The 56,084-nt window shown below is 53.1% G+C and carries 65 protein-coding genes and 6 tRNA genes (1 of these 71 running past the window's edge); 59 read left to right on the top strand and 12 right to left on the bottom strand.

The features are described 5' to 3' along the window. The first annotated feature begins 861 nt into the window (after nt 1-861). The 12 genes from HNR65_RS10985 to HNR65_RS11040 all read left to right on the top strand — a co-directional run bounded on the left by HNR65_RS10985 (nt 862) and on the right by HNR65_RS11040 (nt 9,920). Complete coding sequence (locus tag HNR65_RS10985) at nt 862-1,302, top strand: helix-turn-helix domain-containing protein (protein WP_181551562.1); 441 nt, start codon at nt 862-864, stop codon at nt 1,300-1,302. Nucleotides 1,303-1,366: 64 nt separating this feature from the next. Further along, complete coding sequence (locus HNR65_RS10990) at nt 1,367-1,561, top strand: XRE family transcriptional regulator (RefSeq protein ID WP_181551563.1); 195 nt, start codon at nt 1,367-1,369, stop codon at nt 1,559-1,561. A 97-nt stretch (nt 1,562-1,658) separates the two neighbouring features. Beyond that, nucleotides 1,659-1,928: a hypothetical protein gene (locus HNR65_RS10995; protein WP_181551564.1), complete on the top strand. Its 270-nt coding sequence runs from the start codon at nt 1,659-1,661 to the stop codon at nt 1,926-1,928. Beyond that, on the top strand, nt 1,928-4,546 hold the full coding sequence (locus HNR65_RS11000) for a toprim domain-containing protein (RefSeq protein WP_181551565.1): 2,619 nt from the start codon (nt 1,928-1,930) through the stop codon (nt 4,544-4,546). The genes HNR65_RS10995 and HNR65_RS11000 overlap by 1 nt, the downstream gene beginning before the upstream one ends. A 90-nt stretch (nt 4,547-4,636) precedes the next feature. Beyond that, complete coding sequence (locus HNR65_RS11005; protein ID WP_181551566.1) at nt 4,637-5,134, top strand: hypothetical protein; 498 nt, start codon at nt 4,637-4,639, stop codon at nt 5,132-5,134. 110 nt (nt 5,135-5,244) lie between these two features. Beyond that, nucleotides 5,245-5,544: a hypothetical protein gene (locus HNR65_RS11010; RefSeq protein ID WP_181551567.1), complete on the top strand. Its 300-nt coding sequence runs from the start codon at nt 5,245-5,247 to the stop codon at nt 5,542-5,544. Nucleotides 5,545-5,684: 140 nt separating this feature from the next. Next, a complete protein-coding gene (locus HNR65_RS11015; RefSeq protein ID WP_181551568.1) occupies nt 5,685-6,068 on the top strand; it encodes an IS1 family transposase in 384 nt (127 codons plus the stop codon). Between the two features lie 337 nt (nt 6,069-6,405). Beyond that, nucleotides 6,406-6,729 carry a hypothetical protein gene (locus tag HNR65_RS11020; RefSeq protein ID WP_181551569.1) on the top strand — a complete coding sequence of 108 codons (324 nt, stop codon included), beginning with the start codon at nt 6,406-6,408 and terminating at the stop codon, nt 6,727-6,729. Between the two features lie 280 nt (nt 6,730-7,009). Then, entirely contained in the window at nt 7,010-7,381 is a 372-nt protein-coding gene (locus tag HNR65_RS11025; protein WP_181551570.1) for a hypothetical protein, read from the top strand. A 277-nt stretch (nt 7,382-7,658) separates the two neighbouring features. Further along, nucleotides 7,659-8,507, top strand: a complete 849-nt coding sequence (locus tag HNR65_RS11030) for a hypothetical protein (RefSeq protein WP_181551571.1) — start codon at nt 7,659-7,661, stop codon at nt 8,505-8,507. Nucleotides 8,508-8,578: 71 nt separating this feature from the next. Beyond that, nucleotides 8,579-9,445 carry a radical SAM protein gene (locus tag HNR65_RS11035; protein ID WP_181551572.1) on the top strand — a complete coding sequence of 289 codons (867 nt, stop codon included), beginning with the start codon at nt 8,579-8,581 and terminating at the stop codon, nt 9,443-9,445. Continuing rightward, on the top strand, nt 9,426-9,920 hold the full coding sequence (locus tag HNR65_RS11040) for a hypothetical protein (RefSeq protein ID WP_181551573.1): 495 nt from the start codon (nt 9,426-9,428) through the stop codon (nt 9,918-9,920). The genes HNR65_RS11035 and HNR65_RS11040 overlap by 20 nt, the downstream gene beginning before the upstream one ends. 165 nt (nt 9,921-10,085) lie before the next feature. Here the strand turns inward: HNR65_RS11040 and HNR65_RS11045 are convergent. After that, nucleotides 10,086-10,161, bottom strand: a tRNA-Arg gene (locus HNR65_RS11045). Nucleotides 10,162-10,176: 15 nt separating this feature from the next. Next, nucleotides 10,177-11,997: a lytic transglycosylase gene (locus HNR65_RS11050; RefSeq protein ID WP_232364752.1), complete on the bottom strand. Its 1,821-nt coding sequence runs from the start codon at nt 11,995-11,997 to the stop codon at nt 10,177-10,179. A gap of 455 nt (nt 11,998-12,452) precedes the next feature. On the opposite strand from HNR65_RS11050, the gene HNR65_RS11055 reads away from it, so the two are divergent. The 47 genes from HNR65_RS11055 (at nt 12,453) to rplQ (ending at nt 43,431) form a co-directional block, all read left to right on the top strand. Then, nucleotides 12,453-12,528 (top strand) — tRNA-Thr (locus HNR65_RS11055). Nucleotides 12,529-12,553: 25 nt separating this feature from the next. Further along, nucleotides 12,554-12,638, top strand: a tRNA-Tyr gene (locus HNR65_RS11060). 164 nt (nt 12,639-12,802) lie between these two features. Further along, nucleotides 12,803-12,878, top strand: a tRNA-Gly gene (locus HNR65_RS11065). A 78-nt stretch (nt 12,879-12,956) separates the two neighbouring features. Then, nucleotides 12,957-13,033 (top strand) — tRNA-Thr (locus HNR65_RS11070). A 160-nt stretch (nt 13,034-13,193) separates the two neighbouring features. Next, nucleotides 13,194-14,387, top strand: coding sequence for an elongation factor Tu (gene tuf, locus HNR65_RS11075; protein WP_181551574.1), 1,194 nt, complete (start codon nt 13,194-13,196; stop codon nt 14,385-14,387). 35 nt (nt 14,388-14,422) lie between these two features. Continuing rightward, nucleotides 14,423-14,560, top strand: coding sequence for a 50S ribosomal protein L33 (rpmG, locus tag HNR65_RS11080; RefSeq protein WP_435051290.1), 138 nt, complete (start codon nt 14,423-14,425; stop codon nt 14,558-14,560). A gap of 36 nt (nt 14,561-14,596) precedes the next feature. Beyond that, nucleotides 14,597-14,672 (top strand) — tRNA-Trp (locus HNR65_RS11085). A 94-nt stretch (nt 14,673-14,766) separates the two neighbouring features. Beyond that, nucleotides 14,767-15,174 (top strand): preprotein translocase subunit SecE, encoded by a 408-nt coding sequence (gene secE / locus HNR65_RS11090; protein ID WP_181551576.1) that lies wholly within the window; start codon nt 14,767-14,769, stop codon nt 15,172-15,174. 26 nt (nt 15,175-15,200) lie between these two features. Then, entirely contained in the window at nt 15,201-15,731 is a 531-nt protein-coding gene (gene nusG / locus HNR65_RS11095) for a transcription termination/antitermination protein NusG (protein WP_181551577.1), read from the top strand. Nucleotides 15,732-15,750: 19 nt separating this feature from the next. Next, nucleotides 15,751-16,173, top strand: coding sequence for a 50S ribosomal protein L11 (rplK, locus tag HNR65_RS11100; protein ID WP_181551578.1), 423 nt, complete (start codon nt 15,751-15,753; stop codon nt 16,171-16,173). Nucleotides 16,174-16,203: 30 nt separating this feature from the next. Continuing rightward, the gene (gene rplA, locus HNR65_RS11105; protein ID WP_181551579.1) at nt 16,204-16,908 is read left to right on the top strand and encodes a 50S ribosomal protein L1; all 705 of its coding nucleotides are present in this window, start codon (nt 16,204-16,206) and stop codon (nt 16,906-16,908) included. Between the two features lie 227 nt (nt 16,909-17,135). Continuing rightward, nucleotides 17,136-17,660, top strand: coding sequence for a 50S ribosomal protein L10 (gene rplJ, locus HNR65_RS11110; RefSeq protein ID WP_181551580.1), 525 nt, complete (start codon nt 17,136-17,138; stop codon nt 17,658-17,660). 94 nt (nt 17,661-17,754) lie between these two features. Beyond that, a complete protein-coding gene (rplL, locus tag HNR65_RS11115; RefSeq protein WP_220128369.1) occupies nt 17,755-18,141 on the top strand; it encodes a 50S ribosomal protein L7/L12 in 387 nt (128 codons plus the stop codon). Between the two features lie 158 nt (nt 18,142-18,299). Next, the gene (rpoB, locus tag HNR65_RS11120) at nt 18,300-22,400 is read left to right on the top strand and encodes a DNA-directed RNA polymerase subunit beta (protein ID WP_181551581.1); all 4,101 of its coding nucleotides are present in this window, start codon (nt 18,300-18,302) and stop codon (nt 22,398-22,400) included. Between the two features lie 27 nt (nt 22,401-22,427). Beyond that, the gene (gene rpoC, locus HNR65_RS11125; RefSeq protein ID WP_181551582.1) at nt 22,428-26,846 is read left to right on the top strand and encodes a DNA-directed RNA polymerase subunit beta'; all 4,419 of its coding nucleotides are present in this window, start codon (nt 22,428-22,430) and stop codon (nt 26,844-26,846) included. 169 nt (nt 26,847-27,015) lie between these two features. After that, nucleotides 27,016-27,387, top strand: a complete 372-nt coding sequence (rpsL, locus tag HNR65_RS11130) for a 30S ribosomal protein S12 (protein ID WP_181551583.1) — start codon at nt 27,016-27,018, stop codon at nt 27,385-27,387. 48 nt (nt 27,388-27,435) lie between these two features. Next, nucleotides 27,436-27,906: a 30S ribosomal protein S7 gene (gene rpsG / locus HNR65_RS11135; RefSeq protein ID WP_181551584.1), complete on the top strand. Its 471-nt coding sequence runs from the start codon at nt 27,436-27,438 to the stop codon at nt 27,904-27,906. A 127-nt stretch (nt 27,907-28,033) separates the two neighbouring features. After that, nucleotides 28,034-29,227 (top strand): elongation factor Tu, encoded by a 1,194-nt coding sequence (gene tuf / locus HNR65_RS11140; protein WP_181551574.1) that lies wholly within the window; start codon nt 28,034-28,036, stop codon nt 29,225-29,227. 13 nt (nt 29,228-29,240) lie between these two features. Then, nucleotides 29,241-29,552 (top strand): 30S ribosomal protein S10, encoded by a 312-nt coding sequence (gene rpsJ, locus HNR65_RS11145; RefSeq protein WP_220128370.1) that lies wholly within the window; start codon nt 29,241-29,243, stop codon nt 29,550-29,552. A 21-nt stretch (nt 29,553-29,573) separates the two neighbouring features. Then, entirely contained in the window at nt 29,574-30,203 is a 630-nt protein-coding gene (gene rplC / locus HNR65_RS11150) for a 50S ribosomal protein L3 (RefSeq protein WP_181551585.1), read from the top strand. An 87-nt stretch (nt 30,204-30,290) separates the two neighbouring features. Next, nucleotides 30,291-30,914 carry a 50S ribosomal protein L4 gene (gene rplD, locus HNR65_RS11155; protein WP_181551586.1) on the top strand — a complete coding sequence of 208 codons (624 nt, stop codon included), beginning with the start codon at nt 30,291-30,293 and terminating at the stop codon, nt 30,912-30,914. Continuing rightward, nucleotides 30,911-31,198 carry a 50S ribosomal protein L23 gene (gene rplW, locus HNR65_RS11160; protein WP_181551587.1) on the top strand — a complete coding sequence of 96 codons (288 nt, stop codon included), beginning with the start codon at nt 30,911-30,913 and terminating at the stop codon, nt 31,196-31,198. Before rplD ends, rplW begins: the two co-directional genes overlap by 4 nt. Before the next feature lie 16 nt (nt 31,199-31,214). Next, a complete protein-coding gene (rplB, locus tag HNR65_RS11165) occupies nt 31,215-32,039 on the top strand; it encodes a 50S ribosomal protein L2 (RefSeq protein ID WP_181551588.1) in 825 nt (274 codons plus the stop codon). 63 nt (nt 32,040-32,102) lie between these two features. Then, on the top strand, nt 32,103-32,384 hold the full coding sequence (gene rpsS / locus HNR65_RS11170; protein WP_181551589.1) for a 30S ribosomal protein S19: 282 nt from the start codon (nt 32,103-32,105) through the stop codon (nt 32,382-32,384). A gap of 30 nt (nt 32,385-32,414) precedes the next feature. Beyond that, nucleotides 32,415-32,753 (top strand): 50S ribosomal protein L22, encoded by a 339-nt coding sequence (gene rplV / locus HNR65_RS11175; RefSeq protein ID WP_181551590.1) that lies wholly within the window; start codon nt 32,415-32,417, stop codon nt 32,751-32,753. 15 nt (nt 32,754-32,768) lie between these two features. Next, nucleotides 32,769-33,422, top strand: coding sequence for a 30S ribosomal protein S3 (gene rpsC, locus HNR65_RS11180; protein WP_181551591.1), 654 nt, complete (start codon nt 32,769-32,771; stop codon nt 33,420-33,422). Between the two features lie 18 nt (nt 33,423-33,440). Further along, nucleotides 33,441-33,854 (top strand): 50S ribosomal protein L16, encoded by a 414-nt coding sequence (rplP, locus tag HNR65_RS11185; protein ID WP_181551592.1) that lies wholly within the window; start codon nt 33,441-33,443, stop codon nt 33,852-33,854. Next, on the top strand, nt 33,854-34,051 hold the full coding sequence (gene rpmC / locus HNR65_RS11190) for a 50S ribosomal protein L29 (protein WP_181551593.1): 198 nt from the start codon (nt 33,854-33,856) through the stop codon (nt 34,049-34,051). The genes rplP and rpmC overlap by 1 nt, the downstream gene beginning before the upstream one ends. Before the next feature lie 16 nt (nt 34,052-34,067). Beyond that, on the top strand, nt 34,068-34,328 hold the full coding sequence (gene rpsQ / locus HNR65_RS11195; RefSeq protein ID WP_181551594.1) for a 30S ribosomal protein S17: 261 nt from the start codon (nt 34,068-34,070) through the stop codon (nt 34,326-34,328). Nucleotides 34,329-34,346: 18 nt separating this feature from the next. Next, nucleotides 34,347-34,715, top strand: coding sequence for a 50S ribosomal protein L14 (rplN, locus tag HNR65_RS11200; protein ID WP_181551595.1), 369 nt, complete (start codon nt 34,347-34,349; stop codon nt 34,713-34,715). Nucleotides 34,716-34,770: 55 nt separating this feature from the next. Continuing rightward, nucleotides 34,771-35,100: a 50S ribosomal protein L24 gene (gene rplX, locus HNR65_RS11205; protein WP_181551596.1), complete on the top strand. Its 330-nt coding sequence runs from the start codon at nt 34,771-34,773 to the stop codon at nt 35,098-35,100. A gap of 24 nt (nt 35,101-35,124) precedes the next feature. Then, a complete protein-coding gene (gene rplE, locus HNR65_RS11210; RefSeq protein WP_181551597.1) occupies nt 35,125-35,661 on the top strand; it encodes a 50S ribosomal protein L5 in 537 nt (178 codons plus the stop codon). 69 nt (nt 35,662-35,730) lie between these two features. After that, a complete protein-coding gene (locus HNR65_RS11215; protein WP_181551598.1) occupies nt 35,731-35,916 on the top strand; it encodes a type Z 30S ribosomal protein S14 in 186 nt (61 codons plus the stop codon). A 99-nt stretch (nt 35,917-36,015) separates the two neighbouring features. After that, entirely contained in the window at nt 36,016-36,411 is a 396-nt protein-coding gene (gene rpsH, locus HNR65_RS11220; RefSeq protein ID WP_181551599.1) for a 30S ribosomal protein S8, read from the top strand. 14 nt (nt 36,412-36,425) lie between these two features. Then, nucleotides 36,426-36,959, top strand: coding sequence for a 50S ribosomal protein L6 (gene rplF, locus HNR65_RS11225; protein ID WP_181551600.1), 534 nt, complete (start codon nt 36,426-36,428; stop codon nt 36,957-36,959). Between the two features lie 39 nt (nt 36,960-36,998). Next, nucleotides 36,999-37,367, top strand: coding sequence for a 50S ribosomal protein L18 (gene rplR, locus HNR65_RS11230; RefSeq protein ID WP_181551601.1), 369 nt, complete (start codon nt 36,999-37,001; stop codon nt 37,365-37,367). Nucleotides 37,368-37,391: 24 nt separating this feature from the next. Continuing rightward, entirely contained in the window at nt 37,392-37,892 is a 501-nt protein-coding gene (rpsE, locus tag HNR65_RS11235; RefSeq protein WP_181551602.1) for a 30S ribosomal protein S5, read from the top strand. Between the two features lie 13 nt (nt 37,893-37,905). After that, nucleotides 37,906-38,088 (top strand): 50S ribosomal protein L30, encoded by a 183-nt coding sequence (gene rpmD, locus HNR65_RS17815; RefSeq protein ID WP_220128371.1) that lies wholly within the window; start codon nt 37,906-37,908, stop codon nt 38,086-38,088. Between the two features lie 2 nt (nt 38,089-38,090). Continuing rightward, nucleotides 38,091-38,531: a 50S ribosomal protein L15 gene (rplO, locus tag HNR65_RS11245; RefSeq protein ID WP_181551604.1), complete on the top strand. Its 441-nt coding sequence runs from the start codon at nt 38,091-38,093 to the stop codon at nt 38,529-38,531. A gap of 2 nt (nt 38,532-38,533) precedes the next feature. After that, a complete protein-coding gene (secY, locus tag HNR65_RS11250) occupies nt 38,534-39,856 on the top strand; it encodes a preprotein translocase subunit SecY (protein WP_181551605.1) in 1,323 nt (440 codons plus the stop codon). A gap of 21 nt (nt 39,857-39,877) precedes the next feature. Next, nucleotides 39,878-40,096 (top strand): translation initiation factor IF-1, encoded by a 219-nt coding sequence (gene infA, locus HNR65_RS11255; protein WP_181551606.1) that lies wholly within the window; start codon nt 39,878-39,880, stop codon nt 40,094-40,096. Nucleotides 40,097-40,161: 65 nt separating this feature from the next. Next, a complete protein-coding gene (rpmJ, locus tag HNR65_RS11260; RefSeq protein ID WP_181551607.1) occupies nt 40,162-40,275 on the top strand; it encodes a 50S ribosomal protein L36 in 114 nt (37 codons plus the stop codon). Between the two features lie 16 nt (nt 40,276-40,291). Continuing rightward, nucleotides 40,292-40,675, top strand: a complete 384-nt coding sequence (gene rpsM / locus HNR65_RS11265) for a 30S ribosomal protein S13 (protein WP_181551608.1) — start codon at nt 40,292-40,294, stop codon at nt 40,673-40,675. A gap of 27 nt (nt 40,676-40,702) precedes the next feature. Beyond that, the gene (rpsK, locus tag HNR65_RS11270; RefSeq protein ID WP_181551609.1) at nt 40,703-41,095 is read left to right on the top strand and encodes a 30S ribosomal protein S11; all 393 of its coding nucleotides are present in this window, start codon (nt 40,703-40,705) and stop codon (nt 41,093-41,095) included. A 160-nt stretch (nt 41,096-41,255) separates the two neighbouring features. Beyond that, nucleotides 41,256-41,885, top strand: a complete 630-nt coding sequence (gene rpsD / locus HNR65_RS11275; RefSeq protein ID WP_181551610.1) for a 30S ribosomal protein S4 — start codon at nt 41,256-41,258, stop codon at nt 41,883-41,885. A gap of 135 nt (nt 41,886-42,020) precedes the next feature. Continuing rightward, nucleotides 42,021-43,046 carry a DNA-directed RNA polymerase subunit alpha gene (locus tag HNR65_RS11280; protein ID WP_181551611.1) on the top strand — a complete coding sequence of 342 codons (1,026 nt, stop codon included), beginning with the start codon at nt 42,021-42,023 and terminating at the stop codon, nt 43,044-43,046. Between the two features lie 7 nt (nt 43,047-43,053). Next, nucleotides 43,054-43,431, top strand: coding sequence for a 50S ribosomal protein L17 (gene rplQ / locus HNR65_RS11285; protein ID WP_181551612.1), 378 nt, complete (start codon nt 43,054-43,056; stop codon nt 43,429-43,431). Between the two features lie 68 nt (nt 43,432-43,499). Here the strand turns inward: rplQ and HNR65_RS11290 are convergent, their stop codons facing one another. From HNR65_RS11290 to HNR65_RS11335, 10 genes are all read right to left on the bottom strand, one after another. Further along, complete coding sequence (locus HNR65_RS11290; RefSeq protein WP_181551613.1) at nt 43,500-46,010, bottom strand: DNA internalization-related competence protein ComEC/Rec2; 2,511 nt, start codon at nt 46,008-46,010, stop codon at nt 43,500-43,502. Nucleotides 46,011-46,016: 6 nt separating this feature from the next. Continuing rightward, nucleotides 46,017-47,333, bottom strand: coding sequence for a UDP-N-acetylglucosamine 1-carboxyvinyltransferase (gene murA, locus HNR65_RS11295; protein WP_181551614.1), 1,317 nt, complete (start codon nt 47,331-47,333; stop codon nt 46,017-46,019). Between the two features lie 127 nt (nt 47,334-47,460). After that, nucleotides 47,461-47,631, bottom strand: coding sequence for a hypothetical protein (locus tag HNR65_RS11300; protein ID WP_181551615.1), 171 nt, complete (start codon nt 47,629-47,631; stop codon nt 47,461-47,463). A gap of 27 nt (nt 47,632-47,658) precedes the next feature. Beyond that, the gene (gene qrcD / locus HNR65_RS11305; protein ID WP_181551616.1) at nt 47,659-48,897 is read right to left on the bottom strand and encodes a menaquinone reductase integral membrane subunit QrcD; all 1,239 of its coding nucleotides are present in this window, start codon (nt 48,895-48,897) and stop codon (nt 47,659-47,661) included. A 31-nt stretch (nt 48,898-48,928) separates the two neighbouring features. Next, entirely contained in the window at nt 48,929-49,750 is an 822-nt protein-coding gene (qrcC, locus tag HNR65_RS11310; protein WP_181551617.1) for a menaquinone reductase iron-sulfur cluster-binding subunit QrcC, read from the bottom strand. Nucleotides 49,751-49,795: 45 nt separating this feature from the next. Beyond that, nucleotides 49,796-52,072, bottom strand: a complete 2,277-nt coding sequence (locus tag HNR65_RS11315) for a molybdopterin-containing oxidoreductase family protein (RefSeq protein ID WP_181551618.1) — start codon at nt 52,070-52,072, stop codon at nt 49,796-49,798. A gap of 61 nt (nt 52,073-52,133) precedes the next feature. Beyond that, a complete protein-coding gene (gene qrcA / locus HNR65_RS11320) occupies nt 52,134-52,775 on the bottom strand; it encodes a menaquinone reductase multiheme cytochrome c subunit QrcA (RefSeq protein ID WP_181551619.1) in 642 nt (213 codons plus the stop codon). Nucleotides 52,776-52,948: 173 nt separating this feature from the next. Then, nucleotides 52,949-53,782 carry a c-type cytochrome biogenesis protein CcsB gene (gene ccsB, locus HNR65_RS11325; protein ID WP_181551620.1) on the bottom strand — a complete coding sequence of 278 codons (834 nt, stop codon included), beginning with the start codon at nt 53,780-53,782 and terminating at the stop codon, nt 52,949-52,951. A gap of 38 nt (nt 53,783-53,820) precedes the next feature. After that, complete coding sequence (gene resB / locus HNR65_RS11330) at nt 53,821-55,224, bottom strand: cytochrome c biogenesis protein ResB (RefSeq protein WP_181551621.1); 1,404 nt, start codon at nt 55,222-55,224, stop codon at nt 53,821-53,823. A gap of 192 nt (nt 55,225-55,416) precedes the next feature. Further along, a protein-coding gene (locus HNR65_RS11335; protein WP_181551622.1) for a DUF362 domain-containing protein crosses the window boundary here: on the bottom strand, nt 55,417-56,084 show its 3' portion. It continues 100 nt past the right edge of the window; only the last 668 of its 768 coding nucleotides appear in the window; its start codon lies beyond the right edge, outside the window; its stop codon occupies nt 55,417-55,419.

Raw genomic sequence — 56,084 nt, forward strand, 5'->3', positions numbered from 1 at the left:
CAAACGTCAGGCATATGGATTCAGGGATAATTGGTACTTCAAGCTCCGATTATATTTTATTCACGAATCCATCCCGGCATTTCCCGGATGAATCATTTTTGCCTGGTAACATAGAAAATGCCCGGGCCTTTTTTAAAGATTCGGGGCGGAATTTTCTGTTCGGATCGAGAGAAAAAACAATTCAGTTTTTTGCCAGGTTATTTCTGTCCGGCCAGGCAGAAAATAGGGGGGAAGATTTGCAGAGATTTTCGGCCGAAGATTTCTGTGGTTTTCGGCAGAAAAAAACCGGGTGGTTTTCCCGCTGGAAATTTCTGTGGTGCTGGCCAGAAAAGGGGAGGAAGTTTTTTCGGTGTTTTCCGTCCGGCGATTTCTGTCCGGGACCACAGAAAACAACCTGGTCTTTCTTTATGGTTTTGAGCCCCGCGGTCTCTGTGGGGTTCGGCAGAAAAAGATCCCGGCGATTTACCCCGGATCATTTACGGCCGGCCGCGTATGAAAGGGGCTTGGAAGCCGGCGGCCCTTCCCGGCTTGAGAGCGGAAAATAAAAGTTCGAATTTTTAAAGTTACAGAGGTTACAAGGTCACACCTGGGATAACTTACTGTATTTTTAGATAAAAAAGGCGTGACCTGTTTGTGACCTGATGGGCATTTGAGGTCACACCTTTCTTCCTTGATGGTCGCGCAGTGGATCGTTGAGCGGCTCAACTTTAAACGATTTTGGTTCCAGCTGTGCCTGCCTATTATCCCTTGAACTCTCTTTTCGACTGAGAAATGTCAAAAAAATTGTTGACAGGGGGATGGGTTAGCAAGTAATACATCAAAGTGTACGGATTAATAAAAATGTTTTAATAAGGAGGCGTTATGTGGTCACGAAAAAAAGTTAGTGAAATTACTGGAATCCCTGACAGAAGGGTTTTGTTTTACACTGAACAACCAGGCATTTTGCCAGAGATAGAGCAGAAGGTTGGAAGCGGTTATGCTCGTGAATACACCTTGAAAGATATTATTGTTCTGGCCTTTGTAAGAGAATTAAATCTTTGTGGATTTTCGTTATCGCGGATAAAGGAGTTCTTGTTTCACATCAGAGATCCCGAGATTGAATCAAAATGGTGGAATAGTGCCAAGGCTGAGCCGGTCACGGATAAACCCTGCAACATCATATATTATCATGATGGCCGAGGCGGGAGGACAATTGGAATTCGTCAAACAGATCAGCCCGCCCCGCTGATGAATCGACATACAAGTGCGATTATAATATCCATGACTAATATCATTAATGATATCCTACAAAAAATAACCTAAAAATTTTATTTAAAGTAATACATAGTAGTGTATTATGTATTACAATTTTTTAATAGAGGACAATATGAAAAAAAACAAAAGATTAAGGGCAAAGATAGTCGAAATTTTTGGAAGTTATGATGCTTTCGGAAAAGCCGTTGAGACTGACGCAAGTTTAATATCGCGGATTGTGTGCGGTCACAGGAAGCTGCCGAAGGAAAAACAGCAAAAATGGGCGGATGCTTTAAACTGCAAGGTAAGGGAAATATTCCCTCAATAAGATGCAGTGCAGGGGTTTTCCTGCAAACGATCCTATCTATGCCTTGAAAACATGATGCGGCGTTAATGTCAGAAAATACAAAGGAGTTTTTTCCATCATGACCGGAGTTGAAAGAATCAACACAGAATCTAATCGTAATCTCAGTGAAACCCGGGAACTTCTGATAGCCGCCCTTCCCCCCATCTTCGGCCGCCCGAAAATTTCGCATTATCTGCCCGGGATATTGTCCGGCAAGACGGTTGCCAATCTGGAATCACAGGGGGAGGGACCCCCAAGTTATCAGGTCGGTCGCCGGCGCTTTTACAAGCGGGAAACGTTTGTTGAATGGTTCATAAGCCGGATGCAGCAGGAGCGGGGCCTTAAATAATGGCGGCGGATCTTCCTAAGCGAATTCTGGAAGCCCTGAAAGCCTCTGAATGGTGGACCAGAAAGACCCGTGACAACGGCCGCACGATCTCCCCCCTGAAGTGCCCGGAGTGCGGATTTTCAAACGCCTGGGCCTATTCTGCGGCTCCCTGGGCTGTTGTCTGCAACCGTCAAAACCATTGCGGCGCTGTGATCAAAGCCCGGGATCTGTTCCCGGATCTCTTTATATCCATTGAAAAGGACTATCCCCCTACAAAAACCAATCCGCACCGGCCGGCCACTGTGTATCTGCATACCCGGGGTATCAGGCAGGCCCTGGAAGGCTTGCGGTATGAGTTCTGGCCGGATGTACGCAAAACCGGAAGTGGCGCGGTTATGTTCCCGGTTGAATCCGACAGAAAGGTTTATAACGGCCGACTGATATCCCCGCCCCCGGGAGAAGGAAAAACCCATAACAGGGGGTCCACTGCCGGGCTTTTCTGGAAGCATCCGGGCCTTTCCTATGATCCGGCCGCTGAAACCTTCATAACAGAGGGGATTGTTGATGCCCTGTCCCTTATTGAAATGGGGTTTCAGGCCATAGCTGTTTTGTCCTCTGGCCAGGACCCGGGCAACATGGATCTTTCCCATTTTGGAAAGCTCGTGTTCGCCTTTGACAATGACGCTGCCGGACAGCGGGCGTTAAAGAAATGGATTGCTCATTACCCGGATGCAGGGGCGGTCATGTCGCCGGCCGGCCGGGACTGGAATGATCTGCTTTCCTCCGGTGGCCAGACCGCCGGGAAAACCTTCGAACAAAACCGGTCGGAATACGAGTTCCAGGCGCGTTTGGCCCTCTGCAAAACCCCGAAGGAATATGCCGAGACCTACTATCAGTATATGAAGATCCCGCCGGGCCTGTTCGTCTTTGATGGATCATATCACTACGCGACTGTCAAAATGATCGCCAGGGAAGAAACGGTTGTCGCGGCGCGGCAATCGAATTTCACTCTGGAAGTTGATCATTTCCAGTTAAATTCCACGATCCAGGATAAGCCGGAATATCAGTATCACCTCACCGTAAAGCCCAAATCCGGCCGCCCGATCGGTTTTGTTGCCTCAGCCGAGGACCTTTCACAGCCCGGCCAAATGACAAAGCTCTTCATGAGCCGGTCTAAATCCTGGTGGCAGGGGGAGCGCAAGCCCTCAATGCAGCTTGCCCGGATCATCAGCGAGGCAACGGCCCCCACTGTAAGGACCATTCAAACCATAGGGCATGACGCGGAAAGCAACTGTTACGTTTTCCGGGATTACATGATCACGCCTTCCGGTGAAACCGTCCTGCCGAACGAAAAAGGCTTTTTCGGGGTCAGCCGGCGCAAATATGTCCGCCCGCCTTCAAACGGTGTGGTTGAAAGAATGATCAAGCCGGGCCGGGGGAAACGGGCCGTAACGGATCTTTATGAAATGCTCGTGTCCACCTGGGGCTTTCGGGCGGCAGTCGGGTTCGCCTGGATGCTCGGATCGTGGTTTGTTCATGACATTGCCTATCACCTGGGATTTTATCCCTTCCTGAGCTTTCACGGGGATACGCATACGGGCAAATCAAGCCTGATTTATTTCCTTCAGATGATGCAGGGCATTGATGGGGAGGGCTTGCCAATGACCAAGGTCAATACCTCAAAGGGCAAGATCCGGGAGCTTGCGCAGCGGGCAAGCCTTTTTCACGCCCTGCTTGAAGCCAATGCCGGGGAAAGCTCCCGGTTTGATTTTGACCAGTTTTTAACCCTTTACAATTTCGGCACCCTTCAGACCCGGGCGAAAAAGACAACGGGACTGGAAGTTGAAACAATTCCCTTCAGATCGGCCCTGATCTTTGGCCAGAACTTCGAGGCTTTCAGCAGCCAGGCCATGCGGGAGCGGGTCATATCGGTTCACTTTCCGGCCGATAAGATCATAACAGCCGAATCCAAGGCGGTTTATGACAAGCTCAAGACAGTCCCCCGCCCCGAATTTCCAATGGTGCTGCCGGCGGTCATGAAACACCGACAGGCCCTTGAAGGCAAATGGCGGGATTATTGGGACAAAGCCCGGCGGCTTCTGTCCGGCTACGGCAACACCCGCGTTGAGGAAAATCATGCCTTTGTGTTGGCCTTTCATTGGCTATTCACCGAGACCTTTCAGGTCAAATACGACCTGTCCCCCTATATCCAGGATCTGACCCGCGAGAAGGTCAAAGAGGTTGAGCACCAGCCGGCGGGCCTTGCGGATTTCTTTTTCGATGTGGTTTTTGACCTGGTGGTGGCCAAGGGGGATACGGCCAAGCGCGTGATTGACTGGCCTGGCCTGAAAAACAATGGCGCAAGCCTGACGCCCCCGCCTTCGGGAAAACTGGCTTTAAACCTCAATGGCGTCATGGATCTTTACGGCCAGTTCCGGGCAACGGTGAAGGATATTCAAACCGCATTAAGGGAGCACCCGGCCTACCTGGATTCAAATAAGGGGTATCGATTCTGGAAGGAGTCCTTTGAAGTGGTGCACCCCAAAAAGGCATGGATTTTTGATCTCTCAAAGATATCCCGGGCAGGCGAGGATTCAGCCCGGCCGGATTATCAAGATGATGATCGCCCTTTCGGCTAAGGGGTTCCCCCCTTAGTCTTTGCATAAAATCCTTTTGTGCGGCTTCAGAGAGACCCGGATATTAAAATTTTAAATGATGGAGGAACACTTATGGATGTATTTGATCAGGAGAACCATGAGCTCGCTGGTGAGCTTCAGAGGGCGATGGAAATCATCTATGAACCGGAAATGTGGCCAGTGGTGCGCAGCTATCCGCCGGTGCTGGCAAGGGCCTGTTGTATTCTGCAAATTTACGCCGTTGGTTTGCGCACCGGGGAAATCATTTGGTTCCGAGGGGCAAACCCGATCAACCGTGCCTGGGTCCATTTGCCGGAGACCTTTGAGAAAAACCCTGAATGCCGGCGGCCGGACGGAAGGGCTTTTCAGTGTGAACAGGGGATGGATGTCCGGATCAGAGATATTACATGGGTGGCAGAGAGCCCGGGAATGGAAACCGAAACCTACCAAATCAAGCAGTGTCGCTGTTCCAGTGCGGGTCAGGAGAGAAGCGGTAGCCGTTCTTCCGTCCAGGGTGAAACCGTTTTGGAATTTTCCCGGGAATCAGAAATGACCCCTATTGAGAGGCTGAAAAGAAAGTACGGCCCTTAAGCATGGCCGAAAGTCCGTTCTGGACGGCACCGCTCCCCTGTAACCCCAATCAGAATGTAACAGGCCCGCCGGGGGAGTCGGGCTTTTAAAAAACCGAGACAGGCAGGATTATGGTTAGAAAAGAAGCAGGGCAAAGAATCATAACACTTCCAGTAAAAGAAGACCCCGGGAACTATGAGCGCTGCCCGATTTGCGGAGAGCCCTTTCAGCGGAAAGAGGCCGCAACGGTCCGGCAGTTGTGGATTGACCGCTGCGGATTCGGCCCGGTGCCCCCGGAAGCGTTGGTCCATCCGGAGTGCGACAATAAAGAGCAGATCCGGTGTTTCCTGAAGCGGCCGGAACCCAAACGGGTCCTTCCGGCGACCTGGTCTAATACGGTTTCGTGCAGCGCGAGCTTCCAGACTTTTTAAAATAAAAAACTGGTGGAAAAATGGAATCTGCCGAAATATCAGGCAATAATAATTATAGTCAGCTACCATCCAGTTTGATTCAAAAAATCAATGTTTCCACTGTTCCCAAGAAATGAATGATAAATTTCAAGGAGCCTAAAATGATGCACAAAAACAGTATCAAAGCCCGGGATATTGCCGATTCGATCAATCCGGATTTTTTTGACCCGGATAATTGCCGCCAGTGGCTATTGGAACGGCTGCACCCGCAAGGCCCTTCGTGCCCTTGGTGCGGTGTTGCGATTCGGGGGAGGGCGGCCGGCCGGTTCTGGCAGTTGAAGCAGATGAAATGCCAGGCATGCGGCCGGAAATTTACGGCCCGAACCGGAACAAACCTGGCCGGGCTCAAGGCCGGCTGCCGGGAACTGGTCATGTTTTGCCTCATGATTGAGGCCGGTTATTCAATGGCCAGTATAGCCCGGCGTATGAATATCGGCTTGAGAACCCTCTATCTGTACAAGGAGCGTTTCCAGGATTTGCAGTAAAGCCGGCTTGCAGATTTTGTTTTGCCCTGGTCCCCGGCGGGCGGCCGGGGCTTTTTTGTCTGGCGGACATAGATGCTGTGGTCCGGAACCCCCGGGGATTGAAGAGTCAGGAAACTCGTTTCCCTATTCGCATATCAGGCATGGATTTCTTTAGACCGGGTTACAAAAGTTACAAGAGTCACAGGAGAAGTTACACCTATATATCAATATAATATATTAATATTATTATAATATATATATATTATTTATATAAATGTAACCCTGTAACCCTCATGTGACTCCGGTCACGTATCAAAGGGAGGTTAAAGCCTCCGGCAACGGAAAGGAGCCCTTTGTTTTGGCGCATATTCTGAAAAATAATCAAAGCACAGAGGCACGGATTGAGGAATTAGGGGCCGGCAAGAATCCGTTTTGCAGGCATTACGATCAATGCCTGACCCGGGCGGCCAGGCGGGATGTCACTTTTTGCTGCCAAGGATGCGCCCATGAGCGGGATTATTGGGATTATGAATATGAATATGAATATGATGATTTCCTGCCGATTGTCCGGTTGCTGATCGCGGTCTTTAGGCACGATGATCCCGAGTTGCTTCAGCGGTTCGAGGCGCTGATCAACGAACGGCACACCAAAGAAGGCCCCTTCAGCCTGGATTCTCTTTAAGAAGCTCTCCTCCCCGATCGCGGATTCAGAAGGCTTGACATCCGGGTGCGGTTTGGTAAAGTGGGTATTGTCAAAACCACAGAGCGGCCCCTGTCCCCGGTAAAATCCGGCTCGGAAAGGGGGGAGAGATTTTTTATCTGGATGGGTATATAATTTAAGTGTGCCCGACCTGCCATGTACCGCGAGGGCATGGGCGTCTCTCTGTGGACGCTGACACAGGTCGGGCACTTTGTTTTTTGTGCCCCATCAGATAAATTGTCAAAATCACAGAGGTGTCACTATGCAGCAAGATTGTAATTCCATCCATGCCTGCAATTCCGTTGAGAGCTTACCGTTTGTCGAAGATACCCGGGAAGGCCGTTGTTTCTGGTCGGTTTACCCCACAGGTAATTATGAGAAGGACTATAAAACGGGAAAGCTTTATGCCGCCTTCCTTTGCGATTATCTTCGTTCCGATCCTGCAAATATCTATTTGACGTGGGTTGTGTGGGAAATAATCCGCCAGGGCTCCCCCAAGAATGGCATTATCAACGGCTTCTTTAATTTTATAGCCGAATATATCTCAATGAATTCGATCACCCCCTGGCAGGCAACGGCCCACCATGAAAGGCAAATCCAAAGAACATTAAAGATGGTCTCAGAAGGGGCCTGAGATTTTAAAAAATGAGTTGAAAAGCGAGTGAAGCTGCAAAGGGGTATGGTGATTCATCATGCCCCTTGTATTTTTAGTATTTTATGAGAAAATGTTTTAATTGACAAAGAACCTTGTTTATATCCTAAGAGCTTAAAATAATTCCAGGCAAAATAAAACGAGCAATTAAGACCGAAACGACGAGTTACTTCTTTTACCCTTTTAATGGGTTATCTTTGGCCAAAGAGCATATAATACCTGAATCACTTGTGGTGGCAGAACTTTATACTGTGATATTATGTACAAAAGAATTGATCACGAAGACAAGAAAATAGAAATTCAGGAGCATTTTCACAGTCCGATGGTGTATTTGGATCATTGGGCGCTAAATGACTTCTCCCTGAATCCCAGCTTAAGGGAGAGGTTTGTTAGTACCATGAATAGCAAGGGAGGAACACTTCGCCTTTCAGTGGCAAATATGGTGGAAATATCGAAACAAGAAGACAAAAGCCAGGTTGAATCCATGCTAAGCATGATAAGAAGTATCGAAGATTGTGGGTTGATCAACATTGATGTAAGCGAGGTCATTAAAAAAGAAAATAAAATAGTGTCTGACCCTGCAGCAATTTTTAAAGTTCAAAATCCTTCTGCTGAATTGGAACTTGTTTCGGCATATCTTTTAGCCAAAAAATACCCACTAACGTGGCATGTAGCCGATATTATAGAAACTGTTGTCAATGAGTTCCCGTCAACAAACCTCTCAAGGAATAATGATGAATTCTTGGCCGCTATGAAAGATCTAATAGAAAAGGGGAGAAACGATCCCGTGTATCTTAAGAAAGTAAAAGGTAGGTTTTTGGGACTTAAGCAGCGAGGTCCCAGGTACCAAACTGCGACAAGAGAACTCCTTCAATTTACGGTTGATTTTATAATAAAAAATGTGGATATGGCAATGGCTCAATATAGTGAATGGAATGACATATTTCATCTAATTGTGCCAGTGGCATATTGCGACATTGTCATGCTCGATCGGAGATGGGTTGCCTTTATGAATCAAACTGGACTTTCTTACCCTCAGGTGGCAAGGACCTTTGATAGGCGCTCGATAGAATCTTTGTTCGAACATATCGAAAATTGGGCTGGCTGACCAATAAAATGAGATAACCAATTAAGCAGGCGGTGAAAAACCGCTGCACTTTATTCCAGGCGTAACATTCTATGATTCGGTTTTGGTATTTTAAGAAGCTTGATAGATTCGCAGTGTCTGATGCGTTGAATTGTCCTAATATTGAGGACGTTATGTCATCTGATTGCTACACGCGTTTCGACTACTTTAGGTATATCCCTGTTGCTGACCTTTCTTATGCGGAAATTCACCGAGAATTATGTTGCGCTCCAAGAGAAGTATGTTTTGAATTAACCAAATTATGCAATATGAACTGCCCCGTATGCATAGCAGATTCGAACCCCCATAATAGCCTAAAGCTTTCGTATGAAGATTTTATTGCTATTTTGCAATGTCTTGATCCAAAGATAAAACGAATTACCCTTACGGGAGGAGAGCCGACACTGCTCCCTGATTTGGTAAAATTTGTGCATGTTGCAGCATCAAAATTTGAAGGCGTTGTTCTATCAACTAATGGCTTTTGTCCAAGGAAAATGCAGAGGGCCACCAAAGGCCTGCAAAATTTAACCGTGACTGTCTCTTTGCACGGTAATAGAGAGGTGCATGATAATTTCTGTGGCAAAGTAGGGTCATTTGACAATGCTTTTGAAACAATAAGAAGATGTCTCGACCTGGGCCATAGGGTCGAGGTGTTGACCACAGCTTTTCAAGAGGCAATCCAAACATTCCCCGAGCTTGTAAATTTGTTGAGCGAATTGCCTATCGATGAACATCGCGTAAATATAATTAAAAGCAAAGGACGGGTACTGCGTTCCTGTGTTAACGCGGGCAAGATTAAACGAGTCGTAACAGAGACCGCGCCCAAACATAAAATAACAATTAAGCGGATAGATCAGCCTTTCTTATTCGTGGCCAGCTGCGGAATAAAGGAGCAAAGGGATGGAAGCGAATCGCGATAAGTTTGAAATTGAACGAGAGATTTATCACACACAATGGATCAATATACGTAACCACTGGGATCAAACGTTTTTGGGCGTGCGCTATCTTTCAACCTTGGTGCTTCTTGCGATAATTCCCATGAAATTTTTACGAGTTAAGGATGCTTCAGGTATTCATCTATCCGTTGATCCTTCAGTGGAGGTTTATATAAAAGCATTCGTGATTGTCATCATTGCGCTCATGGGGATTGTTACTTTTCTTTATCAGTACAACCATCATGTAAGGTCAAAAGAGGCTCGAAAAGTGGTTGTCGCAATAGAGCAGCGATGGGGCCTTTACGATGAAGCAGGCAGGTTTATATTTCAAGAGCCCGGGGCGAAAATACAATATCAGAAGTTTTCAGGAGGAGAGAAACGTCTGACCCATACCGCAATCGTGTTTATATACATTGTTTTGATAACACTAACGGGTGTAGCTTTTGTCCTTTTTGCCTAACAAGAACCCGATTTCCCAGGGATTAAAACATAGGGCAGGAGCAGCTTAAGGTTAAGTCTTTGGCTCAGAATGGGGTAATTTTGCAAACTCCGGGGCAGGAGTGGGGCAAATCGGCTTTTGATAAAAAGAAACAAAATTTTTATACATGTAACCAATTGATTTTATTGGTGCCCCCGGCAGGAATCGAACCTGCGGCACATGGATTAGGAATCCATTGCTCTATCCACTGAGCTACGGGGGCGTAAGGCACACCGGGCTATTCCACGTAAAGGGTCTGACCCGGGTAAATCCTTGAATTCTGGTTTAGTTCATTGATTCGCAGAAATTTGTTCATGTTCATGTCATGGCGTCTGGCAATGGTATAGGGTGAATCGCCTTTTTTCACTCTGTAGGCTTTGCGGTCCGCGCTTTTGCCGGCCGGGATTTTGAGTTTTTGGCCGATGTGCAGGTTCACGGAATTGAGGTTGTTTAAAGCCTGGATTCGTTTTGTGGTGGTGTTGTAGCGCTTGGCCAGCACCCACAGGGAGTCACCCCGTTTGACCTTGTAGTTAATTGTCCTGGAGGGCTCAGGCAGCGGGCCCCGGGCGGCGTAAGTCCCGGCCTGGGGAATTTTGAGCCGTTGGCCGCTGACAATGTAATTTTTCCGGTAAATATTGTTGTACCAGGCGATTTTTCGGGCGGTGGTGTTGTAGCGCCGGGCAATGGTCGACAGGGTCTCTCCCGGCCGCACCCGGTGGTAGACAATGTTGTGCGGGCTCTGGTAGTGTTCCTGGATATCGTCGATTTTTGCAAGCAGTACCTCACCTTTTTCCCGGGGCACCTTTAACTCGTATTTTTCATCCGGCAAAATCTTGTAGCGCAATTCGGGATTCAGTTCCAGAAGTTTGTTTTGCTTGACGTCAATGGCCTTTGCAATGTCTTCCAGAGAGGCTTGCTTTTTGACCTCCACAAGTTCGAAATCCATGGGCGGATCCGGCTGGATGTGACCCATGTTGTAGTTTTCCAGGTTGTTGACGATATGAATGGTCGCTAAAAATTTCGGCACATAGCGCGCGGTCTCCCTGGGCAGCCGCTGGTACAGATCCCAGAAATCATCCAGGTAATTAACGTTTTGCTGACGGATCACATGCAGGACCCTGCCTTCGCCGCAGTTGTAAGCGGCAAGCACGGTTTTCCAGTCCCCGAAAATTTCATGGAGTTCTTTTAAATAGGCAATGGCGGCGCCGGTGGACTTGTACGGATCTAACCGCTCGTCAATGTAGCGGTCTCTTGTAAGACCGAATTTGTGGCCGGTCGAGGCGATGAACTGCCACATCCCCAGTGCCCTGGCACTGGACAGGGCCTTGGTTTTAAATCCGCTTTCCACAAGCGGCAGCCAGGAAAGCTCCTCGGGAATGCCGGCTTTTTTGAGTTTTTCGAGGATATAAGGGCGATACCGGCCGGACCGTTTATAGGAGTTGATGAAAAAGGTTCGCGACGGTCCTTCAGTAAAGAGCTTGATCTCTTTTTGGACATGCTCGTTAAGGCTAAAGGGAATGGCATTATGGTTTCCTTTAACCGTTGTGTACCGGGAAGAATAAATTTCAAGAATCCGCTTGGAGATCATAAACCGCAGATCGTCTTTTTGCTGGCTTAGTTTCGGGTCTTTGGCAGGGGGGGATGTCAAAATCAGCGCATATGCATTGTCCAGGGAGTCCAGAGCGTTTTCCAGCTCTCCCTGCTGCCAGTAGTCCTGGGAGGCTTGATAAAATTCCAGGGATTTGTCCAGCCGGGACTGGGTGTCAGCTGTAGGGTCGGGCTCGATCAGCAGCCTGGCGTTTTCCTCCTCACTACCGTTGAAACTCAACAAGGGCAGGACTTCCACCTGCGTTTCATCTTCGGCTGCGGGCGCTTCCGATTCCTGGTGGTCCCGGGTTGAGGTTTTTGCGGAATCACCGGCCGGTGCATCTCCGATCCGGCCGGTCCAGCCGGCGCAGCCGGTAAATATCATGGCAATTGCAAGCAGTGCAGCAAGCACTGCGTTTTTCCGGACAAGGGCGAACGTTTTGACGGATTGCATGGGTACCTTTTTTGTCAATATTTATAATTCCTTGAAAATCAGCAATTTTTGTGAAATGAAATATGTAAACGAAACAAATATCACCGGCTGCAAACTTGTGTCAAGCTGATTGTTTGGCGCAGAATTGGCCGGATCATGTGCTCCGGCGGCCGCAGGACCAGGTTTGAGCGGATTTTTTTTGGTTGCCCTGTACGTTGATTTGTCTTAAATACAATGGAAAAAAACTGCTTGCATTGATTTTCGATATTTGTTACTTGACATGGCTTTATGAAAATATTAAATACAGCAGATTGATCACGAGCCGGCAGGAAGGGTCAGGTGAACAACTTCGGCTTGAAAATATGGATCATTTCTGTGCCGGCCAGCCGATAAATGCTTGCATGCCGGAAAAATTTCTGGTAGAGCGCAGAACCTTTGAATGAACGTGACCCTTGCTTTGAAGTGCATGCGGCTGGTGCCCGAATTGAATGCAGGCCAGCGTAGCTCAGTTGGTAGAGCTACTGATTTGTAATCAGTTGGCCGGGGGTTCGAGTCCCTCCGCTGGCTCCAGAATATATTGTTTGTTTTTATTGATGGTGGGGTTCCCGAGCGGCCAAAGGGAGCAGACTGTAAATCTGCCGGCGAAGCCTTCGGAGGTTCGAATCCTCCCCCCACCACCACTTCATTAATAACGGTTGAATGTAGGAGATTCCGCAGCGGCGGGATCAAAGAGACTACATGGCTGGCGATTCACCTGACAGTAAAGGCGCAAGGCAACAGGGCAGGTTTTCCGCCGGGTAAAAAAGCACCGGGAAAAGCCGACAGGCATGTTTAATGGAAATCGGCGGGAGTAGCTCAGTTGGCAGAGCTTCAGCCTTCCAAGCTGAATGTCGCGAGTTCGATTCTCGTCTCCCGCTCCATCAGGCAAACGTCTGTTAGATAAAGGCTGCCCTGCAAAAAGATTGCCGGAATCATTTTCGGCAGTCAGCGATTATCAGGCCCACGTAGCTCAGTCGGTAGAGCGCTTCCTTGGTAAGGAAGAGGTCCACCGGTTCAATTCCGGTCGTGGGCTCCATTTAAACTTTTTCAGGGCATGGGTGCAAAACCCGAAGCGTGTCTTGAGAAAATCGGGTTTGCGCCTGCCATGCATCGATGATCTCTTGCCGAGATCTCTACAGGAGAAGGACATCGAAAGATTCCAATGAGATGCTATAAAACCATGGGGAGGATGTAAGATGGCAAAGCAGAAGTTTGAGCGGACCAAGCCGCATGTAAACGTGGGAACGATCGGTCATATTGACCATGGCAAGACGACATTGACCGCGGCGATCACCAAGCATTGTGGATTGCGGGGCTGGGCGGAGTTTATTCCGTTTGACAAGATTGACAAGGCGCCCGAGGAAAAGGCCCGTGGGATCACGATTTCCACGGCTCACGTGGAGTATCAGACCAACAACCGGCATTACGCACATGTGGATTGTCCGGGGCATGCCGACTATATCAAGAACATGATCACAGGTGCGGCCCAGATGGACGGGGCGATTCTGGTTGTGGGCGCAGATGACGGCCCCATGCCCCAGACCCGCGAGCATATACTTTTGGCCCGCCAGGTTGGCGTTCCTCAGATCGTGGTGTTTTTAAACAAGTGCGACATGGTCGACGACGAGGAGCTTATCGAGCTTGTGGACATGGAGCTTCGGGAGCTTTTAAACAATTACGAGTTTGACGGTGACAACACCCCGATCATACGGGGCAGCGCGCTTAAGGCACTGGAAAGCGACGATCCGGACAGCGAGGATGTAAAGCCGATCTGGGACTTGCTGGAGGCCACGGACGCCTACATTCCCGAGCCGGAGCGGGACGTTGACAAGCCCTTTTTGATGCCGGTGGAAGACGTGTTTTCGATATCGGGCCGTGGCACGGTTGTCACGGGGCGTGTGGAGCGCGGGATCATCAAGGTCAACAACAAGATCGAGATCGTTGGCATGCGTCCGACCATCAACACGACCTGTACGGGCGTGGAGATGTTTCGCAAGCTGCTTGACGAAGGCCAGGCCGGCGACAACGTGGGTCTGCTTTTGCGGGGTACCAAGCGCGACGAGGTTGAGCGCGGCCAGGTGGTTGCCGCACCGGGAACGATAACGCCGCACACCAAGTTCAAGGCCGAGGTTTACGTGCTGAGCAAGGATGAAGGCGGACGGCACACGCCGTTTTTCTCGGGCTATCGGCCGCAGTTTTATTTCCGGACCACGGATGTTACCGGGGTGTGCACGCTGCCCGATGGGGTTGAGATGGTGATGCCGGGCGATAACGTAACGATATCAGCCGAACTCATCACCCCGATCGCCATGGAGGAGGGGCTGCGCTTTGCAGTGCGTGAAGGCGGCCGAACCGTGGGGGCCGGTGTTGTCAGTGAAATCATAGAATAGCTTCAGCAACAGGGAGTAGACCCTTGAAAGTCAAAGTGACCTTAGCCTGTATGGACTGTAAACGGCGGAATTATTCCACCACCAAGAATAAGCGTACCAAGCCGGATCGGCTGGAATTTAAAAAATACTGCCGGTTCTGCCATACCCATACGCTACACCGGGAAACCAAGTAAGTTACCGCTGGCGGATTGGCCATGGGGAATTAATTCAGGCCAGTAGCTCTAACGGCAGAGCGTCGGACTCCAAATCCGGTGGTTGGGGGTTCAAATCCCTCCTGGCCTGCCAAAAATCAACGAAAAGCTCAAAGGTTGGGATGTCAGTGAAACCGAAGGATAAAGAAGCGTTCCAACTTTGAGCTTTCGATATTTTAGGAGCCGAAATGGCAAAAATGCAGAAAAAAAAGCCGGCAGAGCAGAAAAAGAAAAAAAAGGACGCCGGCGATTCTGTTTCCAGCAGCACTGATGACAAACAGGCGGTTGCGGCAGGCGGCTCTGGAAAAGGATCTGCAGTGACAAGCGGGACTTCGGAAAAGTCGAAGTCCGCCTGGTCCGGCTCCCAGAGCAGAGCCGGTGGACAGAGTGCTGTTTTGCGGCTGCTGGATCGATACTTTGGCAACTGGATTCAGTTTCTGCGGGAAGTCAAGGTGGAACTGGGCCGTGTAACCTGGCCGACGCGCAAGGAAACCGTTGGCACTACAGCTGTTGTTTTGGTTTTCGTATTCATTATCGCCATTTTTTTGGGCGTTGTGGACATGGGTTTGTCCAGCCTCGTCCGTTTGATCCTGTAGAATTGAGTTAACAAGGGAGTTAAGGCGTGGCGTTGAACTGGTATATCATCCATGTGTATTCCGGCTTTGAAAACAAGGTAAAGCAAAACCTTGAGGAGCGCATTGCCACCTGCGCCCATCCGGAAAAATTCGGCGAAGTTGTGGTGCCCACCGAACAGGTGGTGGAATTGGTCAAGGGCAAGCGAAAAACCTCCAGCCGGAAATTTTATCCGGGTTATATCATGGTCCGGATGGAATTGGATGAAGAAACCTGGCATTTGGTAAAAAATACGGCAAAGGTTACTGGATTTCTCGGGGGGCGGGACCGGCCTGCACCCATTTCCGATGAAGAGGCCGATCAGATTATTCACAAGATGGAAGCCGGTCAGCAAAAGCCCCAGCCCAAGTTTTATTTTGAAGTCGGAGACGAGGTCCGCGTCATTGACGGGCCGTTTACCAATTTCAACGGCACCGTGGAAGATGTCAGCCCGGAAAAGGGCAAGCTCAAGGTGCTGGTCAGCATTTTCGGGCGCTCCACACCGGTAGAACTCGATTTCGTGCAGGTGGCGAAAAATTAGAACAGGAGATGTTTAAGACATGGCGAAAAAAGTCGTAGCCCAGGTAAAGCTCCAGGTACCGGCGGGAAAGGCCAATCCTTCACCGCCCATCGGCCCCGCACTGGGTCAGCACGGGGTCAATATCATGGATTTTTGCAAGGCGTTTAACGCCAGAACGGCAAATGACGAAGGCATGATCACCCCGGTGGTGATCACCATATACCAGGACAAAACCTTTACGTTTATCACCAAAACCCCGCCGGCTGCTGTGTTGTTGAAAAAAGCCGCCGGCATTGCAAGGGGTTCGGGCAGTCCCAAGGCCGAAAAAGTCGGCAAGGTGACCCAGGCCCAGGTGGAAGAGATCGCCAAAACCAAGATGCCGGATTTAAATGCCCCGGACATGGAAAACGCCTGCCGCATTATCGAGGGCACGGCCAGGAGCATGGGGCTTGAAGTGGTCTAAAGGTCAATCAAGGAGCTTAAGGGAAAAACAATGCGTAAACGGAGCAAAAAATACAGGGAGATCAAGTCCAGGTTTGATCTCCAGGAGCGGATCGATTTTGCCGCTGCGGTGGCTGCTGCGGTTGAGTCTTCCTATGTCCGGTTTGATGAAACCGTCGATATTGCCACCAAGCTTGGAGTCGATCCCCGACATGCCGACCAGATGGTTCGCGGATCCGTGGTCCTGCCCCATGGCCTTGGAAAAGAAGTCAAGGTCCTGGTCTTTGCAAAGGGTGAAAAGGAAAAGGAAGCCCAGGAGGCAGGGGCTGACTATGTGGGCAATGACGACCTGATCGAAAAAATCAAGGGCGGCTGGTTTGGCTTTGACAAGGCCGTTGCGACGCCGGATGTAATGGGCTCTGTGGGAAAGATCGGAAAAATCCTCGGCCCGAGAGGGCTGATGCCCAATGCCAAGACCGGCACGGTCACCTTTGATGTGGCCCGGGCGGTCAATGAACTCAAGGCCGGCAAGGTGGACTTTCGGGTGGATAAAACCGGCATCGTTCATGCGCCCATGGGCAAGGTCTCCTTTGGCCCGGAAAAACTGCTCGAAAACGTCCGTGCGTTCATGGATACGGTGTTGCGCCTGAAGCCGGCGGCCAGCAAGGGAACGTATCTGCGCTCCATTGCCGTTTCCACAACCATGGGTCCCGGCTTCAAGGTGGACCCGGTGTTTGTGAAGGAATTGCTCAAGTAAGAATTGCCGGTAATGCCCGGGATCCGCGAGCCCGGCTGCAGGCCGCGCCGCGTTTGCCATATATATCGATATGAATTGCGATATTTAATCATTAATCTGTCAAAGACCGTAGGTTCATTCCGTCAGGCGTGTATAATCGGAAAAAGGCTTTTCCGGCCTACTGAGGCAGGCTTTCTGATGCTGTGGAGGCCCGTGGTTTTTACAGATTCAGAAAGGAGGTGGAGTCAGTGTTAACGCTTTCGCAAAAGCAGGAGCTCGTGTCAGCCCTTCACGAGAAATTCGAGCAGAAAAAAATCCTTGTGCTTGTGGATTATAAAGGGCTCAATGTCACAAAAATCAACGATCTGCGATCAAAGCTCAGGCAGGCCGGCATTGAGTTCAAAGTGGTGAAAAACACCCTTTTAATCCGCGCCGCAGAGCAAACCGATGTGGAATTGCTCCGGCAGCAGTTTGAAGGCCCCAGTGCCGTGGCCATGAGCTATGATGATCCGGTGGCGCCGGCCAAGGTGCTCTGCGAGTTTGCCAAGGATAATGACAAGCTGCAGATCAAGGCCGGGATCATGGACGGCAGTGTGCTTGACGCCGACGGTATCAAGCGGCTTTCCGAATTGCCGTCGCGCGAAGTGCTGCTGGCAACCGTGCTGGGCACCATGAATGCCGTTCCCACAGGACTGGTTCGGGCCCTTAACAATGTTCCCGAGCGTCTGGTTTATGCCCTCAAGGCCATAAATGACCAGAAAGAGGCCGCTTAGGCTCCTGAGCCGTTTTTTTCGGGACAAACAATGCAACAATGACTTTTAAAACTTACTCGAATGATCGTGTAAAAGAATACCAAGGAGATATCCAATGGCTGACATCACCAAACAGGATGTAATCGATTTTATTGCCAACATGACGGTTCTGGAGCTTTCCGAACTGATCAAGGAACTGGAAGACAAATTCGGCGTTTCCGCCGCAGCACCCGTGGCAGCGGCCGGCGCGCCGGCCGCAGGCGGTGAAGGCGCCGCAGTCGAAGAGGAAAAGACCGAGTTTGACGTGGTCCTGACCGCAGTGGGCGACAAAAAGATTCAGGTTATCAAGGAAGTGCGTGCCATCACCGGTCTGGGCCTCAAGGAAGCCAAGGCCATGGTTGAAGAAGCGCCCAAGCCGGTCAAGGAAGGCGTGGTCAAGGAAGAGGCCGACAAGATCAAAGAACAGCTCGAAGGTGTGGGTGCCTCTGTGGAAATCAAGTAGCCTGCCTTTGTTCAGGCGCCTTTATACGCAATTCGGCGCAAATGCATGCATAGAGCACAGACATGTGATCACGACAAAATTGCGAAAATCGGCACCGGGGCTTGCCCGGCTGCCGGTTTTCGCAAATTGATTTTAATACGATATATGCTGGAGACGAAATGACAGGAAATCCGCCGAAATACAAACGATTTCGGAAAAATTTCGGTCGCATTCAGTCCATTGTGGACATCCCGGATCTTATCGGGATTCAACGCGAATCCTACCAGCGATTTCTGCAGATGGGGGTTGCTCCCGAAGAGCGGAAAGACAGCGGTCTGCAGGCTGTGTTTACCTCGGTGTTTCCCATAAAGGATTTCACCGGAACGGCTTCTCTGGAATTTGTTTCATACCATTTCGGGGAGGTCAAACACTCGGTCAATGAATGCATCAACCGGGGCATGACCCATGAAATTTCTGTTCGGATCCGGGTGCGCCTGGTGGTCTATGATGTAGACAAGACCACGGGTGTTTCCAACATCCGGGATATCAAGGAGCAGGAGATTTATTTCGGCACCATCCCCCTGATGACCGAACGCGGTACTTTTATCATCAACGGCACGGAACGCGCGGTGGTCAGCCAGTTGCACCGTTCCTCGGGCGTGTTTTTTGACCATGACAAGGGCAAGACCCATTCCAGCGGGCGGATCATTTACAGCGCCCGGATTATTCCGGTTCGGGGTTCCTGGATTGACATGGAAATTGATCCCAAGGATATCGTTTACGTGCGCATCGACCGGCGGCGCAAGTTTCCGGTCACCCTGCTGTTTAAGGCCCTGGGCTACACGAATGACGATATCCTGTCTTATTTTTACCATACCGAAAAAGTGTTTATTAAGAATGAAAAATTTGTCCGAAAGCTGAATCCGGAATTTCTCAAGGGTGAACGTCCGGGCGAGGACATTGTACACCCGGAAACCGGAGAAGTTCTGGTCAGAAAAGGGCGGATGATCACCAAGCGCGCCATCCGGCAGCTTCAGGCCGCGGGCATGGAACATGTGCCCATGACCGCAGATGAGCTCCAGCAGCGCGTGATCGCCTCGGACGTGCTTCATCCGGAAACCGGTGAGGTCATTGCCCGCTCCAATGATCCCGTGGAGCCCGATCTGCTCGAACAGATGGCTGGCGCCGGGGTGGAGTGGTTTGAACTTCTGGTCATGGAAGGCCCATTTACCGGTCAGTCCATTCGAAAGACCCTGCTGCTGGACAAGGCCAAGACCAAGGAAGAGGCATTAATTGACATTTACCGGCGGCTGCGGCCGGGAAACCCGGTGACCGCGGAGGTGGCCCAGGATTTTGTGGATCATCTGTTTTTCAAGACCGCCTATTATGACCTGTCCAGCGTGGGCCGGCTGAAGCTCAATCATCGTTTAAATATCGACACTCCGCTGGGCATGCGGACACTGCGCAGGGAGGATATCCTTCAGACCGCCAGGATACTGGTGGAGCTGCGCGATACCCAGGGCACTGTGGATGATATCGATCACCTGGGCAACCGGCGGGTGCGGGCAGTGGGCGAGCTGCTGGAAAACCAGTACCGCATCGGACTGGTGCGCATGGAGCGGGCCATCAAGGAGCGCATGAGCATGCAGGAAGTCGATGCGCTGATGCCCAATGATCTGGTCAATCCCAAGCCGGTGTCGGCTGTGGTCAAGGAGTTTTTCGGCACCAGTCAGCTTTCGCAGTTTCTGGATCAGACCAACCCGCTTTCGGAAACAACCCACAAGCGGCGCTTAAGCGCCCTGGGCCCGGGCGGGTTAACGCGGGACCGGGCCGGCTTTGAGGTGCGCGACGTGCATCCGTCCCATTACGGCCGGATCTGTCCCATTGAAACTCCGGAAGGTCCCAATATCGGACTCATTGTTTCGCTTTGTACATATGCCCGGGTCAATGAATACGGATTTATTGAAACCCCGTACCGGGTGGTGGAGGAAGCCACGGTTTCCAATCAGATCCGGCTGCTCTCGGCTTTTGAGGAAAAGGACCATCCCATTGCCCAGGCCAACGCACCGGTGGATGACAGGAACCGGTATGTGAACCCGGTGGTGATTTCACGGGTGGACGGCGAGTTCATGATGGTTGAAAAAGACCGCATCGAACTCATGGACGTCTCTCCCAACCAGCTGGTGAGCATCAGTGCCTCGCTGATCCCGTTTCTGGAAAACGATGATGCCAACCGGGCGCTGATGGGATCGAACATGATGCGCCAGGCCGTTCCCCTTCTCAATACCGAGGCGCCTTTGGTGGGCACGGGCGTGGAAGGCATTGTGGCCCGGGATTCCGGAGTTACGGTTGTGGCCAGGCGCGACGGGACGGTGGTGGATGTGGATGCCTCCAGAATTGTCCTGCAGCATGATCCTTCAGATGATCCGTCCCAGAAGGATGTCACCATATACAACCTGGGCAAGTTCGTGCGTTCCAACCAGAATACCTGTTTTAACAACAGGCCCATTGTCAAGAAGGGCGAAAGGGTTCACGCCGGTGAAATTATTGCCGACGGTCCGGCCACGGACAACGGGGAACTGGCCTTGGGCAAAAACGTGACAGTGGCGTTTATGCCCTGGGGGGGGTACAATTTTGAAGACTCCATTCTGGTCAGCGAACGCCTGGTCAAAGACGGGGTGTTTACCTCTGTGCACATCGAGGAATTCGAGGTGCTGGCCAGAGACACCAAACTGGGCCGTGAGGAAATTACCCGCGATATTCCCAATGTTGGGGAAGAAGCCCTCAAGGACCTGGATGAAAGCGGTATTATCCGGCTCGGTGCCGAGGTGGGCCCGGCCGATATCCTGGTGGGCAAGGTCACGCCCAAGGGCGAAACCCAGCTTTCTCCTGAGGAAAAATTGCTCCGGGCCATATTCGGGGAAAAGGCCGGGGATGTGAAGGATACCTCGCTGCGGGTGCCGCCCGGTATTTCCGGGATTGTCACGGATGTCAAGGTGTTTTCCCGCCGCGGCGTGGAAAAAGACGAGCGGTCGCGGGCAATCGAGGACGAGGAAATTGCCGCCCTGGAAAAGGACCGCGACGATGAGCTAAAGATCATCGAGGAGACGGCCAGAAACGAGATCATTGCCGTTCTGGTCGGCAAACAGTGCTCGGAAAGCCTCATCGACGGACAGAAGGTGCTGATTGCCCAAGATGTCCGGATGGAAAAAAAGATGCTGGCCGATATTCCCCTGGCCAAGTTCGGGCAGATTTCTCTAAAGGACAAAAAGACCGAGGAAAAAGTGGCAGAAATCCTGTCGCGATATCGTGAGCAGGCCGAAATGGCCAAATCCGCCTTTGAGCACCAGGTCGGTTCCATTGAAAAAGGCGATGAACTGCCCCCCGGCGTCATCAAGATGATCAAGATCTACGTGGCCATGAAGCGAACCCTGGCCGTGGGCGACAAAATGGCTGGCCGGCACGGCAACAAGGGCGTTGTTTCGCGCATTTTGCCGGAAGAAGACCTGCCCTATTTTGCTGACGGCCGCACCGTGGACATGGTTTTAAATCCTCTGGGCGTGCCGTCTCGGATGAATGTGGGCCAGATCCTTGAAATTCATCTCGGAAGGGCGGCAAAGGGCCTTGGAGACCAGGTCAATGCGCTGCTGGCCGAGGGCAAAACCGAGGAGCTGCGCAAAAAATTCAAAAGAATCTTTTCCGGCAAGACGCAAGCCGACCAGATAAAGGATATATCCGATTCCGATGTTCAGCGCCTGGCTGAAAATACCTCTGAAGGGGTCTTTATGGCTACCCCCGTGTTTGACGGCGCCAGGGAAGAGGAGATCAAGGACCTGCTCTCTGAGGCCGGGGTCAGCCCGTCGGGTCAGGCCACCCTTTATGACGGCCGCACAGGCCTGCCCTTTGATGAAAAGGTCACTGTCGGCGCCATGTATATGCTCAAACTGCACCATTTGGTTGCAGACAAGCTCCATGCGCGATCCATCGGCCCTTATTCCCTGGTAACCCAGCAGCCCCTCGGGGGAAAGGCACAGTTCGGCGGCCAGCGGCTTGGGGAAATGGAGGTATGGGCCATAGAGGCCTATGGCGCTGCCCATTGCCTGCAGGAGTTTCTGACGGTGAAGTCCGATGACATGGCCGGCAGAACCCGCATGTACGAAAAAATCGTCAAGGGCCAGAATGTTTTTGAGCCCGGGTTGCCCGAATCTTTCCGGGTTCTGACCAAGGAATTGCAGAGTCTGGGCCTGGACATAACGCTGGTGGAAGACGACAGCGAATAATTTTATTTTTCATGCAAGGAGATCGCATTGGAAACGATCTACGATTTTTTCATCAAGCCGAAAAATCCCAACCGGTACAAAGGCGTCCGGGTGGCCCTGGCCTCCTCGGAACAGATCCGGAGCTGGTCGCACGGCGAGATCAAGAAGCCCGAGACCATCAACTACCGGACCTTTAAACCGGAACGGGATGGTTTGTTCTGCGCAAAGATTTTCGGCCCCATCAAGGACTATGAGTGCAACTGCGGCAAGTACAAGCGCATGAAGCACCGGGGTGTCATCTGCGAGAAATGCGGCGTGGAGGTAATCCAGTCAAAGGTTCGGCGTGAGCGCATGGCCCACATTGATCTGGCTTCGCCCGTAACCCATATCTGGTTTTTGCGCAGTCTGCCGAGCAAAATCGGCAACCTGCTGGACCTGACCTTAAAGAACCTGGAAAAGGTTCTGTATTTTGACAATTTTATCGTGATCGATCCCAAGGACACGGGCCTTTCCAAGCTGCAGCTGCTCTCTGAGGAAAAATACCGGGAGGCGCGGCAGCTTTACGGCAACAAGTTCGAGGCGGGCATCGGGGCGGAGGCAATCAAGATTCTCCTGGAGCGCATCGATATCGAGGCCTTGTACAAGGAACTGCGTACCGAGATCATGGAGACCGGCTCTGATGCCAAGCGCAAGAAACTGGCCAAGCGGCTCAAGGTGGTGGATGCGTTTCGCAAGTCCGGCCTGGACCCCATCTGGATGATTTTAGACGTCATTCCTGTGCTGCCCCCGGATCTGCGGCCGCTGGTTCCGCTGGAAGGCGGGCGATTTGCATCCTCGGATTTAAATGACCTCTACCGCCGGGTGATCAACCGCAACAACCGGCTGAGTCGTTTAATGGAACTCCGGGCGCCGGATATCATCGTACGCAATGAAAAGCGCATGCTCCAGGAATCCGTTGACGTGCTCATAGACAACGGCCGCCAGGGCCGGGTGGTCACCGGCACCAACAAGCGCCCATTAAAATCCCTGAGCGAGACCTTAAAGGGTAAGCAGGGCCGGTTCCGCCAGAACCTGCTGGGCAAGCGCGTGGACTACTCCGGCCGGTCCGTGATTACCATCGGCCCGGATCTGCGGCTGCACCAGTGCGGGATTCCCAAGGAAATGGCCCTGGAGCTGTTCAAGCCCTTTATCTATCATCGCCTGGAGCAAAAAGGCATCGTCACCACTGTTAAAAGCGCCAAGAAATGGGTGGAAAAGCGGACTCCCGAGGTCTGGGATACCCTGGACGAGGTGGTCAAGGAATACCCGGTGATGCTCAACCGCGCCCCGACGCTTCACCGCCTGGGCGTCCAGGCTTTTGAGCCGGTGCTCATCGAGGGAAAGGCCATCCAGCTCCATCCCCTGGTCTGCACCGCGTTTAACGCCGACTTTGACGGCGACCAGATGGCCGTCCACATTCCGCTGTCCATGGAAGCCCAGATCGAGGCCCGGGTGCTGATGCTGGCATCCAACAATATTTTGTCGCCTGCAAACGGCAGCCCCATCATCGTGCCCACCCAGGATATCGTCCTTGGCATTTATTACATGACCCTGGGCCTGAGCGGTGCCCGCGGCAGCGGAATGAAGTTTGCCGACACCCAGGAGGTGCGCGTGGCCTATGACGCCGGCGTGGTGGATCTCCATGCCAAGGTCACCGTGCGTATCAAGGGCCAGCGCGTGGAAACCACGGTGGGGCGCGTGCTGCTGTGGGAAATTATTCCCAAGGGAGACAGCTACATCCTTCGCCACATCATGGTCACAGACAGGGACAAGGCCGATGACGTCGTGGAGGCGGTGGAGGAGGGCACCCCGTTTCGTGATCTTGTCAAGCCTTATTCCGAGGCGTTTGATAAGACGTATGAAGGAAATATCGGTCTTTTGGACGCCCCAGAGTTTCAGGAAATCTTCCAGCTTCCGGATTTTGAGGTGGAGTCGGTGTTTTCCCTGGATGAAGGCGATGTCAGCGGGATTATTCACGTGGGCGATCAATACCATGTATTCCAGGTTATTGAAAAACGCTCTGAGATTCCTTTTGACACCATCAACAAGGTGTTAAACAAAAAGGCCCTGCAGGATCTGGTCGATTATACCTACCGGCACAAGGGGCCCAAGGCCACGGTGATTCTGGCCGACCGGCTCAAGAACATCGGTTACAGCTATTCCACTGCCGGCGGGCTGTCGATTTCCATTGACGCCATGATTATTCCGGAAAGCAAGTGGGACATTCACGCGGCTGCGGAAAAAGAGGTGGCCGAGATCAACCACCAGTACACCGAGGGTCTGATTACCCAGGGGGAGAAATACAACAAGGTTGTTGACATCTGGGCCCGTGCCACCGACGAGATTGCCAACAAGATGATGGAGGCAATGGAAAAGCCTTATATCATGACCGATCTGCAGAAGGATGCAGCTCAGGTCGATGATAAGCGGCTTGCCGACATGAGCGACAAAACCGGTGGAGAAACGGTCAACCCGATTTTTATGATGGCTGATTCCGGCGCCCGCGGCAGCAAGGACCAGATGCGGCAGCTGGCTGGTATGCGGGGCCTGATGGCAAAACCATCCGGCGAGATCATTGAAACGCCCATTACCGCCAATTTCCGGGAAGGGCTTTCTGTGCTCCAGTATTTTATTTCCACCCACGGTGCCCGTAAAGGGCTTGCCGATACGGCGCTGAAAACCGCCAACTCCGGATACCTGACCCGCCGCCTGGCAGATGTTGCCCAGGACTGCACCGTTATGGAGCATGACTGCGGCACAGTAATGGGCATTGAGGTCGAAGCCCTTCTCGAAGGCGGAGAAGTGATCCAGCCCCTTGAAGAGCGGGTTCTGGGCAGAATTGCCCTGGAAGACGTGCAGGATCCGTTCACCGACGAGGTGCTGATCCGCCGGGGCGATGAAATCGATGAATCCGGAGTTGCCCGCATCAGCCAGGCCGGGGTCACCAGTGTGAAAATCCGCTCGGTGCTCACCTGCCGTTCCCGGTTCGGGGTGTGTGCCATGTGTTACGGCCGGGATCTTGCTCATGGCGGATTTGTGGAAATCGGTCAGACGGTTGGCATAATTGCCGCCCAGTCCATTGGCGAACCCGGCACCCAGCTGACCATGAGAACCTTCCACATCGGCGGCACTGCCAGCCGGCGGGTGGAGGAAGCTGAAATCCGCGCCCGCGTGCAGGGGATTGTCAAGTACAACAAGCTTAATGTGGCTGTGAATGCGGAAAACCGCAAAATTGTCATGAACCGCAGAGGGGGAGAGTTTTCCGTTGTTTCGGATTCCGGCAGGGAACTGGAACGGTGCCCGGTGATCTACGGCGCAGACATCCTGGTCGAAGACGGCCAGCGGGTGGAGGCCGGCCAGTTGCTGGCTTCCTGGGATCCGTTCACCACTCCGATCATCACCGCAGTGGAAGGAAAGGTCAAGTTCGGGGACCTGGTGATCGGCCGGACGCTGCAGGAACGGGTTGACCCGGTGACCGGCAAGTCGAGTCTTACCGTGGTGGAATCCAAGGGAATGGACGCCAGGCCCAGAATTTCCATAAAGGACAAGGAAGGCAAAACAGCCAATATCCCTGGCTCCGGACCGGCCCGGTACGTGCTGCCGGTCAACACCATTCTGATGGTGGAGGAGCACGACCATGTGCGGGCGGGTGACATTATCGGAAAGATTCCCAGGGAAACCACCAAGACCAAGGACATTACCGGTGGTCTGCCGCGGGTCGCCGAGCTTTTCGAGGTGCGCAAACCCAAGGAAGCCGCGGTTCTATCCGAGATTGACGGCTTTGTGGCCATTGCCAAGGCCACAAAGAAGGGAAAGCAGCGCCTGACCGTGACACCGGTTGATGCCGGCGAGAAAAAGGAATACCTGATTCCCCGGGGGCGCCACATCAGCGTATATGACGGCGACTATGTCAAGGCCGGAGAACCGCTGACCGCAGGCAGCCCCAACCCGCAGGATATCCTGAGTATCAAAGGCGAAGTCGAGCTGGCCCGTTATTTGTTAAACGGGGTTCAGGAAGTCTACAGGCTCCAGGGGGTTCGCATCAACGACAAGCATATCGAGGTGATCGTGCGGCAGATGATGCGCCGGGTCAAAATTCAGACCGTTGGCGACACCGCTTTTATTCCCGAGGAACAGGTGGACAGAATCGAGTTTGAGGAAACCAACCAGGCGGTTGTGGAGCAGGGCGGGACCCCGGCGGTGGGCGAGCCGCTCATTCTGGGAATTACAAAAGCCTCTCTGTCCACAGACAGCTTTATCTCTGCGGCCTCCTTTCAGGAGACCACCAAGGTGCTGACAGATGCCAGCATCGCAGGTGCCTATGACGGTCTGCGCGGGTTGAAGGAAAATGTAATCATGGGCCGGCTGATCCCCGCAGGAACGGGCCGGAATGAATACGGGCGGCCGGATATCGCTGCTGAATACTAAGCAGCGACGTCAGGCCCTGTCCGGTTATATGCGGGGCGGTTGAAATGGTGCCGGCAGGTAAAAGAAAAAAGCTTGACACCACCATGATTTAAGGGTATTGTTTGTTATTTTAGCTTAGCACTATAAACATTGTGAATATATGAATGATTTGTAATGGATAGGGGATAGCATGCCGACGATTAATCAGCTGGTTCGCAAGGGCCGCAAGCAGATTCAGAAGAAAAAGGGTGCGCCTGCGCTTAAAGCTTCGCCGCAAAAGCGCGGTGTGTGTGTCAGAGTTTATACGGCCACGCCCAAAAAGCCCAATTCCGCCCTGCGAAAGGTGGCAAGGGTTCGTCTGACAACAGGGGTGGAGGTTTCCGCGTATATCCCCGGCATCGGACATAATCTCCAGGAACACTCGGTGGTACTCGTGCGCGGGGGCCGGGTCAAGGACCTTCCCGGTGTCCGGTATCACATTGTTCGCGGTACCCTGGATACGCTTGGAGTGACTGACCGGAAGCAGGGTCGGTCCAAGTACGGAGCCAAACGCCCCAAGTAAAGCGATATCCGGGGTGCAACTTGTATCTGAAAAAAAATGGTGTAGGCAATGCCGAGAAGAAGAGAAATCCCTGAAAGAAAAATTATTCCGGATTACAAGTATAAAAGTCCGCTCGTATCCCGGTTTGTCAATTCCGTAATGAAAGACGGGAAAAAGAGCACGGCCCAGTCGTTGATCTATGAAGCTTTTGATATCATTGAGAAGCGGATGAATGAGCCGGCCTTAAAGATTTTCGAGCAGGCACTGGGCAATGTAAAACCCCAGCTGGAAGTCAAGTCCCGGCGGGTTGGGGGATCCACATACCAAGTGCCCACAGAGGTCCGGCCAATGCGACAGACCGCCCTGGCCATTCGGTGGATTCTCACCTATGCGGAAAAGCGGCCGGAAAAGGGCATGGCCAGGAAACTGGCCGGTGAGTTCATGGATGCCGCCCAGCAGCGGGGCGCTTCGGTTAAGAAGCGCGAGGATACACACCGCATGGCCGAGGCCAACAAGGCCTTTGCCCATTACCGGTGGTAGCCGAAGGTATTTTGGTTTTGATATCCCTTGCCCATCCAGTTTTTCCTTTTTGGATGGGCAAAGTATCTGATTGCAGATGATTCAGATTTATTTCAATGGCAAACCCGTTTGAGCAAGAGGGTGGAAAATGGCAAAGCAGAAGTTTGAGCGGACCAAGCCGCATGTAAACGTGGGAACGATCGGTCATATTGACCATGGCAAGACGACATTGACCGCGGCGATCACCAAGCATTGTGGATTGCGGGGCTGGGCGGAGTTTATTCCGTTTGACAAGATTGACAAGGCGCCCGAGGAAAAGGCCCGTGGGATCACGATTTCCACGGCTCACGTGGAGTATCAGACCAACAACCGGCATTACGCACATGTGGATTGTCCGGGGCATGCCGACTATATCAAGAACATGATCACAGGTGCGGCCCAGATGGACGGGGCGATTCTGGTTGTGGGCGCAGATGACGGCCCCATGCCCCAGACCCGCGAGCATATACTTTTGGCCCGCCAGGTTGGCGTTCCTCAGATCGTGGTGTTTTTAAACAAGTGCGACATGGTCGACGACGAGGAGCTTATCGAGCTTGTGGACATGGAGCTTCGGGAGCTTTTAAACAATTACGAGTTTGACGGTGACAACACCCCGATCATACGGGGCAGCGCGCTTAAGGCACTGGAAAGCGACGATCCGGACAGCGAGGATGTAAAGCCGATCTGGGACTTGCTGGAGGCCACGGACGCCTACATTCCCGAGCCGGAGCGGGACGTTGACAAGCCCTTTTTGATGCCGGTGGAAGACGTGTTTTCGATATCGGGCCGTGGCACGGTTGTCACGGGGCGTGTGGAGCGCGGGATCATCAAGGTCAACAACAAGATCGAGATCGTTGGCATGCGTCCGACCATCAACACGACCTGTACGGGCGTGGAGATGTTTCGCAAGCTGCTTGACGAAGGCCAGGCCGGCGACAACGTGGGTCTGCTTTTGCGGGGTACCAAGCGCGACGAGGTTGAGCGCGGCCAGGTGGTTGCCGCACCGGGAACGATAACGCCGCACACCAAGTTCAAGGCCGAGGTTTACGTGCTGAGCAAGGATGAAGGCGGACGGCACACGCCGTTTTTCTCGGGCTATCGGCCGCAGTTTTATTTCCGGACCACGGATGTTACCGGGGTGTGCACGCTGCCCGATGGGGTTGAGATGGTGATGCCGGGCGATAACGTAACGATATCAGCCGAACTCATCACCCCGATCGCCATGGAGGAGGGGCTGCGCTTTGCAGTGCGTGAAGGCGGCCGAACCGTGGGGGCCGGTGTTGTCAGTGAAATCATAGAATAGATACGGGACTGTCATGATACCAAACACCAAAATACGAATCCGGTTAAGGGCTTACGACCACAGACTGCTGGATCAGTCGGTCCGGGATATTGTCGATACTGCCCGCAAGACAGGTGCCCGGGTGGTGGGACCCATTCCCCTGCCCACACGCATCAATAAATACACGGTGCTTCGCTCTCCCCATGTGAACAAGAAATCCCGGGAGCAGTTTGAGGTCCGGACCCACAAGCGGTTATTGGACATCCAGGATCCCACCCAGCAGACGGTAGACGCCCTGATGAAGCTGGATTTGTCTCCGGGCGTGGATGTGGATATTAAATTGTAGGATAAGGACCAGGTGGCGAAAATGAGTGAAGGAATACTCGGGAAAAAACTGGGAATGACGGGCATATTTGCCAGTAATGGGCAATATTTGCCGGTGACAGTCATTCAGGCTGGCCCGTGCACCGTAACCCAGATCAAGACCAGGGCCAACGACGGTTATGACGCCCTGCAGCTTGGGTTTAAGGAAAAAAAGCAACATCGGTTGACCAAGCCGCTGAAGGGCCATTTTGATAAAAGCGGCGGCACAGGTTTCTACCGCCTGCGGGAATTTTCCGTCAAAGAACCGGAACAGTTCGAGCCGGGCCAGCAGGTGACCATGGAGATGTTTTCCGTGGGGGATAAGATCAATATTGCCGGAAAAACCAAGGGTCGCGGTTTTGCCGGTGTTACCAAGCGGCACGGCTTTTCCCTTGGCCGAAAGACCCATGGCGGTCGCTGCTATCGGATACCCGGCTCTATCGGAAACAGCGCCTGGCCTTCCAAGGTGGCCAAGGGAAAGAAGATGCCCGGTCAGTACGGAAACGTGCGGCAGACCACCAAAAACCTTGAAGTGGTTGATGTCCGCCCGGACCAGAACCTGATCCTTGTCAAGGGTGCGGTGCCCGGTCCGAAAAACGCGATCGTGGAGATCTGCAAGGCGAAAAAGTCGTAAATTCCGGAGGCTGCCAGGACGGGGTTCGGGTTCAACGATTGGAAAATGCCGTCATCATAAGCCGGATGCAATGCAAAGAGGGAGACCATGGCTGTCGTGGAAGTCAAAAATATACAGGGTGAGACCGTATCGGAAATCGACCTTTCAGAGGAGATTTTCAATGTCGGGGTCAAACAAAGCGTTCTGCACCAGGTGGTTCGGATGCAGCTGGCCAACCGTCGCCGGGGAACGGCCAAAGTCAAGCGCCGCTCCGAGATACGGGGCAGCACCCAAAAGTTGTTTCGTCAGAAAGGCACCGGACGTGCACGCCGGGGGGACGTGAAAAGCCCGCTGCTCAGAGGCGGGGGCGTAATTTTCGGTCCTGAGCCGAGGGATTACTCATACAAGGTCCCCAAGAAAGTCCGTCGTCTGGCTTTGAAAATGGCTTTGTCGGCAAAGCTGAAGGACAATGAAATAATTGTGCTTGACGGATTTGCCCTCGATCAGGTAAAGACAAAGGCCGTTGCTTCGACGCTTCAGCGCCTTGAACTGGAAAAACCGCTGATCGTGATTGATCAAAAGGATGCAACCTTGGAGCTGTCCTCCAGAAATATTCCGGGCGTCAAGGTGTTGCGGGTTGAAGGGCTCAATGTATACGATATTTTGAACCACAAGACCCTGGTTCTGCTGGCACCGTCGATCAAGGGGATTGAAGGGAGATTGGCTGCATGAAAGACTATCATATCATATTAGGTCCGGTGGATACGGAAAAGACCAATATCGCCCGGGAAGAACTCAACCAAGTGGCCTTTGAGGTGGCGCCTGCCTCCAATCGGGTTCAGATCCGGAAGGCTGTTGAGTCGATTTTCAACGTCGAGGTTCGCTCGGTTCGGACGATGCGGGTCAAGGGCAAGTTCAAACGGCGGGGCCGGATTTTGGGCAAGCGCAAGGACTGGAAAAAAGCTATCGTGACATTGATGCCCGGCAGCCGGATCAAATTTTTTGAAGGTGCATAAGCAAAGGTGACGACCAATGGCGACTAAAAAAGTAAAACCCACGTCCCACGGACGCCGGTTTCAGACATATTCCACCTTTTCGGAGATTACAAAGAAAGAGCCGGAAAGGCATCTGTTAAAGCCCATTAAGAAAACCGGCGGCAGAAATGCCAACGGCCGGATTACGGCCCGGCATCGGGGCGGCGGTACTAAACGGTTTTACCGGATCATCGATTTCAAGCGGGACAAGGACGGAGTGCCGGCAAAGGTGGCAGCCATTGAATATGACCCCAACCGGTCTGCCCGCATTGCTTTGCTGTATTACGCAGACGGTGAGAAACGATACATCCTTGCGCCCGCAAAACTGGTCGTTGGCCAGACTGTCATGTCCGGACCGCAAGCCGAAATCCGGCCGGGCAACTGTCTGCCCTTAAGCCATATACCCCTTGGCACCCATGTGCACAATATAGAGCTTCGGACCGGCCGGGGCGGTCAGCTGGTGAAAAGCGCAGGCGGATTTGCCCAGCTTATGGCCAAGGAAGGCCGGTATGCGACCGTTAAGCTGCCCTCCGGGGAAGTGCGGATGGTGTTGGTGGCCAACCGCGCCACCATCGGGCAGATCGGCAATTCGGATCATTCCAATGTTTCCCTGGGCAAGGCCGGGCGCAAGCGCTATCTCGGCCGCCGGCCCCGGACCCGGGGTGTTGTCATGAATCCGGTGGACCACCCCATGGGCGGCGGCGAGGGCCGCTCCTCTGGCGGACGTCACCCCTGTTCTCCCTGGGGGATGCCGGCAAAGGGCTTTCGAACCCGGAAGCGCACCAAGCAGAGCGACCGGCTCATTGTCAAGAGGCGCAGGTAAGATGCGAATGGTTATCGCGCATTATTTATACCCAGAACACTGTTGTAATAAGCAGGAGCAATTATGCCGCGTTCGTTAAAAAAAGGCCCCTACGTAGAACCCAAGCTTCACGGCAAAGTGGTTATTTCCCAGGAGGCCCGAAGCGCAAAAGTCATCAAGACCTGGTCCAGGCGATCGACCATCATTCCCGAAATGGTGGGCCTGACCCTGGCCGTGCATAACGGAAAAAAATTCATCCCCGTTTTCGTGACCGAAAATATGGTCGGACACAAACTGGGCGAATTTTCGCCGACCCGGACCTTTTACGGGCATGCCGGGGACAAAAAATCCAAAATGAAGAAGTAGTCAATCGTTAAACGAATCGAGGATGCGGATATGGATGTGAAGGCGTCAGGCAAATACATGCGCATATCACCGCAAAAGGTGCGGAAGGTCATCGGGACCGTCAAGGGCCAGCCGGTGGAGTCCGGGCTTAACACGCTTAAGTTCATGCCGCAGAAAGCCGCGGGGATGGTGGAAAAGATCGTGCGCTCTGCAGTGGCCAACGCCGATCAGAATGCGGGCATAGATGTGGACCAACTGGTCATCAAGAACATCATTGTGGATGAAGGGCCCATGTTAAAGCGGTTTCGTCCCCGTGCCCGGGGTCGTGCGACACGGATATTAAAGCGTACTAGTCATATAACGGTCATCGTCGGCCAAGGCAGCGCATAAAAGGAGGTAGGTGGTTTGGGTCAGAAAGTCAATCCCATAGGCATGCGGCTGGGAATCAACCGCACCTGGAGTTCGCGGTGGTATGCGGACAAGGAATACGCCGGCTATATTTTCGAGGATCACAAGATCCGGCAGTTTTTAAAGAAAAAGCTGTACCATGCCGGTATCTCCAAGATCGAAATCGAACGGTCCTCCAAACGGATCAAGCTCCGCATCTATGCAGCCCGTCCCGGTATTGTCATCGGCAAAAAAGGCTCTGAGATCGAAGCCCTGAAAAAGGAGCTTGAAAAACTGGTTTCCGCAGAAGTCATGGTGGACATCCAGGAGGTGCGCAAGCCGGAGCTTGATGCCCAGTTGGTGGCTGAAAATGTCGCCAATCAGCTGGTACGCCGGGTGGCTTTTCGCAGGGCAATGAAAAGATGTGTTTCTTCTGCCATGCGCTTTGGCGCCAAGGGGGTTAAGATCATTTGCTCCGGGCGGCTCGGGGGTGCTGAAATGGCGAGGATCGAGTGGTACAAAGAGGGGCGGATCCCCTTGCACACGCTGCGTGCCGACATTGATTACGGGCTGGCCGTTGCTGAAACCACCTATGGCACCATTGGTGTAAAGGTCTACATTTTCAAGGGTGAGATTCTGGCCGATGATCAGATACCGGCCGAGCGGCAGTAATTTACAGGAGTCTATACCATGCTGAGTCCCAAAAAGGTAAAATATAGAAAACGCCAGAAAGGCCGCATGAAGGGCAAGGCTGAGCGCGGTTCCAGCCTGAACTTCGGTGATTATGGCCTGCAGGCTGTTGAATGCGGAATGATCACCTCCCGTCAGATTGAGGCCGCACGTATTGCCATGACCCGAAAGGTCAAACGCGGTGGTAAAATGTGGATCCGGATCTTTCCGGACAAGCCGATTACCAAAAAGCCTGCTGAAGTCCGGATGGGTAAGGGCAAGGGCGCACCCGAGGCATGGGTAGCGGTGATCAAGCCGGGGCGCATCCTTTACGAAATGGAGGGTGTTCCCCGTGAACTGGCCCATGAGGCGCTTCGGCTGGCTGCGTACAAACTGCCGATTAAAACCAAGGTCGTCGAAAGGAGCCAGATCTGATGGAAGCCAAAGAAATTCGGGGCCTTGGCCCTGACGAACTTGAAAGCCGGCTCGAGGACCTGGTGCAGACCTTTTTTAATCTGCGGTTCCAGCACAAGACCGGGCAGCTCGAAAATCCCAGGCGCATCAATCAGGTCCGCCGCGACATAGCGCGGATCAAGACCATAAAGCGTCAGCAGGCGTTCACTAACAGATAGCGGTGATGATTGGCCAATGAATAAGACACGAGGGATGAAACAACAACTGGTGGGAACGGTTTTGAGCAACAAGATGGACAAAACCGTGACGGTACAGGTGGAACGGCTCGTACGCCATTCGGTGTACAAGAAATTTGTCCGCCGCCGGGCCCGTTATGCAGCCCATGATGAAAACAATACCTGCGGTATCGGTGACCGGGTGATGATTACGGAATCCAGACCGCTTAGTAAGCGCAAGCGCTGGCGCATAAGCCAGATCATCGAAAAAGCGGTTTGATCACAGGGGATAAAGAAAATGATCCAGGCGGAAACAAGATTGTCTGTTGCAGATAATTCCGGCGCAAAAGAGGTGTATTGCATCAAGGTCCTCGGAGGCAGCCGAAGACGGTACGCCCGCATCGGAGATATCATTGTGGTGTCGGTCAAAGAGGCCATACCCAATTCAAAGGTCAAAAAAGGCGATGTGTTAAAGGCCGTGGTGGTTCGCACCAAAAAGGAAACCCGTCGGCCTGACGGCTCCTATATCCGGTTTGACGATAATTCTGCAGTGCTGATCAATCAGCACCGGGAACCCGTTGGAACCCGTATTTTTGGGCCGGTGGCCCGCGAGCTTCGGGCGCACCGGTTCATGAAAATCATCTCATTGGCACCGGAAGTTCTGTAACACAGCCTTATTTATCGATCCTATGGATAGAATCAGGCCGGGAGGGAAACGGTTCATGGAAAAAGTCAAGTGTCGCATCAAGAAAAATGACAAGGTCAAGGTCCTTGCCGGCAAGGATCGGGGAAAGATTCGCAACGTGCTCAGCGTGGACCGCAAACACAATCGTGTGATGGTGGAAAATGTCAACATGGTCAAGCGCCATCAGAAACCCGGGCCCCAGAGCCGTCAGGGCGGCATTATCGAGGGTGAGGCGCCCATTGACGCATCCAATGTGATGCTGGTCTGCGCCAAATGCGCCAAGCCCACCCGAATTGGGAACAAGCGCCTGGAAGACGGCAAAAAGGTGCGGATCTGCAGTAAATGTAAAGAACATCTCGATGCCTAGCAGGTCATAACCGGAGGGTATTTCATGTCACTGAAAGAGGTATATCAAAACGAGGTCATTTCCGGACTGCGGAAGGCCTTTGAGTACAAAAACATTCACCAGGTCCCCAGGCTGGATAAGATTGTCATCAACATGGGACTTGGAGAGGCCATTCAGAATATAAAAGTGCTGGATTCCGCCCAGGCCGAGCTCAAGGTGATCACAGGCCAGGCGCCCGTGGTGACCCGGGCCAAGAAGTCGGTGGCTGCTTTTAAGGTGCGCGAGGGCATGCCCATCGGCTGCATGGTCACCCTGCGTCAGCAGCGGATGTATGATTTCTATGAAAAACTGGTCAATGTCGCCCTGCCGCGGGTCCGGGATTTTCGCGGGGTGTCGGGCAAAGCGTTTGACGGTTTCGGCAATTATACCCTGGGCATCAAAGAGCAGATTATCTTTCCGGAAATAGAGTATGACAAGGTGGAATCCATCAAAGGGATGAATATCACCATTGTCACCACGGCCCAAACCAATCCGGAAGGAAAGGAGCTGCTTCGGCTCCTTGGGATGCCGTTTCGCAATTAATGGGGAAAACCGCACCCGGGCAGGTGGAGTTTTCACGGATCCGGATCCACGGATAAGGAGGAAGAAAGTTTGGCGAAAAAAGCGCTTCGCGAAAAGGCGATGAAACAACCCAAATTTAAGGTCAGGGCGTACAACCGTTGCCCGATTTGCGGACGGTCCAGGGCCTACATGCGCAAATTCGGCATCTGCCGCATCTGTTTTCGAAATATGGCCTCCGAAGGTCTGCTGCCGGGCGTGAAAAAATCAAGCTGGTAGACGCCCGGAATCAGGGGCTGTGGCATGGAAGTATGATCAAGGGAAAAGGACGGATTGTGAATTTCCATTATTTTATTTTGATAAAAAACGGAGTAGGCCATGTTGAGTGATCCACTTGCGGATATGTTGACCCGCATTCGAAACGCCGGCAAGGCAAAACACAAAAGTGTGGATATTCCCGGTGCTAACATCAAGGTCGCCATGGCGGACGTGATGAAACGGGAAGGCTACATTAAGAACTATAAGTTCATCAAGGACAACAAGCAGGGTTTTCTGCGGGTTTTTCTGAAATATGACGCCAATGACCGGCACGTGATTTATGGCCTGGAAAGGGTCAGCAAGCCCAGCCGCCGTGTCTATGTCGCAAAAGACGAGATCCGGCCGGTGTTAAACGGCCTGGGCGTATCTGTTCTGTCGACCTCAAGAGGGATCATGACCGACAGGCAGGCCAAAAAGGAAAACATCGGCGGGGAAGTTCTCTGCAATATCTGGTAGTCAAGGAGTCAAAAATGTCTCGCGTGGGCAAGAAACCGATACCCGTACCGGAAAAAACAAAACTGAGCTTTAACAGCGGCATGCTTACTGTGGAGGGGCCCAAGGGGACGCTTACCCGGCAGATTCATCCGGAGGTCACCCTGGAACTCGGCGATGAGCAGGTTGTGGTGAGCGTGGCGCGCAATGATAAGAAAGCCAAGTCGCTGTGGGGCACTACCCGGGCTCAGGTGGCCAACATGATCACCGGGGTGAGCAGCGGCTTTGTGCGGGTCCTGGAAATCAACGGCATTGGATACCGGGCCGAGATCAAGGGGAGCAATCTGGAATTGCATCTGGGGTACTCGCATCCCATTCATTTTGTTCTTCCCGAGGGCATTGACGCGGCGGTGGACAAATCAGCCATCCGGCTTTCCGGCATCGACAAGGAACTGCTTGGTTTTGCGGCATCTTCCATTCGGCAGATGCGCCCGCCCGAGCCTTACAAGGGCAAGGGCGTGAAGTATGCCGAAGAACAGATTCAGCGCAAAGCCGGCAAAACAGCGAAATAATCCTTTCATTATCTTCATGTACAACAGGGATTGGCGATTATGGGTTCGACACAAAAACGTGAGGCCATGCGTATCAAGCGGAAAAAACGAATCCGGAAGAAGGTGCAGGGTACGCCCCAGCGTCCGAGACTGACGGTTTTCCGCAGCGCACGGCACATATATGCGCAAATCATTGATGATACCCGCGGTGAGACACTGGCTTCGGCTTCCACAATGGAAAAGCAGGTCCGGGATCAGGGCAAATACGAAAATAAGGTGGCTGCTGCCGATGAAATCGGCAAGCTTCTCGCCCAGCGGGCTTCAGGCAAAGGCATTACGTCGGTGGTTTTTGACCGCAACGGGTACATGTACCATGGCCGGGTTCGGGCTGTGTCCGAAGCGGCGCGAAAAAACGGGTTGGATTTTTAATAAAGAGAATAAGGAGGCGATCCCTTGCTCAAGAAGGAAACAGACGAGAACTTGTTTATTGACAAGGTCGTTCATATCAGCCGCGTGGCCAAAGTGGTCAAGGGCGGCCGGCGGTTTAGCTTCAGCGCCATGGTCGTCGTTGGCGACGGACAGGGCAATGTGGGCTTCGGTCTTGGAAAGGCCCATGAAGTGCCCGAGGCCATTCGCAAAGGCGTTGAAAAAGCGAAGAAAAGCATGATAGCCGTGCCTCTGGAGGATGGAACGATTGCGTATTCGGTCAATGGCAGATTCGGTGCGGGATCGGTTTTTTTAAAGCCAGCGGGAAAGGGTACCGGCGTGATTGCCGGCGGTGCTGTCCGTGCGGTTTTGGAAGCCGTTGGGATTCGCAACATCCTGACAAAATGCATCGGTTCAAACAATCCGCACAATGCAGTCCGGGCTACCATGGACGGTCTTGCCCAGCTTCAGAGCAGGGATCAGGTGGCCAGCAAGCGCGGGATACAGGCAGAAGAACTTTCGATATAAGGAAATTTGGCAAATGGCCGACTTACTCAAAATCACCCTTGTTCGAAGCTATTATGGCCGCCCTGCCAAGCATCGCAAAATTTTGCAGGGCATGGGGCTGACCCGGATGCACAAAACAGTGGAACTGGTTGATACTCCAGCGATTCGCGGCATGGTCGGCAAAGTTTCGCACCTGGTTCGCGTAGAGGGACAATAATCATGAGATTGCATGAACTCATACCGGAAAAAAGCAGCACGAAAAATCGGAAACGACTCGGCCGGGGAGTGGCCTCGGGTACGGGAAAAACCGGGGGCAGAGGCACCAAGGGCCACAACAGTCGTTCCGGTGGCGGTGTACGCCCTGGCTTTGAAGGCGGCCAGATGCCGCTTCAGCGGCGCCTGCCCAAGGGCGGATTTTTAAATCCGTTTAGAAAAGATTATTCCGTGGTCAATGTCCGGGATCTTGGACGCTTTTCCGAAGGGAGCACCATTGATCGCGAAGCTCTGATTTCAGCAGGCGTGATCAATGGGAAAAACAAACCCGTCAAACTGCTGGGGCAGGGGGAGATCAGCACTGCAGTCAATGTACGCGTGGCGGCTGCGAGCAAAAGTGCCAGAGAAAAGATCGAGGCGGCCGGCGGCAAAGTTGAGGTGGCATAAACATGGCTGCGACGGGTCCGGGCGTACAGAATATATTTAAGATACCGGAGCTCAAACGCCGGATTCTGTTTACCCTGGCCCTGCTGGGGGTTTACAGAGTCGGTGTGCATATTCCGACACCGGGCGTTGACGGAGATTCCCTGGCCGCTTTTTTCGCCCAGCATCAGAATACCATTTTCGGTATTTTTGATATGTTTTCCGGCGGGGCCCTTGAGCGTCTTTCGGTTTTTGCCCTGGGGATTATGCCCTACATCAGCGCCTCGATTATCATTCAGCTGCTCACTGTGGTGATTCCGCATTTGGAACAGCTGAAAAAAGAAGGCGAGCAGGGAAAGAAAAAAATAACCCAGTACACACGCTATGGTACGGTGGCGCTGAGTTTGATCCAGGGATTCGGCATCAGCATCGGGCTGGAGAACATGACCTCGCCCGGAAATGCGCCTATTGTCATTGAACCGGGCTGGTCTTTTCGTCTCATGACCATGATCACCCTGACCGCCGGAACCGCTTTTATCATGTGGCTCGGCGAGCAGATCAGTGAGCGCGGTATCGGAAACGGTATCTCTCTGATCATTTTTGCCGGAATTGTCGCGCGCCTTCCTGTTGCCATCGGCAACACGTTTCGCATGATGACCACCGGTGAAATGGGGGTTTTTGGCGTTATCATTCTTTCGATCCTCATGGTGGGGGTTGTGGCGTTTATCATTTTCATGGAAATGGGCCAGCGGCGCATTCCGGTGCAATACGCCAAGCGGGTGGTCGGTCGCCGGATGTACGGCGGGCAGAGTACGCATCTGCCGCTGAAAATCAACACATCCGGTGTGATTCCGCCTATTTTTGCATCGTCGCTGATCATGTTTCCCTCCACTCTGGCCAGTTTTTTCTCCGGCGTCCCGTGGATGGAGACTGTTTCCAATGCCCTGATGCCCGGTTCCCTGATTTATGAATTGATGTTTGTGGCCTTTATCTTCTTTTTCTGTTATTTTTACACCGCCATTGTCTTTAATCCTGTAGACGTGGCAGAGAACATGAAAAAGTACGGCGGCTACATACCCGGCATACGGCCGGGAAAGCGGACGGCCGATTATATTGACCGGGTTTTGACCCGCATCACCCTCGGAGGAGCCTTGTATGTGTCAGCTGTCTGCGTGCTGCCCTCGATTTTGATGACCAAGTTTAACGTCCCGTTTTATTTTGGCGGCACTGCGCTGCTGATTGTGGTTGGGGTTTCCATTGATACGGTCCGGCAGATCGAGTCGCACCTGATTACCAGGAATTACGAAGGATTTATGTCTCCGGCGGGCGCAAAGCGCAAGGGCCGGTAACAGCAGAAGCGGGGGATTTGCATGGCAAAAGAAGAAGCCATCAAGGTTCAGGGCAAGGTTATCGAAACCCTTCCCAATGCAATGTTTAAGGTGGAACTGGAGAATAAGCATATGATTCTTGCGCATCTGTCCGGTAAGATGCGGATGCATTTTATCAAGATTCTGCCCGGGGACAATGTGACTGTGGAGCTTTCCCCTTATGACCTGAGCCGGGGACGGATTACATACCGCACCAAGTAGCAGACGCGCCGGCGGCTGCAAACATGTTTACATGGATTGACAGGCAATGCACACGAGGAGCAATTATGAAAGTCAGAGCATCTGTAAAAAAGATATGCCGTAATTGCAAGATTATCAAGCGCAGGGGTACGGTCCGGGTGATTTGTATCAACAAGCGGCACAAACAGCGGCAGGGATAATAAGGAGGCGAGCACATTGGCACGTATTGCAGGAGTCGATTTACCGAAAAACAAACAGATACTCATCGGCCTGACCTACATTTACGGCATCGGCTACTCCACTTCCAGGGAGATTCTGTCCAGGCTCGGCATCGACGAGACCATCAAGACAGACAGCCTGACTGATTCGGACATAAACCAGATCCGCCGGATCATTGACAATGATTACAAGGTTGAAGGGGAGCTGCGCACTGAAATCTCCATGAACGTCAAGCGTCTCATGGATCTTGGCTGCTACCGGGGACTGCGGCATCGCAGGGGGCTTCCGGCACACGGCCAGCGGACCTCTACCAATGCGCGAACCCGAAAGGGCCCGCGCCGGGCTGCAGTGAAGAAAAAGGGCGGAGTCAAGAAAAAGTAATTGAAATTTATGTAAAGGCGAGAACCGATGGCGAAACGAAAAGCAGTACGCACGAAAAAAAAGGCCAAAAAAAATATTGCAAGCGGTGTCGTGCATATCCATTCCACCTTTAACAATACCCTTGTGACAATAACCGATCCCGGGGGCAATGTGATTTCCTGGTCGAGTGCCGGGATCAACGGCTTTAAGGGCTCGCGGAAAAGCACACCGTTTGCCGCCCAGCAGGCTTCTGAGGATGCGGCCAAAAAGGCCATGGAACACGGCATGAAAAACGTCGAGGTCTACGTAAAAGGCCCCGGGCCCGGCCGGGAATCGGCTCTTAAGGCATTGCAGGCCACTGGTCTGAATGTGGCCCTGATCAAGGACGTCACGCCGGTGCCGCACAATGGCTGTAAACCGCCCAAGCGTCGCAGGGTTTAAGCGCTGCGCAATCGCTGAAACGTATTGCAGAAAGAGCAAAGAGCTGTTTCTGCCTTCATTTGGAACTGAACCGACAAAACCGTTTGTTTCCCTTTCTTGGTTGGCATAGGGCAAACGGTTCTTTCGATCGAATTATATATCTCATCCAAGGGAGGAAGCATTGTCACGATATCGTGGATCTGTATGTCGGATATGCCGCCGGGAGAACTTGAAGCTTTATTTCAAGGGTGATCGGTGTTATTCGGATAAATGCGCCTTTGACCGGCGCAGTTATCCACCGGGACAGCATGGCCAGCGGCGCGGGGGAAAAATCTCCGACTATGGACTTCAGCTTCGGGAAAAACAAAAAGTCAAGCGGGCTTACGGCTTGTCGGAAAAACAGTTCCGGCTGTTTTTTGAGCGCTCCGAGCAGAAAAAAGGGGTTACCGGAACCAATCTGCTGGTGATGCTTGAATGCCGGCTGGACAACGTCGTTTATCGTTTGGGTTTTGCCAGTTCCCGGGTCCAGGGCCGTCAGCTGGTCAAGCACAGTCATTTCCTCATAAACGGCCGGAAGGTCAATATTCCTTCTTACCAGGTAAAACCCGGAGATGTGGTTGAAATCCGGGAAAAGAGCCGCAATGTGGCAGCTATCAACGAGGCCATCGAATCCATGGTGCGCCGGGGTATGCCCCAGTGGCTGGAACTGGATAAGGAGGCGTTGAAAGGCAGCGTGAAAACCTTGCCGGTTCGCGACGATATCACCATGCCGATCCAGGAAAATCAGATTATTGAGTTTTACTCCAAGTAAACTTTGGGAATTCCGGCATGCCGAGCCTCAAGAGGCGTTGCCGGTCTGATGCAGGACAACTGAAATCTGATTTGGTGCGACTCCTGACTACCCGGAACCAAGGCGGATGGATATCAAACAGGTGGGAGAGTGAAAATGCCCTTGAACGAATTGACATATATGAACTGGCGGGACATGATCCGGCCCGGCAGGGTTGAGATCGACCAGCAGACAGCCACCTATGGCAAGTTTGTCTGGGAGCCGCTGGAGAGGGGATTTGGCATCACCATCGGCAACTCCCTGAGGCGGATCATACTTTCGTCACTTTACGGCGCTGCTATCACTTCGGTCAAGATCGAAGGGGTGATGCACGAATACAGCGCTGTTCCAGGGGTTTTGGAAGATGTCTCGGAAATCATGCTAAACCTCAAAAAGGTTCGGGTGAAAACCGATGATGCCGAACCCAGGACCATGACAGTGGAAGCCCAGGGCGAGCGGACCGTTACGGCCGCCGATATCGTCAGCGGAGACGGCCGGGTTGAAGTATTGAATCCGGCACAACATATCGCCACGCTGACCTCTGAAGGCAACCTGCAGATGACACTGACGGTACAGGCCGGCAAGAGCTATTCCCTGGCCGAGGCCAACCGGGACCAGGAGGCACCTGTTGGCACATTGCCCATTGATGCGATCTTTTCACCCATTTACCGGGTCAATTACCTGGTGGGCAACGCCCGGGTGGGACAGCGGACCGATTATGACAAGCTGACAATGGAAATCTGGACCGACGGATCGGTCAAGCCCATGGATGCCATTGCCTATGCGGCCAAGATCTTAAAAGAGCAAATGCATTCATTCATCAACTTTGATGAAGATCAGGAACCTGCGCCTCCGGATGAATCCCAGGAGGAATCCACGCCGCAGTTCAACCCGAACCTGTACCTGGATGTGGATGAGCTGGAGCTTTCCGTTAGAAGCGCCAATTGCCTGAGAAATGCCAATATCCGGAAAATTTACCAATTGGTCCAGAAGACCGAAAATGAGATGCTGAAAACCAAAAATTTCGGCCGCAAATCCCTAAACGAGATTAAGGAATTGTTGTCCGAGATGGGGCTGTCGCTGGGTATGAAACTGGAAGGATTTGTGCCCCCGGACGATGACCAGGATCAGAAAGAGGAATAAGATAGCCATGCGACACAAAAAAAGCGGAGTCAAATTAAATCGCACCAGCAGCCATCGCCAGGCCATGTTTCGCAACATGGTCACCTCCCTGCTCAAGCACGACCGGATTAAAACCACGGATGCAAAGGCCAAGGAGCTTCGCCGCTGGGCGGACCATATCATCACCCTTGCCAAGCGGGGAGATTTGCATGCCAGGCGCCAGGCCCTTTCCATCGTAAGGGAAAAGGCCGTGGTACACCAAATTTTTGCCGATGCACCCAAGCGTTTCGGCGACATCAACGGCGGTTACACCCGGGTGGTGAAACTCGGCTGCCGGCCCGGCGATGCGGCACCGGTCTCGATGGTGGAACTTACCGGTGAAAAGCCTGAGGCAGCTTCCTCCTAATTATTGCGCCGGACTTTCCCGGACTTCCCCGGACTTCTCATGATGTCGTCAGGCAGTTGAATCCGGATTCAATAATTGTGGCCCCGGTTTAACATTTGGTTAAACCGGGGCTTTTGTTTTGTCCGGATTTCCAGTGTCCCTTCATGAATCCGGATCCTGGCGGCCCCTTGCCTGTCTGTTCGCAAAATCTTTATATTGCGCTTTTTATACCGATCCAGTACTGATTGCGACGGCATTTGATACCGTCCCTCCCTTACGGGTATAATAATGGTTTTCGGATCCACGACATCGAGGAACCCGGATGTTGAAGATGTTTTGCTGCCGTGATGAGGGGCGATCAATATATCGGCCTCTGCCTTTTCCCCGGCTTGCTGGACGACCAGGCCTTCTGCGCAGGCCTCTATGTCGCCGGGAAACAGTATGGCTTTGTCATGGTATCTTATGCGTACCACCAGGGCGCAGTTGTTGGCGCCGCTGCAAGGCGCACATGCAATTTCGGCATCAGGGTGCGGGAAAAGGATTTCAAATCGTGCTCCGTTGATTTTTCTGGCGGCATTGACATGATCCAGGCGCGGATGGGGAATTTGTTTTTTGTTTATAATTTCCTGAAATTTTTTGTATCCGCTGGTATCCGCACGGATGTGGGTGCTGATGATTTCATGGACTTGAAAATGGTTTAATATATAGAGCAGTCCGTTTAAGTGGTCTGAATCCGGGTGGGACAATACCACCGTATCAATGGTTCCGATTTTGCGCTGCCGCAGATAGGGCGCCAGAATACGGGCGCCTACGTCAAACAAGGAATTGTCTGAAAACCCGCCCCCGTCAATGAGCATGGTATAACCCTTTGGAAATTCCACCAGCGAGGCATGACCCTGGCCCACATCCAGCACTGTGACCCGCAGATCCGAATGCCAAAGTCGTTTGTGCATCCAGTATCCGGCATCTGCGGCAGAAACCAGAAAAACCGGGACAAGTCCGATAGCCGCGAATTTACGGATTCCCGTGGTTTTTCCCCGCCATATCAGCCCCAATCCGGCGAGCAGTCCGTATGCGCAGATCACTTCCGGCACTGTCGGGGAAAATGTCTCAAAGGCGCCCACCGGAGAATCTGACATCATTTTTATCAATGATATAGCCGGACCCAGAAGCCAGTGGGCGCAAGCCAGCAACCACACGGCCAGGGTGCCGGAAACCGGAAAAATCATTGCGCCGGCCAGGCCCAGGGGCACCACCATGAATCCGATCCATGGCACCAGGATCAGATTGGCAATCACTCCCAAAAATGTAGCCTGTTGAAAATGATGCATCACAAGGGGCAGAGTGCCGGCAATGGCGAAAACCGAGATCAGCATAAAATTCTTGATCCGGCCAATAACTCGGAGACTTTTTTTTTCAGGGCCTCCCCCGGGTTTGAAAAACAGGTAAATTCCGTAAAAAATGGCGGATACAGCGGCAAAGGAAAGCTGGAAGGAAACGGAAAAAATGCTGGGCGGGTGAATTGTGCAGATGACAAAAGCAGCCACTGCAAGGGTGTTGACGCGGTGGTAAGGCGCGGCCCGGGCGATGGCCGTAAGAAAGATCGCAATCATGACAACAGCCCGCTGGGTGGATGGTGAAAATCCTGAAAGCATTGCATAGCAGATCACCGGCACCAGCGTCAGCATTGCGGCAAGCTTGAAGGCCAGGCCGGTGTAAAGAAAAATCCGGAAACGACTGATCATCCATTTAAACACCATGAATGCACACACGGAAATGATCCCCATATGGAGCCCGGATATGGCCAGCAGGTGACTGACTCCCGCCCGGTTAAAGGATTTTTGCAATTCAGGGGAAATCCTGTGGCGTTTGCCCACTACAAGGGCAGAGAGCACGGCCCCGGCATCATCGGCGCCTATGCTTGAAACCGTTTTATCCAGCCGGATTCGCAACCGGTGTATTTGATTTTGAAAACCGGGTTTTTGTGCGGATGGCGGCGCTTCTTTCACCCGTTTTCCGCTTGTGTACACTGCCGCCCAGATATTTTGGTCAGCCATGTACTGCCTGTAGTCAAATCCGCCGGGATTGTTGAAATTGTGAAACGGGCGAATTAAGGACCGGAACCGGACACGATCACCGGGAGATAACTTCGGGGTTTTTCCGTAGAAGGCGGCCTGAATGCGGCCGGCAGGTTGGTAAAGCGCGCTTTTTTTACCGGAGATTTCCAATTGATCCAGTACGCACCGGGTGCGGAAGGCCTCCATGCGTGGCGGGCCGGTAATTGTGCCGCAAATTTTCATGTAGCCTGAATCAAAAAGGGGCTTTGTTTCAGGCGGGGGAAAGAAAGGAGTTTGCCAGGCGGCAATGGAGATCACGCCAAGGGCGAAAAACAGTAAGAGCGGGCAAAAAAGTGCTGGCTTGTGACAAATCACCCGCCGGGTCAGGTCAAATCCGGCTGCAGCAGCAGCAACCCAGGCCCCGGTGAACAAAAAGGGCAGGTCAGACAGACGGCCGGCGATCAGGCCGGCCATGAAGGCAAACAGCAGGGGGATCAGGGGCAGGCGGTAGAAATGACCGTCTTGTAACTCCCGTCCTGCCATGGGATGCTAATTTCTCGGTTCTGTGCGGCCGGATGCCGGCTCCGTGCCGGGGCCATCTGCGGTTTTTGGCTTTGGCCGGACCCGTTTAATGTCTGCCCCGAGGCTTCGGAATTTGTCCTCAAGGGCAGCATAGCCCCGGTCCAGATGATAAACCCGGCTGATGCGGGTGGTGCCTTCGGCCACCAGTCCGGCAAGAACCAGGCAGGCACTTGCGCGCAAATCAGAGGCCATCACCTGGGCCCCGGACAGGCGGGCAGCGCCGCGGACCATGGCATGATTGCCGGATACCTGGATATCGGCGCCCATTCGCTGGAGTTCCAGAACGTGGATGAAACGGTTCTCAAAGATGGTTTCCGAAATCATGCTCAGGCCGTTGGCAATGCACATCAGCACCATGAACTGGGCCTGCATGTCCGTTGGAAAGCCGGGATAGGGCAGGGTTTTGATATCAACACTGGTAACAGGGCGGCGTCCAGTTACCATGACAGCCCCGTCGCTGGTGTCCACCTCTGTCCCTGTTTTTCTGAGCTTGGCAATCACGGCTTTCAGATGGGATGCATCGGCGTTTAAAATCCGGATGCAGCCGCCTGTCAGGGCGGCTGCTACCATATAGGTGCCCGTCTCTATCCGGTCGGGAATCACACGGACCGTGGCCGGATAAAGCCTGTCCACGCCTTCAATGGTAATGGTGGAGGTGGCTGCGCCCGATACCCGGGCGCCCATGGCATTTAACATGTCTGCCAGGGCAGTGACCTCGGGTTCCTTTGCAGCGTTTCGCAGAACCGTTGTTCCCTTTGCCAGCACAGCAGCCATCATGAGATTTTCAGTGCCGGTAACAGTGGGCACGTCAAAAAAAATCTCATTGCCAGTCAAAGATTCGGCTTCGGCCTGTACATAGCCGTGTTCCAGGGTAATGCGGGCGCCGAGCCGGGAAAAGCCCTCCAGGTGCATATTGATGGGTCTTGCGCCGATGGCACATCCCCCGGGAAGGGATACCCGCGCCCGTCCAAGCCTTGCCAGCAGAGGGCCGAGCACCAGCACCGAGGCGCGCATCTTGCGCACCAGTTCGTAGGGGGCCTCCACATCATTGAGGCCGGTGGTATCCACTATCAGCCCGTCCGGGCTTTCGGTGATTTGCGCGCCAATGGTGCAAAGCAGCTGGCGGATGCTTTCAATGTCTTTTAAATCCGGGATATTGGTATAACAGAACCGGCCGCCGGTCAGAAGGGAAGCGGCAAGCATGGGAAGCGCGGCGTTTTTGGCCCCGCTGATGCGGACCTCTCCATCCAGACGCTGTCCTCCCTGGATTACGATTTCATCCAATACAAACTCCTTTGGAAAGATATAAAAAAGCGCCGCACATCCGGTGTTTGTCCGGCAAACAGACCGTGTGCGGCGCTTGTGGCAAAAATGAAAACCACCCCTGTTGCAGGGCCTTTTTCAAAGGCTGTTAGTGATGTCCGTGGCCGCCTTCTCCTGCCTCGTCCGCGGCGGTATCAATGAGTGACTTGATAACGCAATAGGTCATGCCGGCGCCGATAATGCTCAATGCATACCACAGACCGCCCATGAAAACCAGATGTGAAATATCCCATGCCCATTCAAATGCAAACGGAAACATATTTGGCTCCTTTTGTTACCGGTGCGCCTATTGGCCCGGGTTGAGTTCTTTTTCGTGGGGAAACACCGGCAGATACCGGTGTGCCAGGGAAATCAGGATAGCCCCGTATGCAACGGGCAGGATGGTCGTGGCCACTTCCTGCCAGGTGGGCATGTACATGTACCAGTCGTGGAAGGGCAGAAGCGGTGCGGCCATGACCTGCAGCACCATAACCCAACGGTTGATGCAGACGCCCAGCACTGCCAATATGGCGGCAGTCACCAGCAACTTTTTGTTTTCCCGGCCCTTGCGGGTGATTAAAATCAGGGCCGGCACAATGCCGCAGATGACCAGTTCAGCAATGAGAATCCAGATGCCGTATACCGGGTTGTTGGAGTAAAAATCCATGAGGGAAAAGCCCTTGGAGGGGGCTGTCACAGCCGCCCAGTACCAGGTATCAGCGATCTTGGCAATCATGTAGGTCAGAAGCATCCATCCCGAGATCTTGGCCAGGAGCTGAAAGGCCTCTGGCCGGACCAGTTTCTTTTGGGTGATTTTTTCGGTCAGCCATGTGATCAGCATTGTAAAGCAGGGGCCGACGGCTGCAGCCGACCAGGTAAACAGGAAAAATGTCCACGGCCAGATCAGCAGGCCTTCACGAAAGGCAAAAGGACGGCCGTAAAGAACGCCGGCCACGCCGCCAAGAGAACCCTGGTGAAAAAAGGACAGAAACACGCCTGTGGCGGCAAACACGGCCATGACTTCATGCAGGTTATGGCTTAAGTGATGGAGAAACGGAATCCGGTCAAGCTTGGGATTTTCCAGCACCAGGGGGATAAACTCGATGGTGAGTACGGCAAAATAGCACGACAGGCAGAAAGCCACTTCAGTGAGCATGGAATGCACATTGGCATGCCAGAAGATAAACCATCCCCGCAGGGGTTGGCCAATGTCGAGGGCCAGGATCAGCAGCGCCGAACTGTAGCAGATAAAACCGATAATCACGGCATAATTGATGATGCTCTTGAGTTCCTTTTTGCCGATGATATAGGTCAGAAAACCGGTAAAAAAGGCACCGCCGCCCAGGGCGATTACCGCCAGGTCCGCCCAGATCCACAGGGCAAAACCATAGGCGTCATTCATACCGGTCTGATTCAGTCCCTTGTACCATATCAGAAACATGGCATAGACGCCCCACAAAAGCACGGCGCCGACTACTGCCAGCCACAGTGTAAATTGTCTGGTGGGACATCGTTTCACACCTTCGGGAATCGCTGGTGTCGTCATGATCAGTTAACTCCTTGGTGTTTGGTAAAAATTAATGGGTTGCCGCTGCCTTGCGGGCTTTTTCCCGGATCTGTTCGGGGTTTTCACCTTCCAGGTAATTATCTGCCTTTCTTCGGACCCAGCTCTTTGAACTCAGGTAATAAACCTTGGGATTGGTGTTGAGCCGTTCCAGCAGGCGAAACGCGGTTTTGCTTCGGCTCAGGCTGTAGACCGCATGTTCGGGATTGTGCAGGTCCCCGAAAGCAATGGCATTGGTGGGGCAGGCCTGGGCGCAGGCGGTCTGGTATTCATCTTCGTGCAGTTCCTCCCTGCCTTCCACATACGCCTTGTCACGGGCTTTTTGGTATCGGTGGTAGCAAAAAGAGCATTTTTCCACCACGCCCCGCATGCGGGCGGATACATCCGGATTGAGGTACTTTTCCATGTCCGCCGGCCATTTGGGATCCCACCAGTTGAATTTCCGGGCATGATAGGGGCAGGCGGCCATGCAGTAGCGGCAGCCGAAGCATCGGGTATAGATCTGGCTGACAATGCCGGTGGTCTGGTCATAATCCGTGGCAACTGCGGGACAAACCGAAACACAGGGGGAATGGCCCTCCATGTGCTGGCCGTCACACTGCATGCAGGGCATTGGAATGTAGCAGACCTGAGTGTCCGGAAACGGCTTTCCATTGTCCACCTTCATTACACGGATCCAGTTAAGACTCCGCATTTTGTCGGATTCATCCTGCCTGAACGGTACGTTGTTTTCAGCATAACAGGCCACCATGCAGGCGCCGCATCCGGTGCATTTGTCCAGATCAATGACCATCCCGTATCGTTTTGTCTTGGTATGTTGGGGTTGCTGTGTCATCAAAAGACCTCATTATCGGGTTATATGTCAAGGATGATGGCGATATCAGGCTTTGGCAATCGCGGCTCTGGCCCCCCATGCGGCATTGAGTCCCGAGGCGGGGTCGGCTGCCGGTGCAATCAGGCTATAGACATTGGCGCCCTTGCCGGCGATGTAGTCGCTGAATCCGGTGCGTCCAAGACCGGCGGGCATGGCCACCAGACCCGGCATGATGCCTTCGAACAGGTTGACCCGAACTTCGGCCCGGCCTGCCTGGGTTTTTACCGTTGCCTTGTCTCCCTGGGAAAGTCCGTACTCGGATGCAGTTTTGGGGTTGATCTCAACAAACACATCGTTTTCCAGAACCACATTTGCATCCAGGGTTTTGGTCATAAAGGGCGTGTTGGCCACGGCACCGTCGGAGATACGCATGGAAGTGTACGGGACCAGAACCAGGGGCAGCTTGTCAATGTTGCCGGGCAGCTCGATTTTTTCAACACCGGCTTTTTTGTTTCCATTGCCGTTCATTGCCGCAAATTTCGACATTGGAAAAAATTCAAACCGTTGAGAAGACGTGCGGAAGATTTTATCCAGGGAGGTATCCCGGGACCGGGAATCGCTCCAGAACCCCTTTTTTTCAAGGGTTTTCCACTGATCCGAGAGGCTTTTTCGGAGAAAATCCTCATAGTTTTTCCAGGGAAAGGCATTTTCAATAAAACCGCCAAGGTTTTTGGCGATTTGGATGACCACGTCCGCCATGTGACGGGTGTCATACTGAGGCTTGACAACCGGCCGGGCCAGGCTGACCACTGTGTGGGCCATGCCGCGGGGCGTTGGAACATCCTGGTAGCTTTCCAGGAAATGGGGATGGGGCAGCAGCAAATCGGCCTGCTCTGCGGTTTCGTCAATGAAGGTGGAGAAACTCACGATAAAGGGAATTTTTTCAAAAGCCTTTTGGGCAGCCCGGGGGTCAGCCAAGGTATAGAGCGGATTGCCACCGGCCACAAGAAGGGCCTGGACCGGAGAATCACCTTTTGCCGAATTAATTGCTTCAGGCAGCCGGTTTGGCAGGTAGCGCGTATGGGCAAACTTTTCAGATCCAGCACCATCCACCCGGGGGTGCTGGTTGCCGGCAGAGGCGGTTTTGTCGATTTTCATTTCCGTCCAGCTCAGATAATCGGGCTCATCAATGAGAAAAACCCCTCCGGGTTTCTGGAAATTGCCGGCCAAAGCGTTTAGCGCAAATACGGCAAGCGCTTGATCCAGGCTATCCGGAGCTGCACTGCCAAGGCCGCTGACAGCAACGGGACGATGCGCCCGGGCAAAAGAGCGGGCCAGCGATTCAATAACCTTTTCAGACAATCCGGTGGCTTTCGCCACCTTGTCCGGGGAGTGATCCTGCACCAGGCTGCGGTAGCCGGGGTGTGTATTTCCGGCATCATCCTGCCAGTCTTCAAATGCAAAGCCGTGGTTGTCAATAAACGCTTTGTTATAAAGCCCGTCGCGGACAATCACATGGCCGAGGCCCAGGGCCAGGGCGGTTTCGGACCCGGGTTTGGCGGGTACCCACTGGGCGGCTTTGGCAGCGGTATCCGATAATCTGGCTTCAATTTGAACCAACCGGGTTTTTTTGTCCTGTTCACCGAAAGCCGACATCACCTGTCCGGCTGTATCACAGCCGTCCATGAGCGCGCACCCGAAGCTGAGAATAAAGTCGGCCTTCCTGAAATCATAGCCGATGGTGCCCTGCCGGCCGCAGGAAAGGTACAGAGCCAGTTCCTGGGCGTCTGCTGAAGAAGGCGTGCGGATGAAGTTGGGTGAGCCGTAAGCTTGTAAAAACCGGTCCATAAGATATGATGAACCGTTCCCGTCCGTATCCGAAATGCATGCCACGGTATGGGGCTTGCCCCGGGTTCGCAGCTCAGCCAGTTTTTCAGTGACTGTTTTGATGGCTTCGTCCCAGGATATTTTTTCCCATTTGCCCTGACCGCGTTCACCGGCCCGTTTCATGGGGCCCTGGATTCTGGAAGGGCCGTAGAGATGCTGGGTGGCGGAAATGGCCCTTGGACAGAGACTGCCGTTGTTGACCGGATGATCGGGCTGGCCTTCGATTTTAATGGCCCTGTCGCCGATGGTGCGGACCGTTATACCGCATCCGCCCGGACACTGGGTGCAGACCGATTTTACGAATTTGCTCGGGCCGTCTTCTGGTACCGGCGTCCAGGGCCAGTTCTGGGACCAGATGGCGATGTCGTCGGTGAGTTTCCATGGCACCGGGGTCAATGTTGTCCCCACGGCTCCGCCGATGACGAGCGACAAAAAACATCTGCGATCGATTTTCATGAATCTACCCCTTGTCTGTATATCCACATCGCGTCTGTGAGATTGGTGTTTCCTGCAAAATCTATTTATGGCACTGGAAGCAGTTGCCTTTGCTGCCGGTTTCTTTCAGGTGGCATTCAGCGCAGTCGTTCATTTTCTGGCGGCGGCCGCCATGGTCGGGCTCGCCCAGGCGCAGCATGCTTTTGCCCCAGATGTCCCGGCTGTAGCCGGTAAGCCGGTTTTCCTGATACTCGCGCAGGGATGTGGAGTTTTTAATATCCCCGTGGCAGGTGGCACACTGCATATCCGCGCCCCTGACATGGGCGGCATGAGAGAAAAACACGCAGGGTGGCTGCTCGGCATAAATCAGCCAGGGCACTTCCTTGTCCTGGTTGACATATTCGTCTATGAATTTTTGTTCGTTTTCATTGCCGGTCATGGGGTACATATGGCAGCTTTTGCATTCTTCCAGGGTGGGAGATCCGGAAAAACTGCCGTCTTCTCTGAAGAAATGGCAGGCGTTGCACTGGCCGCCCATCTGCTCGAGATGGACCTGGTGGTTGAAATCGATGGGCTGTTGCTTGGTGGAGTACAGCAGTTTTGGAAAGGCGACCCATCCCGAGATGATGCTTGCGACCAATCCGATCATGAAGAAAACAAATACCACCCAGCCGGAGGAGCGGTTGCCGGCGGCGGCCGTTTGGTTGTCCGATTGTGTGCTCATGGGGACTCCGTCAAAACTGTTTGGGGTTCATCGGAAAATGGACAATACCACTCTTTATAATGGATATATGTAAAGATCCGGAACAGATTTGATCAAGACAAATCCAATATCGGGTTTGAGCAAAATTGTCAATGAAAATAGCAAATGCGTTCTGCGTGAAGACAGTACATGGGCTATTGGTAGCTGTGCAGGCCGGGAAGCAAATTGACCCCGAAGTAGGTAAACAAAACAGCCACAAACCCGAGACACGACAGATAAGCAATGCGCCTTCCCTCCCATCCCCGCATGAACCGGGCATGCAGCAAAGTGGCATAGATCAGCCAGGTAATCAGCGACCATGTTTCTTTGGGGTCCCAGCCCCAGTAACGGCCCCAGGCCTGATCCGCCCAGATGGCGCCGGTGATAATACCCACGGACAGCAACAAAAAACCAAAGGCGATCATCTGGTGAGTCAGCTCATCCATGGTCTCTGCGTCCGGAAACCGTCCAATGGTTCCGGTATCCGGGCTGGCGGAAGCCGATTTGATCAAATACATGATGCTGATGCCGCAGGCAATGGCAAATGCGGCATATCCCAGAAAGCAGGTGATGACATGGGCAATGAGCCAGTTGCTCTGCAGGGCTGGAATCAGGGGCTGGATCTGGCTGTCCACCGAGGGCAGCGAGGCATAGGCCATGGCCAGAAACGGGACAATGGAGGCAAATACGCCGATAGTGCGGACTTTGTAGCGGTATTCCACCACCAGATAGATCACGGCAATGCACAGGGCAAAAAACACCAAGGACTCATAGAGGTTGGACAAGGGTACATAGCCGTAGCCCATCTGGTGGGATTCCGCCCATCTGAGCACAAAACCCGCGGCATTGCCTGCGGCCGCGGCGATCAGCACCCCTGTGGCCGTTTTTCCCGGCAGGGATTTTTTAAATATCCAGGCGGCAACATAGAGAATAAATGCCAGCCCGTAGACAAAAGTGACAATGGTGAATACGGTTTCGCTGTTTGGCATGGTTTGTCCTGTGCAGTATTTGACCGTTTGGCACGCGGTTATCCCGCGGTGCGTTGGTTTGTCTGATTTTGAAGCTTTGCGGCCAGGCGCCGCACTGCGGTTTTGATGCCGGGCCGCTTGCGCTCAGAGATGCCCCCAACGGCAACCCGGACACCGGTGTCACTGTCCTGAACCTCGATGCCGATTTTCTGCTGAAACATGAAAAATGTCACGTAACAGGCCAGAATCATCAGGGCAAAACTGACATATACCAGCGGAACCCCCGGGTCCCGGGTCACCTGCAGGCCGGTGTAGTAGGTGTACGCCACGTCTTCAATGGATATGGCATAATCCCCTCCCCGCATCCGGTCGAATTTGGGATAGTTCACGGGCAGCAGCACCGGCCGCTGTTCTCCGGATGCCGGCTTCAGGCTTGCCAGAAACGCCGGGCCCACATTGTGGCCCCTGAAAGCAAAATTGCCGGAAAAATCCTCCACAGTCAATTCCCCCTTACCTGCGGGAAGATCCACTGTTTCTCCCATGACTCCCTGTTTTTCAAACCGCATCCCGGATTGAGTATCGGTAAACACGACAGTAAATGCTTCAGCGGCATTTTGTCCGTAGGAGGACTGGAAAATGTTGATGCCTTTGTAGCGAAGCGGGTCATTGACCCGCAGCCGGTGCGTTTCGACCACTTTTTCATCTTCCATGATCGCGATGTCTGAGCGGTATTCCTTTGGCCGGCCGGAGGGGTAGTGGGAAACTGTGAAATCATCGCAACGCACGGAAAAATCCAGCTGACGGGTCTCATCGGAATGGCGCAGGGTGATGGTCCGGCGGGCCTCGCCCTCGGGTACGTTCATCATCCCCTCAAAGCCGAACAAAGATCCGATCAGACCGCCGATGACCAGCAGGACCACGCTCAAGTGAACGCCGTAAACCCCCAGCCGGGTCCACCGGCCCCTTTCCCCGAAAATCCACCAGGAACCGTCCTCCTGCCGGGTCTGCACGTGAAAATAGCGTTTTTGCATGTATCGTTCAATGGTGTCTTTCAGATCCCCGGCCGGGGTGTCTGGCACTTGCCATTCGATGCGGCCGGCGGCCTTTTTAAACCGTTCGGGGTTGAAATGGGTTTTTTTGGGGAAAATGACTTTCCAGGTGGCTTTGAGCCGGCGCACCGAGCAGACCACCAGATTGATGACAAGCAGGCACAACAGCAGCCGGAACCACCAGGACTCGTACATGTTAAAGATGCTGAGCGAATCGAGCACGGAATAAAGATCCGGCCCGAATTTGCGGGCGTATACGGACGGATCCGCGTTCTGGGGAATGACCGTACCGATAATGGATGTGGCTGCCAGACTCAGCAGCAGCACCACGGAAAGCCGTACTGAGGCGAAAAAATCCCACATCCGGTCCATGAAGGCGGCCGGAGTGGTTGAAGCGTGTTTCTGGCTGTTCATAAAAGGCCCTTTGCAAAGATTAAATCAAGCGCTTGTCCGGATGCAACACGCGCATGGCGGATTTGTTTCGCGTCGGTTTGCAACCTCATACCAGATCCGTCCGACCCAGGCAATAGCGATCGGAAAGACGCGGGCATTTTTTTTATCCGGCTGCAAGCCGGGTATTGCTGCTTGGTTTTATCATCCGGGCGCTTATGAAAGCGGTTTTTTGAGATGGCCGATATCCTGCCAGTCCAGGCCCAGAAGACCGGCTGCGGCCCGGTCCACGGCCACTGGGTCAAGCCCGGCGATGAGTTTCCCAACGGGCGGATCGCACTGCCTTCCGCCCAGGTGGGAGTCGGCCATGCCCACCGAGGCATCAACCAAACTCAGATCCGGCTGCCGGTAACGGTTTAAATCGGAAATGGCTTCCTGGAGGCGGCTGTGCAAAGCCGCCTTATTCCATGTGCCGCCGCCGGAGTAATGCGACGGCGGGGCAAATCCCATCATGTTTTTCAGCGTTCCGGTCACCTTGGCCAGGGTGTGGACCTTTAACACGGGAACGGAAATGATAAAACAGGACAAGGCGATCTCCGGCATCCAGAACTCGGGCAGGCGCCGGCAGGCCGGGTTTTTCATCTTTTTGAGGGTTTCGGTGTTTAAGTCGGCCAGCCGGATTTGTTTGCGTGCAGCCAGCCGGGTATATCCCAGAGTCTCAAAAACGGCCATGGTGTCACAGGACGGATCTCCGGTGCCTTCGGCAATGATGATTTCAGCATCCGGATTGCAGGCACGCACGACATCGATAATCGCCTCGCAGCAAATGGGCGATGTGGTCACCGGAAACGGGGTGTCGGTCACCAGGTTGGGCTTGATCAGGA

This window comes from Desulfosalsimonas propionicica (assembly GCF_013761005.1).
In the GTDB taxonomy this organism is placed as follows: Bacteria; Desulfobacterota; Desulfobacteria; order Desulfobacterales; family Desulfosalsimonadaceae; genus Desulfosalsimonas; species Desulfosalsimonas propionicica.

Bases quoted from the DNA above. Each gene is read 5' to 3' on its own strand.
- HNR65_RS10985 (WP_181551562.1), top strand. From the start codon at position 862: ATGTGGTCACGAAAAAAAGTTAGTGAAATTACTGGAATCCCTGACAGA.
- HNR65_RS10990 (WP_181551563.1), top strand. From the start codon at position 1,367: ATGAAAAAAAACAAAAGATTAAGGGCAAAGATAGTCGAAATTTTTGGA.
- HNR65_RS10995 (WP_181551564.1), top strand. From the start codon at position 1,659: ATGACCGGAGTTGAAAGAATCAACACAGAATCTAATCGTAATCTCAGT.
- HNR65_RS11000 (WP_181551565.1), top strand. From the start codon at position 1,928: ATGGCGGCGGATCTTCCTAAGCGAATTCTGGAAGCCCTGAAAGCCTCT.
- HNR65_RS11005 (WP_181551566.1), top strand. From the start codon at position 4,637: ATGGATGTATTTGATCAGGAGAACCATGAGCTCGCTGGTGAGCTTCAG.
- HNR65_RS11010 (WP_181551567.1), top strand. From the start codon at position 5,245: ATGGTTAGAAAAGAAGCAGGGCAAAGAATCATAACACTTCCAGTAAAA.
- HNR65_RS11015 (WP_181551568.1), top strand. From the start codon at position 5,685: ATGATGCACAAAAACAGTATCAAAGCCCGGGATATTGCCGATTCGATC.
- HNR65_RS11025 (WP_181551570.1), top strand. From the start codon at position 7,010: ATGCAGCAAGATTGTAATTCCATCCATGCCTGCAATTCCGTTGAGAGC.
- HNR65_RS11030 (WP_181551571.1), top strand. From the start codon at position 7,659: ATGTACAAAAGAATTGATCACGAAGACAAGAAAATAGAAATTCAGGAG.
- HNR65_RS11035 (WP_181551572.1), top strand. From the start codon at position 8,579: ATGATTCGGTTTTGGTATTTTAAGAAGCTTGATAGATTCGCAGTGTCT.
- HNR65_RS11040 (WP_181551573.1), top strand. From the start codon at position 9,426: ATGGAAGCGAATCGCGATAAGTTTGAAATTGAACGAGAGATTTATCAC.
- tuf (WP_181551574.1), top strand. From the start codon at position 13,194: ATGGCAAAGCAGAAGTTTGAGCGGACCAAGCCGCATGTAAACGTGGGA.
- secE (WP_181551576.1), top strand. From the start codon at position 14,767: ATGGCAAAAATGCAGAAAAAAAAGCCGGCAGAGCAGAAAAAGAAAAAA.
- rplK (WP_181551578.1), top strand. From the start codon at position 15,751: ATGGCGAAAAAAGTCGTAGCCCAGGTAAAGCTCCAGGTACCGGCGGGA.
- rplA (WP_181551579.1), top strand. From the start codon at position 16,204: ATGCGTAAACGGAGCAAAAAATACAGGGAGATCAAGTCCAGGTTTGAT.
- rplL (WP_220128369.1), top strand. From the start codon at position 17,755: ATGGCTGACATCACCAAACAGGATGTAATCGATTTTATTGCCAACATG.
- rpoB (WP_181551581.1), top strand. From the start codon at position 18,300: ATGACAGGAAATCCGCCGAAATACAAACGATTTCGGAAAAATTTCGGT.
- rpsL (WP_181551583.1), top strand. From the start codon at position 27,016: ATGCCGACGATTAATCAGCTGGTTCGCAAGGGCCGCAAGCAGATTCAG.
- rpsG (WP_181551584.1), top strand. From the start codon at position 27,436: ATGCCGAGAAGAAGAGAAATCCCTGAAAGAAAAATTATTCCGGATTAC.
- tuf (WP_181551574.1), top strand. From the start codon at position 28,034: ATGGCAAAGCAGAAGTTTGAGCGGACCAAGCCGCATGTAAACGTGGGA.
- rpsJ (WP_220128370.1), top strand. From the start codon at position 29,241: ATGATACCAAACACCAAAATACGAATCCGGTTAAGGGCTTACGACCAC.
- rplC (WP_181551585.1), top strand. From the start codon at position 29,574: ATGAGTGAAGGAATACTCGGGAAAAAACTGGGAATGACGGGCATATTT.
- rplD (WP_181551586.1), top strand. From the start codon at position 30,291: ATGGCTGTCGTGGAAGTCAAAAATATACAGGGTGAGACCGTATCGGAA.
- rplW (WP_181551587.1), top strand. From the start codon at position 30,911: ATGAAAGACTATCATATCATATTAGGTCCGGTGGATACGGAAAAGACC.
- rplB (WP_181551588.1), top strand. From the start codon at position 31,215: ATGGCGACTAAAAAAGTAAAACCCACGTCCCACGGACGCCGGTTTCAG.
- rpsS (WP_181551589.1), top strand. From the start codon at position 32,103: ATGCCGCGTTCGTTAAAAAAAGGCCCCTACGTAGAACCCAAGCTTCAC.
- rplV (WP_181551590.1), top strand. From the start codon at position 32,415: ATGGATGTGAAGGCGTCAGGCAAATACATGCGCATATCACCGCAAAAG.
- rplP (WP_181551592.1), top strand. From the start codon at position 33,441: ATGCTGAGTCCCAAAAAGGTAAAATATAGAAAACGCCAGAAAGGCCGC.
- rpmC (WP_181551593.1), top strand. From the start codon at position 33,854: ATGGAAGCCAAAGAAATTCGGGGCCTTGGCCCTGACGAACTTGAAAGC.
- rpsQ (WP_181551594.1), top strand. From the start codon at position 34,068: ATGAATAAGACACGAGGGATGAAACAACAACTGGTGGGAACGGTTTTG.
- rplN (WP_181551595.1), top strand. From the start codon at position 34,347: ATGATCCAGGCGGAAACAAGATTGTCTGTTGCAGATAATTCCGGCGCA.
- rplX (WP_181551596.1), top strand. From the start codon at position 34,771: ATGGAAAAAGTCAAGTGTCGCATCAAGAAAAATGACAAGGTCAAGGTC.
- rplE (WP_181551597.1), top strand. From the start codon at position 35,125: ATGTCACTGAAAGAGGTATATCAAAACGAGGTCATTTCCGGACTGCGG.
- rpsH (WP_181551599.1), top strand. From the start codon at position 36,016: ATGTTGAGTGATCCACTTGCGGATATGTTGACCCGCATTCGAAACGCC.
- rplF (WP_181551600.1), top strand. From the start codon at position 36,426: ATGTCTCGCGTGGGCAAGAAACCGATACCCGTACCGGAAAAAACAAAA.
- rplR (WP_181551601.1), top strand. From the start codon at position 36,999: ATGGGTTCGACACAAAAACGTGAGGCCATGCGTATCAAGCGGAAAAAA.
- rpmD (WP_220128371.1), top strand. From the start codon at position 37,906: ATGGCCGACTTACTCAAAATCACCCTTGTTCGAAGCTATTATGGCCGC.
- rplO (WP_181551604.1), top strand. From the start codon at position 38,091: ATGAGATTGCATGAACTCATACCGGAAAAAAGCAGCACGAAAAATCGG.
- secY (WP_181551605.1), top strand. From the start codon at position 38,534: ATGGCTGCGACGGGTCCGGGCGTACAGAATATATTTAAGATACCGGAG.
- infA (WP_181551606.1), top strand. From the start codon at position 39,878: ATGGCAAAAGAAGAAGCCATCAAGGTTCAGGGCAAGGTTATCGAAACC.
- rpmJ (WP_181551607.1), top strand. From the start codon at position 40,162: ATGAAAGTCAGAGCATCTGTAAAAAAGATATGCCGTAATTGCAAGATT.
- rpsK (WP_181551609.1), top strand. From the start codon at position 40,703: ATGGCGAAACGAAAAGCAGTACGCACGAAAAAAAAGGCCAAAAAAAAT.
- HNR65_RS11280 (WP_181551611.1), top strand. From the start codon at position 42,021: ATGCCCTTGAACGAATTGACATATATGAACTGGCGGGACATGATCCGG.
- rplQ (WP_181551612.1), top strand. From the start codon at position 43,054: ATGCGACACAAAAAAAGCGGAGTCAAATTAAATCGCACCAGCAGCCAT.
- HNR65_RS11290 (WP_181551613.1), bottom strand. From the start codon at position 46,010: ATGGCAGGACGGGAGTTACAAGACGGTCATTTCTACCGCCTGCCCCTG.
- HNR65_RS11300 (WP_181551615.1), bottom strand. From the start codon at position 47,631: ATGTTTCCGTTTGCATTTGAATGGGCATGGGATATTTCACATCTGGTT.
- qrcD (WP_181551616.1), bottom strand. From the start codon at position 48,897: ATGACGACACCAGCGATTCCCGAAGGTGTGAAACGATGTCCCACCAGA.
- qrcC (WP_181551617.1), bottom strand. From the start codon at position 49,750: ATGACACAGCAACCCCAACATACCAAGACAAAACGATACGGGATGGTC.
- HNR65_RS11315 (WP_181551618.1), bottom strand. From the start codon at position 52,072: ATGAAAATCGATCGCAGATGTTTTTTGTCGCTCGTCATCGGCGGAGCC.
- qrcA (WP_181551619.1), bottom strand. From the start codon at position 52,775: ATGAGCACACAATCGGACAACCAAACGGCCGCCGCCGGCAACCGCTCC.
- ccsB (WP_181551620.1), bottom strand. From the start codon at position 53,782: ATGCCAAACAGCGAAACCGTATTCACCATTGTCACTTTTGTCTACGGG.
- resB (WP_181551621.1), bottom strand. From the start codon at position 55,224: ATGAACAGCCAGAAACACGCTTCAACCACTCCGGCCGCCTTCATGGAC.